Genomic DNA, 56357 nt, shown 5'->3' with positions numbered 1-56357 from the left:
CCAGGCAGCGGCCGCAGAGCTTTCCAACACGCCCGCCATCTGCCGCAAAAGCTATGTGCACCCGGCCGTCCTCGGTATAGCCACGGAAGAGAAAGCGCAGAAAAAACTTGGCCGCATTTTGAAGGTCGGGGCAAAGCCCGTCTCCGGCCTCAGGGCGGATGAAAGACGGCTGCTTGCCTTCCTGCCCTGAGGATCAGCGGCTGCCCGCCCATTCCGCCAGTTCCCGCTCGGCCCTTTCCAGCGCGCTGTAATTCAGCAATTTGCGCAGGAAAGCGACGGTAACAGCGCGGGTTCTGAGATTATACCGGCCTTCCGCCTCGTCATCGCCGGCTGCCTGATGCACGTTCAGCTTCTCATAGAGGCTTTGCAGCCGGTTCTGCACGCTGCGCAGCGACAGGTTACGGCGGCGGGCAATCGCCTTGTCGGTAAGCCCTAGCGCGACATCGACAAGGATTTCATATTCGGAATCGGTAAAGCCATGGGCCTTGCCGAGGCTCTTTTCCTGCAGGCCGCGCACTTCCCGGTCGATCACGCATTGCGCCTCGATGAAGATGCTGCGCAGCGCCAACCGCAGGCGGTCATCGGAGGCGGATTTCAGAACGTAGCCATAGGCGGCCCCTTCCGGCACGATGCGGGAAACACCGCGCACATAGGCCTCGTCGGAATAGTTGGACCAGAACAGGATGCGGGTATCGGGCCTTTCCTTCCAGATGGTGCGCGCCGCCTCGATGCCGTTGCGCTCGTTCATCTGCAAATCCATGACGATATGGGCGGCGCGATTTTCGCGCGCGAGCTTCTCGCCGGTTCTGCCGTTTGCCGCCTCCAGAACCTTGTCGCATTCCGGCAGCGCGGCACGCACCGCCTCGTTCAGATAGGCGCGGTGCAGCGCATCGTCCTCGACGATCAGCACATCCATGTCACAACTCCTCCCGCCGGTCGAAAGCGCCTGCCGGCAAGGTTACGGTGATGCGGGTTCCCGCTCCCGTGCCATTGCCGCCAATATCGAATCTCGCCGAAATCAGCCGCGCCCGCGTCTTCATATTGCCGATGCCGAGGCCACCGGAGGCCCCGCCTTCGCCGCCACCGCTGCCGTCGTCGCTGACCGTCACCTGCAAGCCGCCGTCGATCGCGGTCAGTTTCACGGCAATCGCTTCGGGCTGGGCATGGCGAATGGCATTGTTCACCGCCTCCTGCACAATGCGGAACAGCGAGATGGCCACCGTCTTGTCCAGCCTTTCCACCAGCCCGTCCGTCTCATCCGTCACCGACCAGTCGATTGCCGATCCGCTATCGCGCACGGAACGGTCCACATAGGTCTCGATGGCCTCAACGACGCCGAACAATTGCAGGATCGAGGGTTTCGCCTCCTCAATGATCTCGCGCAAATCCTGCATGCAATGCTGCAGGCTGCGCACCACCGGCTCCAGCATCTCGCCTGACAGGTCAGGGGTATGGCTCATGCGCTCGATGCGCCGCGCCAGCCGGGTCAAATCCGCGAGCGTCTGGTCGTGCAGATCCATGCCGATGCGCTGCCGTTCGGCCTCCAGCGCCTCGGTCAATTGCAGCGCGCCCAGCCGCAGGCCCTCCTCGCGGGCATTGGCGCGCGCTTCCTCGATGGCGGAGCGTTTGGCCTGCTCGGCGGCGCGGATCGCGTAGAAATAGGGCGCCAGCAAATCTGCGACGGCGCGGGCATTCGCCACATCCTCCATCGTATAGGCGTCCGACTGGTGGGAGGAGCAACTCAGCGCGCCGATGATATCGCCATGCACCTTCATCGGCACATGCAGCCGGCTATGCAGGTTAAGTTCGATGATCGGGCTTGAAAACGACCCTTCGAAATGAAAGCGCGGATCGGAACAGGCGTCGCCGCTCAAAAGGTATTCCACCTCGCCAGACAACAGCGAACGGATCGGGCTGCCGGTCAGAAGGGCGGGCGGCTGCCGGCTCCAGGCGCTGACGAGACCACTCTCATAGGCGATGTGATATTTGTCATCCAGCTGCTTGATGCAGACATCCATATGGTCATGCGGGATGATATGGCTGATCTCGGTGGCGACCGCCTGGATGATGGCATTAAATTCGAGCTGCCCGGCAAGCAGCCGCGAAATGCCCATATAATGATGAAAAAGAGCACTTTTCGGCGTATCCAGCATGTGCGGACGCCCTCCCAAGCGCCTGCTTTCGACCATCGCGGCGAAGCTTCAACCCCTTGGGCGCCGCATCATCCATTCTGCGCCCAGCAGTGGCGTTTCGTCCTGCGGGTTCCCGCATGCTTTCTGCGGAAACCCGCAGGAAGATTGCCGCGATCCGCCTATACAAGCCAAATCTTCTTGGTCATTCTCGCTTCTACTGGGGAAAGGAGCTCCAGTGCAAAGGAATTCCACCTGCCGCCGAGGAGATTTGCGGCGTGCGAGAATTCCGGGCTCGAAAAGGGCAAGCCACGAGGGAGGAAATCAAATGGCTTTCAGGAAGATGCTTCTGGCATCGGCCGCTGTCGCATGCGCAGCTTTGCCGATCACCGCTCATGCCGATACGTCGGCCAAAAAAATCGCGCTTTCAAACAATTATGCCGGTAATTCCTGGCGTCAGGCGATGCTGACGAGCTGGGACAAGATCACCAAGCAGGCGGTTGCCGACAAGCAGGTCGCCGCCGCTGACGCCTTCACCACAGCCGAAAACCAGGCGACGGAACAGGCCGCGCAGATCCAGAACCTCATTCTTCAGGGTTACGACGCCATCGTCATCAATGCCGCTTCGCCCACCGCGCTTAACGGCGCGGTGAAGGAAGCCTGCGATGCCGGCATCACCGTCGTATCCTTCGACGGCATCGTCACCGAGCCCTGCGCATGGCGCATCGCGGTCGATTTCAAGGCGATGGGCGAAAGCCAGATCGACTATCTCGCCAAGGCCATGCCGAAGGGTGGAAACCTGCTCGAAATCCGTGGCCTCGCGGGCGTTTCGGTGGATGATGAAATCCACGCCGGCATCGCCGCCGGCGTCGCCAAGAACCCGCAGTTCAAGATCGTCGGTTCCGTCAACGGCGATTGGGCGCAGGACGTCGCGCAGCGCGCCGTCGCCGGCATTCTGCCGAGCCTTCCCGAAGTCGCGGCTGTCGTGACGCAGGGCGGCGACGGTTACGGCGCGGCACAGGCTTTCGCCGCCGCCAAGCGCCCGACACCCACCATCGTCATGGGCAACCGTGAAGACGAGCTGCAATGGTGGAAGCAGCAGAAGGATGCAAGCGGTTACGAGACCATGTCCGTCTCCATCGCGCCCGGCGTCTCGACGCTGGCTTTCTGGGTGGCGCAGCAAATCCTCGACGGCAAGGATGTGAAGAAGGACCTGACCGTACCCTTCCTGCGCATCGACCAGGCCAATCTCGAGGAAAACCTGAAGACGACCCAGAAGGGCGGCGTGGCGAATGTGGAATATTCACAGGAAGATGCTGAGAAGGCCATCGCATCGGCCAAATAGGCCGGATCGGCTTTAAGCCTCACTATTGCGGCGCTCCCGGAACGGGCGCCGCAATAGCCACCATATTATCCGATTTTCACATCACTGGCGTAATTGCTCATGAATGACATCATCGAGGCGGAAGAGGTCGTCGCTGCGCGCGGCGTGAAGGTCGTGTTCGGCGCGGTAAGGGCGCTGGATGGGGCCGATCTCGTCATCCGCACGGGGGAATGCCTCGGGCTCGTCGGCCATAACGGCGCGGGAAAGTCCACCATCGTCAACGTCATCAATGGCGGGCTGACGCCGCATGAGGGTTCCGTTTCCTATGGCGGCAACGAAAACCGCCATGGCATTGCCGCCGCGCGCGCGAACGGCGTTCGCTGCGTGTTTCAGGAACTGTCGCTCTGCCCGAACCTGACGATCAGCGAAAATGTCCGCATCATGCATGCCGCCACGGGTGGGCGAAACTGGCGAGGCCGTGCGCTGACGACGATCCGGCAGACACTTGACGAGATTTTTCCCGGCCACGGCATCGATTGCGAGCTGACCATCGCCGAACTTTCCATCGCTGAACGGCAGATGGTGGAAATCGCCATCAATTTCTGCCGCATACCGCACGCGCCGAGACTGGTGATTCTCGATGAGCCCACCTCTTCGCTGGATGCCGGTCTTGCCGAGCAGCTGATGGATTATGTCCGCCGTTTCGTGCGTGAGGGCGGCTCGGTTCTGCTGATCTCGCATATTCTCGGCGAAATTCTTTCGACGGCCACCCGTATCGTGGTGATGAAGGATGGCCGGGTGGTGGCCGACCGGAAGGCCGCCGACTTCACCACCCGCTCGCTGGTCGAAGCGATGGGCAGCGTCGTCAAGGAACAGAACAGGCGGCGGGGTGAAAGCCGCAAGGCAGGCGAGAAGGTGCTTTCCATGCCGGCACGCCGGGGTGAAGGCCTTGCCTTCGAGGCCTTTCGCGGCGAGATCGTCGGCCTTGCCGGTCTCGGCGGCCATGGCCAGACCGAAGCGCTTCTCGATCTTTATCTCGCGCAGAACAGCAGTTGGATACCCGCGCGCAAGACCGATATCGCCTTTGTCGCTGGCGACCGCAGCCTGAACGGCACTTTTCCGCTGTGGAGCATCCTCAAAAACCTGTCCATCGCCTCGCTCAGGGATATTTCAGCCGCAGGTATGGTGGACAGAGCCAAGGAAACCGAGCTTGGGGCGCAATGGAAAAAGCGCATCGAAATCCGCACGCCCGACATGGGCAACAAGATTCTCTCCCTCTCCGGTGGCAACCAGCAGAAGGTGCTTTTCGCCCGCGCGCTCGCCACCACCGCCAGCACGGTTTTGATGGACGACCCGATGCGCGGCGTCGATATCGGCACCAAACAGGAGGTCTATGACATCTTGAGAACCGAAGCCTCCCACGGCCGCACCTTCATCTGGTACTCCACCGAAATGGACGAAATCCGTCTCTGCGACCGGGTCTACGTGTTCCGCGACGGCGCCATCCAGGCGGAACTCGTCGGCGACGATATTACCGAGCAGAATGTGCTGGCGGCCTCCTTTGCGGGAGAAGACCACGCATGAAACTCTCGGCAAACGCCCTCCGCCTCATCATTCCCGCCGCCTCGCTCGCCTTCCTGCTTGCCGCCGTCTTCTACATGCAGCCGCGCGCCATGAGCTATACCGGCATGAACCTGCTGTTCAATCTGGCCGTGCCGATTGCGCTCGCCACCATTGCGCAGATGCTGATCATGTCGGTCAACGATCTCGATCTGTCGATGGGCACCTTCGTCAGTTTCTGCGCCTGTGTGACCGCCACTTTCCTGCAAACCACGCCCATCCTCGGAATTGCGATTTTTGCCGGTGCGATTGCGGTTTATGCACTGCTTGGCGCCATCATCCATATCCGCGCCCTGCCCTCCATCGTCGTCACGCTCGGCATGAGCTTCGTCTGGGGCGGCCTCGCCGTTCTCATTCTTCCCTCGCCCGGCGGCCAGGCCCCCGCCTTCATCCGGGCGCTGATGACGGCAAAACCGCCCTTCGTGCCAATCGCCATCGTCGCCAGCATCCTGATCGCGGTCGTCGCCCATTACATCGTCATGCGCTCTTCTTTCGGTGTGCTGATGCGCGGTGTCGGCGGCAATTTCCGCTCGGTCGAGCGCTCCGGCTGGTCGGTCGTCGGCATTCGCGCCGCCACCTTTGCGCTGGCCGGTTTCTTCGCGGTACTCTCGGGTATCGCCCTTGTCGGGCTGACGACATCGGCCGACGCCAACATCGCGCTGCGTTACACGCTACTCTCGATTGCCGGCGTCATTCTCGGCGGCGGTGAATTCGTCGGCGGAAGGGTATCGCCCATAGGCGCCGTCATCGGCGCGCTGACGCTGACGCTCGCCGGTTCGTTCCTCTCCTTCATGCGCATTTCGCCGGACTGGCAGATCGGCGCGCAGGGGGCGATCCTCATCATCGTGCTCGCGCTGCGCATTCTGCTCAACCGTCTTGAAAAGCGGGAGAAAAACCAATGAACGGGCTGTCTTCACTCACCAGAAAACCATGGATATGGTCCTTTGCCGCAACAGCGGTCGTCTGGATTGTCACCGTGCTCTTCACCGGCGGCGCAAGCTCCTTCGGCCTGTCGCATGCCGCACTCACCTTCGCGGCCTTTTCGGTCATCGTCGGCATCGGCCAGATGTTCGTCATCACGCTCGGACCGGGCAATATCGACCTCTGCGTTCCCGCCACGATGACGCTGTCGGGGACGCTGGCGCTCAAATTCATGGATGTGTCCGACGGACTTATCCTGCCCGGACTGCTGATCGCCATCCTGATCGGCATCGCCATCGGCATCGGCAATTATGCGCTGATCAAGCTCCTGCGCATCCCGCCGATCATCGCGACGCTCTCCATGAGCTTCATCGTGCAATCCATCGCCATCTGGTCGAACCGCGGCCTGCGCATCAAACCGCCGGAAACATTGGCCACATTCGCCACGTCAAGTTTCTTCGGCATCCCGAATGTCGCCCTCGTGGCCCTGCTGCTCTCGGTCATCGCCTGGCTGCTGCTAGACCGCTCGTTTTACGGACGCTGGATTTCCGCCATCGGCCAGAGCACCTTCGCCGCCCGCATGACCGGCATTCCGGTGGACGGCGCACGTTTCGTCACCTATGTGCTCTGCGCGGTACTTGCTGCCATCGCGGGTTATCTGCTCGCCAGCTTCTCCGGAGGGGCGGCGCTCAATATGGGCTCGGAATATCTGCTGATGTCCATCGCCGTCGTCGTTATCGGCGGAACGGCGGTGGCGGGCGGCGATTCCAATGTGCCCGGCATCTGGGGCGCTTCGCTCTTCATGTTCCTGGTGGTCTCGATGCTGAATACCTATGGTTTCGGCGCCGGCATCCGCCTCATCCTCACCGGCCTCATCATCATCTCCGTCATTCTTCTGGCAAGCGGCCCCAAGGCCACGCGCTGAACCCATAACGACAAGCCCCCAAGCGGACCACGCTCATGACCATAGACACGACCTCCCCTTACGAAATCCACGATGACCGCTTTCGCCATCTGATCGTCGGCAATGCCGAGTTGGAAGAGCTTTATTCCGGCTGCCGCTGGGCCGAAGGCCCGGTATGGTTTGCCGATCTGAACTGCCTGCTGTTCAGCGATATTCCCAATCAGCGCATGCTGCGCTGGGTGCCGGATGGCGGGATCTCGGTATTCCGCCAACCCTCCAACTTCACCAACGGCAATACCCGCGACCGGCAGGGGCGGCTCGTTTCCTGCGAGCATGGCGGCCGCCGCGTCACCCGTACCGAAGTGGACGGCTCGATCACGGTTCTCGCCGACAGCTACGGCGGCAAGCGGCTGAACTCACCCAATGACGTGGTGGTCAAATCCGATGGCAGCGTCTGGTTCACTGACCCAACCTACGGCATTCTTTCCGATTACGAGGGGTACAAGGCCGAGCCGGAACAGAAGACGCGCAATGTCTACCGGCTCGATCCCGCAACCGGAAAGATCGACATCGCCGTAGATGACTTCGTGCAGCCGAACGGGCTTGCGTTTTCGCCTGACGAGACGAAGCTTTATATTGCCGACAGTTCCTACAGCCACGATGTCTCCCGCCCGCGCCATATCCGCGTCTTCGACGTGGTGGATGGCGTAAAGCTCACCAACGGCCGGGAATTCTGCAACCTCGACAATGGCCTGCCGGACGGTTTCCGCCTGGATACGGCCGGCAACCTGTGGACCAGCGCCGGCGATGGCGTTCACTGCTTTTCCCCCGAAGGTACGCTCCTCGGCAAGATCAGGGTGCCGCAGACGGTCGCAAACCTCACTTTCGGCGGCCCGAAAAAGAACCGCCTGTTCATCACCGCGACGAAATCGCTTTATTCGGTCTATGTCGCCGCAACCGGCGCGCAAACGCCTTGAGTTACTGAAAAACCGGAGAAAACGGGCCGGGAAGGAACTGGCAAGACGGGTTCACCGCGCTATAAAAGCGGAATGAACGACGATTCCAGCCCCTTCCTGACCGACGACATGGCCGTGGACGGCGACGCGCCGGCAGTCGAGCCCACCAGCCGCATGCTTTCCTGGGCGCGCAATTCCGCTCTTTACCGGCTGGAACAGCGCATGATGACGGAAAAGCAGCTGCGCGACGCCATCATGCGCAAGGCGCGGGAAAAATTCGAGGATATCAGCCCGGCGCAGGTCAGGGCGCTCGGGGAATTTGCCGTGACCTTCGCTTATGGCATCAAGGCGCTCGACGACACGGCTTTCGCGGAAATTACCGTGCGGAGCGGCCAGCGCAGCGGCAAGTCGAAACGCGGGCTCGCGCAGAAACTTCAGATCAAGGGTATCGCCCGGGAAACGGCTGCGGTCGCGCTTCTGGAAACCGATGATCTGGTCGCGGCCGTCATCTTCGCACGCAAGCGCGCCTTCGGGCCGTTTCGGCGTGTAGAACTGGACGAGAAGCGCAAGGCCAAGGAATTCTCCGCCTTCGCCCGCAATGGCTTCGGCTTCGAGATCGGCGCGAAGGTCATGGCGATGACTTTCGAAGAAGCGGAAGAGATTATCGCTGAAGCGCCGCTCTGACCGCTATTGCGACATCGGACGCGTTTTCAGATAGGCGATCAGATCCGCAATATCGGTTTCGCTCCACAGCCCGAAAAAGCGCATCGCATTTCCGGGTATCGCCTTCTTCGGGCTGGCGATGAATTTTTGCAGTTCCTCCTCCGACCACACTCGGCCAGCCGCGCCGGCATCCTTCAGCGCCTGCGAATAGTGGCCGTAATCGGTCACGGAAGCCATCGGCCTGCCGACGACACCCATCAGATGCGGCCCCATGCGGGTGCGTGGCGTGTCGACGCTGTGACAGGTGGAACAGCGGCTGAAGACCTTCTCCCCATGGGCCGCATCGCCCTCGGCAAAAGCGGCTGTCGCCAAAAGGAAAGAACAGGCGGTCACTGCCGCCACACGTCTGAATGTGGAAATCATGGCCCGGATAATACAACGCCCTCTCCGTCTGACAACGAAGAGGGCGTTTTTTGACATGCGACAGAATGCCCGGCCGGGGCCAGGCACTTTGCCGATCAGTTCATGGCCGTGAGCGTCACGGAGGTGCCGGTGGCGGCGAGGTTGAGACCAACCTGACCCGTCACGCTGACCGTCTGCAGCTGGATGGAGCCGGACGTGCCGCCAACGAGAACGTTTGTGCCGACGCCGAGACCGACGGTGACTTCAGCCGTTGCGCCCTGATAAAGGCCGCCGAGCGAACCGCGGTGGTAACCGGCGGTCGGGGCGAAAACGGCCCAGACCAGACGGCCCTGCGTGGTGAAGCCGAGGTCGACACCCATCTTGCGGATGGCGCCGGTGTAATGGTCGGTGCGACGGGCGCCCATGGTGGACTGGAAGGTGCAATCCAGTTCCTTGGCCGAGCCGAGAACGTAACCGACGCCGCCGCCGATATCGCAGGTGAGGTAACCGATCTTGACGCCGTTGCGATCGTCCTGCTCCTGCGGAGCCGGCTCATATCTTGCAAGGTCGGCAGCGAGAGCGGATGCGGTTCCGCCGAGGCCCATCGTCAATGCGGCAAAAGTTACGGCAACAGCCTTTTTCATCTGATTTTCTCCTGTTTTATTCCTACCCGCAGCAGCCCTTCTTGCCCTCTCCGGATATTGAATTCCGCACTGTTAACGTTTGTTCCCTGAAATCGATCCAAAACAACTTAATTGGAGGCGATGAAAGCGGAACGGTTAACAATGTCTGATGGCGGTAGGATGCCATTAAGACATTGTTAGGGCGGAAAATGCGTGCGGAATCGCCATCAACAGCCAGCATTGCCGGCCGTTGTTTTGCTGCAACAACCTCAAAGCGGCAGGGCGACGGGAAAGCCGGTGGCGGCATGGGTCATGACATCCATGCGGACGCCATAAATGCGCTGCAGCGTCTCCGGCGTCATGATCTCCTGCGGCGTTCCCCGTGCGATAAGCTGGCCGGAATGAAGCGCGACGATCTCATCGCAGAAGCGCGCCGCCATGTTGACGTCGTGCAGCACGACGATGACGCCGAGCCCCTTTTCGCGCGACAATCTCTGCACCAGCGAAAGCACTTCGATCTGGTGCGCCATGTCGAGTGCGGAGATGGGTTCGTCGAGAAGCAGGCTTTCGGCATTCTGGGCCACCAGCATGGCAAGCCACACGCGCTGGCGCTCACCGCCCGAAAGCGTATCCACCAGCCGGTCGCGGAAGGCGACGGTGTCGGTGAGTTCGATCGCTTCGTCCACTTTCTCCTGATCCGCTTTGGTGAACTGCCCAAGCGCGCCGTGCCAGGGATAACGGCCGAGCGCCACCAGTTCCTTGGCCAGCATGCCGGAAGCGGCCGGCGTATATTGCGGCAGATAGGCGAGCTTTCGCGCAAATTCACGATTGCCCCATGCGCCGAGAGCCTTACCCTCGAATGAGACCCTCCCCGCCGTCGGCTCCTGAATCCGCGCGAGAATCTTGAGCAGCGTGGATTTTCCCGAACCGTTATGACCGATCAGACCGATGGTCTTGCCGGTCGCAAAACTGGCCGTCAGCGGCTGCAGCAATGTCCTGCCCGGCACTTCCATCGTCACGCCGTCGAGAGAAAAAAGCGGAATATCGTCATAATCGACGGCAAGTGCTGCCTGACCCATGGTTCTCATCTCCGTACATCGTTCAAAAAATTCATCATCGTCTGCCTGAAAGCCAGATCAGATAGGGCGCGCCGGCAAGCGCCGCAAAAAGCCCGAGCGGCAGCTCATAAGGAAAGGTGACTGTCCGTGCGCCGAGATCGGAAAGCGCCATCAACACCGCGCCGAACAGGAAGGAGGCGAAGAGATGGTCGCGCGGCGTGGTGAAACCGGCGCGAAGCGCAATATGCGGCGCCATCAATCCGACGAAACTCAAGGGACCGACGAGCAGCGAGGCAGCCCCGGTGGCAATGCCCGCCACCGCGATGACGGCGATGCGCGCCGCGCCGAGCGGCAGTCCGAGGGAGAGCGGCACATCCCGCCCGAGCGGCAGGATCGTCAGCCAGCGCGTGACCGATAGCGCGCCCGCCAGCAGCACGATGGAAAGAATGGCAAGAAAGATCGCCGAAGCCGGCGTCGCCGTCGAACCCGAGCCGCTGAGCCAGGCGAGGATCTGCCATGCCCGCTGGTCGCCAATGGCAAGCAGCGCCGAGAGAACCGCCGAGCAGAGGGAACTGATGGCAATGCCCGCGAGCAGGATTTTTTCCGGCGCGAGGTGCCGGCGCATGGAAAACAGCAGGACGAGGATCATGACGGCCGCAGAGCCGATGCCGGCGCCGCAAAAGAGTTCGAAAAGACCGGCGGCCGGAAAAATCGTGATGGCGGCGGCAAAACCGAGGCCTGCACCGCCGCTGACGCCGATCACTTCCGGGCTTGCCATGGGATTGCCGGTAAGCCGCTGGAGAAGCGCCCCCGCCATGGCCAGAAGACCGCCTGCGGCCACGGCCGCCACCAGCCGCGGCCAGCGGAACGGCAGCAGGCTTTGCAGATCGTCAGCCTTCAGCACCGTCCAGCCATCGGGCCCCTTGCCGATGGCGAGCGCTGCAAAAACCAGCCCCGCCATGACGGCCAGTACCGGCAGCAGGGCCGTAAGCCGGCGTCTTGTCGCCAGCTCGACGCCTTCACCGCGATGCACATCGGTCGGCCGGATTTTCGGCAGCAGCCACAGAAGCAGCGGGCCACCGATCAGGGCCGTTACCGCGCCGGTCGGAAAAACTTCGGCCGTCGTGCTTGCCAGAAGCTGCACGAGACCGTCGCAGAACCACAGCAGCAGGCCGCCCAGAAGCGGGGAAACCAGGAGCACCGAAGACGAACGCCGCACACCGAGCGCCCGGGTGAGCGCAGGCGCTGCAAGGCCGATGAAGCTGACGAGACCGACCGCCGAGGCAACCAAGGCGGCCAACATGACCGCGACGGCGGCGACCGCCAGCCTGATCGAAAACAGCGAGACGCCGAGCGATCGCGCACCGGCGTCGCCGAGACCGAGGACCGTCAGCGGCTTTATCAGCAGGCCGGTCAGCACGAGCCCGGCAACAAGCTGAAACGCGAGGGACAAGGCGTTCGACCAGTCCTGCTGGCTGAGCGAGCCACCGTTCCAGACGACCAGCGACATCAGATATTCGCCCTGCGCCAAGGTCAGCGCGGCGGAAACGGACGCGGCGGTGATGCCGACCAGCAGCCCTGACACCACCATGGTCACCGGCTCGAAGGAGCGTCGCCAGCCGAGAAGAAACACGATGCCGGCCGCACCGGCCGCGCCAGCGAGCGCCACCAAGGCGCGGTTGCCATCCAGCACCGAGGGAAAGAACAGGGTTGCGATAACGATGGCCAGTTGCGCGCCGGCCGAGATGCCGAGCGTCGAAGGATCGGCAATCGGATTGCGCAGCAATTGCTGGAACAATGCGCCCGACAGGCCGAGCATCGCGCCCGCCAGAATGGCGACCGCCACGCGCGGCATCAGGCTGAAGGCAAAAATCACCTGATCCATCGACATGGTGGCGGCATCGAACGGCAGGCCGGGCCATGCACCGAAAGGCAGCCGCAGCAGCCCGGCATGCAGGGAAAGCCCGCAGGCCAGCACGAACAGCAGCCCGAAGAAAAACTGAAGAGGCCGCGCCGTCACAGGGCTTCTCCCTGCGCCGAGAGCGCTTCGGTCAGAAGCCGCGCAAAGCGCATGCCGGCGGTGATGCCGCCATAGGGGCCGACATTGCCGAGCGTGACCACCCGGTTTCCCCGCACGGCGGGCAGCGCGCGCCATATGGCGCTGCTGCGCAGGGTTTCCCGCGCCTCGACCGGAATATCGGAGACGATGACGATGCGCGCATCGGGCGAAGCGGCGAGGTTTTCAAGCGGCACCGGGGCCGCGAAGGTGAATTGCGAACGATCCACCCAGGCATTGGCGAGCCCCAGCCGGCCAAGAACATCCCCGAACATGCTGTCCGCACCGAAAGCGCGAAAATGCCGGGCGTCGCCGATGTTTATCACATAGGTCGGCCGCGCCGCAAAACCGGCAAGGCGGGTCCGCATGGCTTGCAGCGCCGCTTCCGTTTCGCCCAGAACCCTGCGCGCCTCGTCCGCCCTGCCAAGCTTTTCGCCAAGGGCTGAGACCGCCGCCAGCGCCTTTGCGAAAGGCGGCTCGCCCTTCACGTAAAAGGGCAACGAGAAGACCGGCGCAATCGCTTCCAGCCTGCCGGTATAACGGGTGTAGAAGGGCGAAATCAGAATGAGATCGGGCCGGGTCAGTTGCAGAAGCTCGAAATTCGGCGCGCCGCGCAGGCCGAGATCGGCGACGGTTGCAGGGATTTCCGGCTCGACCGCATCCACCCGAAACTGGATGAGCTCGGTCGCCGCCACCGGCATGACGCCGAGCGCAACGGCGGTTTCCAGCATGGCCCAGTCGATGGCGGCAAGGCGTGGCGTGACCGCCGCGCGCGCCTTGCCAGCAAGAGCCGAAGCAGCGAGCAGGCCTAAAAATTCCCGCCGCCCCCAAAGGGGGGACATCCATCGATCCTTGCGCGTCATGCCCCTGCTGCTTCACTTTGATATGGCGTCACCAACGATAGGTCAGCTTGCCCATAACCGTTCTTCCGTCACCGTAATAGCATCCGAAAGTGGAGCAACTAGAAATATATTCTTTATCAGTCAAGTTTTGCACCAGAAGCGAGGCGCGGTAGCCGTTTTTCTCGTAATGCACGCCGAGATCGAGCAGGGCGAGGCCCTTCATCTCGAAGGTATTGGCGGCATCGCCATAACGTTTTCCGACATAACGCACACCGCCGCCGATGCCGAAACCCTCAAGGGCGGTATCTTCCGGGAAAGTGTAATCCAGCCAGAGGCTTGCGGCGTGCCGGGGCGTGCTGTCCAGCTCCTTGCCGTTATTCACGCGGCCTGAGACCTCGCTGTCCATGTAGGTATAGGCCGCGCGCAGGTCGAGCCCGTCGGCAAGGCTTGCGACGCCTTCAAGCTCCAGGCCTTTCACATGCGCCTCGTCCATCTGCTGCGTCACGCCGCCCACCGTCGTCGTAACGTTTTTCTGTGTCAGATCGTAGACCGCGGCGGAGAAGAAACCGTCGAAACCCTCGGGCTGGTATTTGACGCCCGCTTCCCATTGTTCGCCGGTGGTCGGTTTCGGCGCATCGCCGACAGCCGGCTGCGGCACCGGTTCGAAGGAGGTCGCGTAGCTGACATAGGGCGCGATGCCGCCATCGAACAGATAGCTGACGCCGACGCGGCCGGTCAGCTTGTGATCGTCCTTGTCGAGCGAGCGGTAGGTGGTGCCGTTGAAGGTCGTGCCGCTGGTGCTTGCCCAGTCCTGCCGCAGGCCGGCGGTGACGCGCCAGTTCTCGAAGGCCATCTCGTCCTGCGCATAAAGGCCGATCTGGGAAATATCCGTCTTCACATCGGCATAAAGCGTGCGCGAGGTGAGGCTGATCGGCCCGCCATAGACCGGATTGACGGGATTGAGCGGCGTCGCGGCCCAGAATTCGGTTTTGACGTTATTGTCGAAATAACGGTAGTCCAGCCCGACAAGCAGGGTGTGGTCGATCGGCCCCGTGGAGAACTCCGCCTGCAGGTTGTTGTCGATGTTGAAAGTGTTCAGCAGCTCGTCCTGGAACGTCGCATTGCGGCGGATGAGATTGCCGATCATGCCGCCGCTGGTCGAAGACATGCCGAGCGCGCGGTAGGACCAGTCGAAATTGGAATAACGCGCATTCTGCCGGAAGGTGAAGGTCTCGTCGAAACGGTGCTCGAATTCATAGCCGATATTGGTGAATTTGCGGCTCGACGTATCGAAGGACGGATCGCCGACATAAAAGCTGCGATCCAGCATATTGCCGGGTCTGAGATAGGTCAGCGCCGGCGGCAGGCCGGAGGGCGAACTCGGATTGTCGTGCTGATAGGAGGCAAGAACCGTCAGCTTCGTATCCTCGTCCGGCTGCCAGGTCAGCGCCGGTGCGATGAAATAACGGTCGTTCTGCAAATTGTCGGTCTGGGCATGGGCGTTGCGCGCAAGGCCGGTCAGGCGATAGGCGAAACTGTCGCTATCCGCCACCGGGCCACCAATATCGAACATCGACTGGTAATAGTCGAAGCTGCCGATCTGCACACCGACTTCGCCGAACCGTTCGAAGGTCGGCCGCTTGCTGATGAGATTGATGAGGCCGCCGGGATTGCCCTGACCGAAAAGAACGGAAGCAGGCCCGCGAATGACTTCCACGCGCTCCAGACCGTAAACCTCATAGGAGGGCGCACCGGCGGTGCGCATCAGCCGCAGACCGTTCAGGAACTGCAACTGGTTTCCCTGAAACCCGCGAATGCGCGGCGCATCGAAACGCGGATCCGCCCCAAACGGCTGCGCGACGACACCCGGAACATAATTCAGTGCCTCGCTGAGATTGCGAACGTTCTGAGCATCCATCTGGTCCTTGGTGATGACGGATACGGATTGCGGTGTCTCGATCAGGGATCGCCCCGTCTTGGTGGCGCTGGCGCTGGTTTTCGCCACATAGCCTTTCACGGGCGCCTTGGGGTCCTGATTTTTGGCGCCCTCCACGGTGATGGTCTGCAGCACCGTCGTACCGGCCTCCTGCGCAAGGGCGGAAGCCGGGGCCAAAAAGCCCACATAAGCGATGACGGCGCAACCGCCAGCCAGAATGGAAATGTGTTTGGTTTTTCCCTGCACCCCAAGCCCCTTCATCACCCGCGCCACCACAAGGCGGTATTTTTCTGGAGAATTTAAGTCATCTTATTACGCAAGGGACGGATTGCGATCCAATAAGCGCAGCCGGTTTTTTTCAGAACTATTGATTATGAAAACTCACAACGATAATAGCTTGGAATTATTCAAATCTGCCGGAAAGGCCGTGACGATGGGCAAGAAACCGGCAAGCCGGGCAGAAACGTTCGAATTGCGCCACCTGCGCTATTTCACCACGCTGGTGGATGAACGCAATTTCGAGCGCGCCGCCGCCCGCCTCGGCATTGCCCAGCCGGGTTTGAGCCAGCAGATCATGGCGCTCGAACAGATTGTCGGCATGCCGCTTCTCGACCGGACGCGCCGCTCGGTGAAGCTGACCACGCCCGGCCAGCTTCTCTACGAGGATGCCCGGAAAATCCTCGCCAATGCCGAGGCGACGCTTGCGGCGCTCAAACGCGTCGACCGCGGCGAAACCGGGCGCATTTCCATCGGTTATGTCGCCTCGGCCGCCTATTCCGGCCTGATGATCCGGTCCATCGCCAGTTTCCGCGCTTCCCATCCCGATGTGGAGCTGCAATTGATCGAAATGGAGATGCGGCTGCAACTGGCCAAGATTGCCGACGGCAATCTGGACTTCGCCTTCATCCGCCCGCCCGCGCCTGTTCCGGAAGGTGTGACAACCCATGTGGTGCTGCGCGAACCGCTGATGGCCGCACTTCCTGAAAACCATCCCCTGGCCTTTGCGCTGCAGGTCGATCTGAAAAAGCTTGCCGGCGAGACCTTCATTACCCCGCGACAGCCGCCGGATGTCGGCTTTCACTACAATACGATAGAGGCCTGCAATGAAGCCGGGTTCCAGCCGGCGATCACCCCGGAAGGCAGGGACTACACCACGATTGCCAGCATGGTGGCCATCGGCCTCGGCGTCGCGCTGGTGCCGCGCTCGCTTAATTGCCTGAGGCTGCCCGGCGTACGCTATGTGCCGCTTGCCGCCAGTTCCACGACCTCGGACCTCGCCATCGCCCACCGGAAAACGGAAGCCTCTCCCGCCGTCAGGGCCTTCATTCTCCATATGCGCAATTGAAGCGGCAGCACCCGCCCGCCTGTCGATCCCGTGGACGAAAAATCCGCCATCACCCGTTTGCGCCGCGTCGGCGGCAACAGGCGGGGGCGGCGTAACCGCATGGGATTGCGAAAAGAATGGTGTTCTTACGGGCAGGCCGAAAACAGGAACGAAATCCTGTCCGGATATTTCCTGTCCCCGCTTTTCCCCGTGGCCGCAGCGCACCCCATAATCGCGGCAGATTTTAATTTACGGGAGACAGCAATGGCTGAGACTTACGAACACCACGCCGCCGGCCTCGAATCCCCGGCATCTCACGCTTTCGATGTGGTTCCGGACGATACGAGCCCGCTTCCTTCTCCCACCCGCGCCATCTATGTGGGCAATGGCGGCCATCTCTGCCTGACCCTGCTTTCCGGGGCGACGGTGAGCTTCCAGAACCTGCCCGCAGGCAGCCTGCTGCCGGTCAGGGCCACGCGCATATTTGCAACGCGCACCACCGCCACAGGCATCGTGGGCCTCAATTAAGGGCCCTATCGTCTCGACGATCTGAAACACCCCCACCGAACGGCCACCACGGAGTGTGACACTTTCATGACAAGCTTTCAGGTTGATGTCAGCAAAATGACGCATCCGCCATTGATCGGCCCATGCGGCAGCCTGGACGGCGGCGTTTTCGCCCCGTCTCCGTTGCCGCCGGCCTATTGGAAATCTGGTGGATCTGACAGTGGCTCTTTTTACCGCGAAAGCGACGGGAACAGTAACATATCGTCCGGAAATCGGCAGCGTGCCGCTCAGCCTGCTGACGGCAGCCTATCTGCTGTTTTTCACGAACCGGACATTCTGGTCGAAGGTTCACACCTATCTTTCCGCCTATCCGGTTGCCATCGTCGCGCTTTATGCCGCCATGGCCGCCTTTCTCGGCGCCCTCATCATCATTTTTTCCGCCAAATATCTCATCAAGCCGTTTTTGATCTTCCTGGTCTTCGCGGCGGCGGCCGCTTCCTGGTTCATGGATCGCTACGGCATCGTCATCGACAGCGACATGATCCGCAACGCCATGGAGACGACGCAGGCGGAAGCCGGCAATCTGATCACGCCCGGCTTTCTCTGGCACATGGCGATTTACGGGCTGGTGCCGTCCCTCCTCATCGTCACCGTGCGTGTGCGCCACCGCCCGATCCTCGACAAGCTTTTGTGGAACACGATCAGCATCCTGATCTGTCTTTCCATCGCCGGCATCATCAGCTTCGCCAATTCCAAGACCTTCACAACCGCCGTGCGCCAGCACAAGGATATCGTCAAAAGCGTCAATCCATTGTCGCCGATCATGTCGGCCATTCATTATTTCACGCTGGCGGGCAAGGAAGTCGATATTCAGGTCAGCCCGGTCGGCGGGGATGCGAAGGTCCTGCCTTCATTGGGCGGCGTCCGCAAACCCCGCATCACCGTCATCGTTGCGGGCGAGACCGCGCGGGCCGCGAACTTTTCCCTGAATGGCTATGGGCGCGATACCAATCCCGAACTTACAAAACGTGGCGTGATCTATTTTCCGAACACGACCAGCTGCGGCACCGCAACGGCGATTTCCATTCCCTGCATGTTCTCGAAGTTCCCGCGTTCGCAATATAGCCACAAAAAGGCGCTCGCCAATGAAAACGTCATGGATGTTCTCGTCCATGCCGGGGTCAGTGCGACATGGCTGGACAACAATACCGGCAGCAAGAACGTGGCCGACCGCATCCCCTATTTCGACCTGCCCTCCACCAATGACAGCCGCTTCTGCACCGGCGGGGAATGCCGCGACGATATCTTCTTCGACAAGCTCGACTCCTGGCTCAATAACGTCACCAGGGACAGCGTCATCGTGCTGCACCAGATGGGCAGCCACGGGCCGACCTATTATCTGCGCTATACCGACGAATTCCGTAAGTTCACCCCGGATTGCCGCACGGCCGAGCTTGGCAACTGCTCCGACGCGGAGATCGTCAACTCCTACGACAACACGCTTCTTTACACCGATCATTTCCTCTCGACCGTGATCGACAAGCTGAAGGCCCGTTCCGACAGGCTGGCGACGGGCATGATCTATGCGTCGGACCATGGCGAGTCGCTCGGCGAGAACGGCGTCTACCTGCATGGCGCGCCCTATCTTTTGGCGCCCGACCAGCAGACCCATGTGCCGTTTCTCGTCTGGTTCGACGACGACTTTGCGAAATCCATGGGGCTCAACAAAGCCTGCCTCGCAAAAACCGCGGCGGAGGGCGGGCGCTCGCACGACAATTATTTCCACAGTATCCTTGGCATGATGAATGTCTCCACTTCGGTCTACGATCCCTCGCTCGATGTCTTCGGCGGCTGCACCCAGCGCCAGAACAGCTGAAACACCGTGCTTGACGCTTATCCGGAGAAAGAGATACGCAGGACGAAGCGATAGAGGGAGCTGTCTTGCGGGTTCTGCTTGTTGAAGACGATCATGTGCTGGGCGAAGCGCTGCGGGACCATGTCGCGGCGGCGGGTCATGCTGTCGACTGGTTCAAGACGCTGGGCGACGCCATGGCGGCGACGCTGACGATGGGTTACGGCCTCATCCTGCTCGACATGCGCCTGCCGGATGGCGAGGGCATCACCCTTCTGCGAAGCCTGCGCCAGCGCGATGACGCAACGCCGGTGATCATTCTGACGGCCCATGACCAGGTCTCCGACCGGATTGCCGGGCTGAACGCCGGCGCGGACGATTATCTGGTCAAACCTTTCGATCTTAACGAGCTTTCGGCCCGCATGCTGGCGGTTTCGCGCCGTTACGAAGGGCGTTCCGCTCCTGTCATCCGCCTGCCCGGCATCGAGATCAACCAGGTGGCGCGCAATATCACGGTCGATGGAACGGCGCAGACGCTGAGCGCCCGGGAATGGGCCGTGCTGGAAAAACTCGTCGAACATCCCGGCGCGGTCGTCTCGAAAGCGCAATTGCACGACACGCTTTACGAATTCGGCGCGGAAATAGAAAGCAACACGGTCGAGGTCTATATCAGCCGGCTGCGCAAGAAAATCGGCCATGACCGCGTCGAAACCGTGCGCGGCGTCGGCTACACCATCCGATAGGCAGAATTACAAGCAGGCAGACATGGCCAGACCGACCAGCATGACCCGCAAGCTCGTGACGGCGCTGACCAGCGTTGTCGCCATATCCTGGCTTCTCGCCTGCGGGCTGGGCGTCATGGTGATGCAGGATGAGTTCGCCGAGATTTTCGACGCCGGCGTTGAGGAAACCGCCGAAAGACTGCTGCCGCTATTGGTGGACGATCTCAGGGAAAACAATACCGCGCCTGCCGCGCAAAAGCTCAACCAGACGTCGGAACGGGCGGAATATCTGACCTATCAGGTCCGCGACCGGGAAGGACAGGTGGTGCTGCATTCGCATGACAGTTCGACGGAGCCTTTCGAGGTCTCGCTCGAACCCGGTTTTTCCGAAACCGCGACCCAGCGCATCTTTACGGTTGCGACACCGGACGGAAACTATTTCCTGCAGGTTGCCGATGCCTTCGCCAATCGCCGCGAGGCAATCGAAGAGGCGGGCACCGCGCTGCTGCTTCCCGTTCTCATCCTCATTCCCGCCAGCATTTTCGCCGTCATTGTCGTGGTGCGCAGAACGCTGCGACCGATACAGACCCTGCGCGACGACATCGGCAAAAAGGACGGCGGCAATCTCGCGCCGCTGCCGACGCAGCCCTTTCCGGGCGAACTCCATCCCATTGCCCGTTCGGTCAATCTGCTGCTCGGACGATTGAGATCGGCAATCGAGGCGGAACGGGAATTCACCGCCAACAGCGCCCATGAATTGCGCACGCCGATTGCCGGCGCGCTGGCGCAGGCGCAGCGGCTGCATGCCGACATTCCGCCGGAACTTGCGCCGCGTGTGGAAAACATCGAAAAATCCCTGCAGCATCTCGCCCACCTGGCCGAAAAACTGCTTCAGATGTCGCGCGCGGAAGCGAGGATCGGGGTCACCGACACGGCAAACGATCTCATTCCCGTTCTCGAACTGGTTATAGACGACATGATGAGAACGGCCATCGGTTCATCCCGCATCCGCTTCACCAATCGCTGTGAAAGCGGCCTCTCCTGCAGGATCGGCACGGATGCCTTCGGCATCATCATCCGTAACCTCCTCGAAAACGCGCTGATCCACAGCCCGGCGGAAAGCCCGGTTCAGGTCGTCGCCGAAGCGGACGGCACGATCCGCATCGTCAATTCCGGGGCGGCAATCGACGCGGCGCTCCTACCCAAGCTGACGACGCGTTTTACCAGGGGCCAGACCACGGCGGACGGAACCGGGCTTGGCCTTGCCATCGTCAAGAGCCTGGTGGAGCAGGCCGGCGGAGAGCTGGTGCTTTCCTCGCCGGCGCCGGGCCGGCAGGACGGTTTTGAGGCCCGCATCGTCCTTCCCGCCGAAACCGCCTGAATGCCGAAAAGAAAAAGCCCCGCCGGAAGGACGGGGCTTTTTCCGGTCTGGATGGCGGTCGCTCAATCCTCGTGGATATGGCTGTGATCGCGCGTGTCGCGCATCTTCACATAAACCACCAGCGACAGGGCGATCATGATCGTCACATACCAGAAGAACCAGTTTTCGTGGCCGATCTGCTTGAACTTCAGGGCCACGAATTCCGCCGTTCCGCCGAATATGGTGTTCGCCAGCGCATAGGGCAGAGCCACGCCAAGTGCGCGGATATGGGCAGGGAACATTTCCGCCTTCACCACCGCATTGATGGAGGTATAGCCGGTAACGATCAACAGGCCGACCAGAACGAGGGCGAAAGCCATGATGGGATCGGTCGTCGTCGCAAGCGTGCTGAAGATCGCATAGGTGAACAGCGTTCCGAGAATGCCGAAGCCGACCATCAGCGGCTTGCGGCCGATCTTGTCGGACAGCGCACCCGCAATCGGCTGGCACAGCATGAAGACGAAGAGCGCCGCCGTGGTGATTTCCGTGGCGCTTTCCTTGCTGAAGCCGGAGGTGTTGACGAGGAATTTCTGCAGATAGGTCGTATAGGCATAAAAGGCGAGCGTGCCGCCGGAGGTGAGCGCCATAACCATCAGCGCTTCCCTTGGATAGTGCTTGAACAGCGCCCATCCGCTGGACTTCGGCTTATCGGCAGCGCCGGTCTTGGCGTTTTCGAAGGACTGCGTCTCGACAAGGCCGCGGCGGATATAAAACACCGCAATCGCCAGAAGGCCGCCAATGAAGAAGGGAATGCGCCAGCCCCAGGAGCCGAGCTGTTCCGGCGTCAGAACCCGCTGCAGCACCAGAAGCACCGCCAGCGCCAGAAGCTGACCGGAAATAAGCGTCACATACTGGAAGCTGGAGAAGAAACCGCGGCGGTTCTTGCCGGCCATTTCGCTGAGATAGGTTGCGCTCGCGCCATATTCACCGCCAACGCTGATGCCCTGCAGAAGCCTTGCGAAAACCAGAATGGCCGGCGCGGCGATGCCGATCGCCTCATGGCCGGGCGTAATCGCGATCAGCAGCGAACCGAGACACATCAGCGTGACGGACAAGGTGAGACCGGCCTTGCGGCCCTTGCGGTCGGCATAGGTGCCCATGAACCAGGCCCCGATGGGCCGCATCAGAAATCCGACGGCGAAAACGGCGGCTGCACTCAAAAGTTCGGCGGTCTGATTTCCGGAAGGGAAAAACACCGGCGCGAAATAAAGGGTGAAGGCCGAATACACATACCAGTCGTACCATTCGACGAGGTTGCCCGCCGATCCGCCGATAATGGATTTCAAACGGGTTTTCTGGTCCGGCGCGGTGGCGGGACCATTTGCCATAATATTCACGGGTAAACTCCAATTCATCTTCGTCTGGAGATGGAAGGGCGAACGGAAGGTGTGATAATTTGTCGCTCTCGGTGGGGGTATATACCCGTCATGTTGCAGTGCGCAAGTTTATACCGCATCGCGATATTGCCGAAAAACCAGCCATGGCGGCTGAAGCCCTGCGGATTCCCGGCCTTCCGCCACCCTTTTTTCAGCGGATTTTCGGGTGGAAACCTCAAAAGTAAAACCGCCCGACTGTGATCCGCCTTGTAAGCCGCCCGCGCTCAAACTAAAAAATATCAATGATTTACGATATATCGGACGTCCAGATCGAAAAGCTCCTCATTGCCGCCGCCCGTGCCGGCGAGGCGCTGGCGCGGCTGGACGAGCGGATCGACCGGTCACCGATGAAACACGGCTTCATCGAAAGACAGGATTTCACCGATGCGATTTCCTCCATGTGGGTGGATGGCGAACTCGTTCACATGGAAGACCTGGTGCTGCATGACGCGCATATGGATGTGCGCGCGCCAACCCATGAAATGACGGCGGCGCACCGGATTCTCCGCTCGAGACGGCTGATCTTTTCCAATGCCCCCGGCTGGGCCTTTACCGCGCCGGGCCTTTCACGGCTACGCGGCAGGGCGGCACTTGCCGAAGAGCCTACGCCTCCCAGACAAACGCTCGACCACTCCCGCGATGAAGACACCGACGCGGAGGAGGAGGAAACATCGCTGGACGGCGCTTTTTCCGAGCTGGACGCGCTTCTGGCGCGAAGCGCCGCAACGCTCGATGCGATCACCACCGGCAGCGCGCTTCCGCCAATGCACAGGGAGGAAAGCCATGCGATCATCAACGAACCCGACTGGGACGAGGATGAGCGGCTGAAAGAATGGTGGGACGTCCATGCGCGGACGGAGGAACTGCCGGCGATTCTTCGCACAGCCATCCTGCTCGATGCCTGGAACATGATCGAGGTGCTGCAACGCAGCCCCTGGCTCGGCCGGCTTCTGGCCTCCGCCTTTCTGCGCGACGGCGCCGTCACGCCCGATCACCTGCCGGCCCTCAGCGCCGGTCTTCGCGCGGTCCCACGGGAGCGCCGGCACGCTCGAAACCAGACACAGCGCGTTCTCGCACTTCTCGACAGCTTTTACGAAGCGGGGCAGGCCGGCATGAAGGAACATGACCGGCTGACCCATGCGCGAGAACGCATGATGCGCAAGCTGGCCGGCCGACGTTCCTCCTCGCGCCTGCCCGAACTCGTGGAGCTTGTCGTCTCCCGACCGGTGGTTTCGGCGGCGATGATCGTCAAGGAACTCGGCACCACGCCGCAGGGTGCGATCGGGCTCGCCAACCAGCTGGAATTGCGGGAAGTGACGGGTCGCGGCCGGTTTCGCGCCTGGGGCATGCTGTAGCGAAAGCTGCCCCTGCCCCTCGCAAGAGCCCCGAAAAAACGGCGTTATCTCGGCCTTTTTCCGGCAAAGACGTGCCGCAGAAATGCAGCGATCACGAATCTTAACAAAATTTAACTATTGCGTAGGTCGATGAAGCCGCTATGTTCCTCGCTGCGTTGCAGCACCGATTTTCTTCTCCGGCAACGCGGTCGCATTCGGCCCCGGCAACTTTTTTTTGCCGCCCGCATTTAAGTGTCCATTCTGAGGGAGATGCAATAATGACAATTTCAATCTCACAACCCGATTCCGATCACGAAACCGATGCTCCTTTTGCCAAAAAGGTTCTCACCGCGCGCAATCTCGCCGGATATACGGTCGAACAGCTTGCCGTGACCTGCGGCCTGACGACCAGCGAAATACGCGCGCTCGAAGACGGCACGGACAGCGATCCGCTGCGCATCAGACGCGTTGCCGCAGCACTTCATATTCCTGTCGAAACCGTTATCTGATCCACCTTAGCGATCATCAAAAATCTCAGCGCCGCCGGGGACGATGTTCCAGGGAACATCCGGGCGGCGCGCGTGCCCCGATGCCGCCAGTCCCTTTCGGAACATTTTCCGCGCCCCTCTCTTAACATTTTCGTTATCCGGCACCACATGGGGTTCACGAGCGACCATGTTCGGCCGAGTGCGACATGTGCCCCGCTTGTGCGAGAGCAGCAACAACCTCCGGAATCCTGCCATGACACTAAGTCTCGACACCGAAGAACGGGTTTCTTCAGCATTGGATGAATTGTGGCCAGCGGAAAAGACGGAAATTCTCGACTGGCTGATCACCGGCACCAAGGACGAACGCTTTATCGACGAGATATTCGTCGAGCTCTGCAACAGGCTGCGGGCGAGCGGAATTTCCGTCGCCCGGGGCGTGCTCGCTTTCCGCATTCGCCATCCGCAATGGCTTGGCGCGCGCATTCTGTGGAAAGCCGGCCTGTCCACCGCCGAGATCGCCACCTATGGCTATGGGTCTGAAAATACGCCCGAATATCTGAACAGCCCCATCAACGACATTCATCAGGGCGCCACCGAAGTCCGCCACCGGCTGAACGGAGAGGACATCGATGAGCCCGGCTATACGATCTACGAAGACCTGCGGGCCGAGGGGCTGACGGATTATTGCGCCTGGCCGATCGAGCACACCTTCGGCAAGCGTCATGTCGCCAGCTTCTCCAGCGACCGGCCCGGCGGTTTTTCCGACAGCGAAATCCTCGCCTTGAAAAACCTGCTTCCGGCGCTGGCGCTCGTCAGCGAAATACGCCTGAAGAACCGCATGACGCGCACCCTTCTGGAGACCTATGTGGGGCCGCATGCCGGCGAAAAGATCCTCAACGGCGCCACCACGCGCGGCAGCGGCATGACGGTGGGTGCGGCGATCCTGATCTGCGACCTGCGCAATTTCACCCATATTTCCGACCTTTGGCCGCGTGACGATGTCATCGAGCTTCTCAACGGTTATTTCGACGCCATGTGCGATCCCATCGAGGAATTCGGCGGCGAAATCCTGAAATTCATGGGCGACGGGCTGCTGGCGATTTTCCCACTGAGTGACCCGCAGGCCTGCGAAAACCTGCTGAAAGCCATCGCCAGCGCGCAGAAGAGCCTCGTTGCGCTGAATGAAATCAATTGCCGCAAGGGCCACGATCCCCTGGGTTACGGCATCGGCGTGCATGTCGGCGATGTCATGTATGGCAATATCGGCTCGAAAACCCGCCTTGATTTCACCGTCATCGGCCCCGCCGTCAATATCGCCTCGCGGCTGGAAACGCTGACCAAGGAGACCGGGCGCAATGTGCTTTTCTCCGAAGAATTCGTGCGCATGGCCGGATATCAGGGAAAGCTGGAAAATCTCGGCCCATGGCTGCTGCGCGGCCTCGAAACCCCGGTCGAAGTATATGCCCTGCCCCACAATGCGGCCCTGACAGCTTCGGCCGATTGATTATCGCGCGGGGCTTTTCACGACACCGGCCATCCGCGCCGCATGACCTTTCCGAAGAGCGATTTCGGCCGTCTGGATCATCGTCAAAACGCTTGACACGTCTGCGATGTCGATCTAGCAAAATGGAACATATATTCCATATCGAAACATTGCTTGCATTCATATTCTGTCTTTCCGGGAGTGAGAGACGGGTGTGAGAAACCGGAGGAAAGATGGTTACGAAATTGGCATTGCTCGGCGCTGGACGGATCGGCAAGGTCCACGCCAAGGCGATCACCACCGACAGCCGTGCGCAGCTGGTGGCCGTTGTGGACGCCATGGCCGGTGCTGCGGAAGCAATCGCCCGCGAGGCGCAGTGCAAGGTCAGCACGATCGATGAGGTTCTGGCCGACAAGACGATCGATGCCGTCATCATCTGCACCCCGACCAACACCCATGCCGACCTGATCGAGCGTTTCGCCCGCGCCGGCAAGGCGATCTTCTGCGAAAAGCCCGTCGATCTCGATGTCGCCCGCGCGGAAGCCTGCGCCAAGGTGGTCGAGGAAACCGGCGCGAAGGTGATGCTCGGTTTCAACCGCCGTTTCGACCCGCATTTCCAGGCCGTTCACAAGGCCATCGACGATGGCCGCATCGGCAAGGTGGAAATGGTGACCATCACCAGCCGCGACCCCGGCCCGCCGCCGGCCGAATATATCAAGGTCTCCGGCGGCATTTTCCGCGACATGACCATTCATGATTTCGATATGGCCCGTTTCCTGCTCGGCGAGGAAGTGGAGAGCGTGTTCGCCACCGGCTCCGTCCTCGTCAATCCGGAGATCGGCGCGCTGGGTGACTTCGACAGCGCCAGCATCATCCTGACGACGAAAAGCGGCAGGCAGGCGATCATTTCGAATTCCCGCCGCGCGACCTATGGTTACGACCAGCGCATCGAAGTGCACGGTTCGCTCGGTTCGGCAGCGGCCGAAAACCAGCGTCCGGTTTCCATCGAAATCGCCAATGCGGATGGCTACACCCGCCCGCCGCTGCATGATTTCTTCATGACGCGTTACACGGCGGCCTATGCTGCGGAAATCACCGCTTTCATCGACAGCATCGAAAACAATGTCGCGCCGTCGCCCTCCATCAAGGACGGTCTGATCGCGCTGAAACTGGCCGACGCCGCGTTGAAATCCGCGACCTCGAAGACGGCCGTGAAGATCGGCTGAAGTTAAGCGCGACGCTGAGCGTCTTGCTGAACCTTCTGTCCGCCGCGCAATCGTTGACGGCGGACAGCCCTGCCTGTCCCAAAGCCCTCGGCAACGGGCCAATATCATCAAGGCTTTACGTCGACTCGAAGCGCGTCGCACCTTTCAGATTCCACAAGTCGCGCCTCTAAGATTCCATAATAGGTCGGCACACCCCACCGCCCTCATTCCTGTGCTTGTCACAGGAATCCAGCCGACGCGTGTCTGCGCGGCGAGAAAAACTCCTTTCAGCCCAAGGACTTGGGCTGGCTGGATCCCTGTGACAGGCACAGGGATGAGGAGAGAATGCAGCAAAAGCATGTTCCAGCAATCGCCCCTTTAAAACGCAGCTTCCACACTTGCATGGCAGCTATTCGGAAAATAAGGTTGTCTGACAAGGTACGGCCGTAACATATGGCTGTTACCCACCTCATTCACCCCGAATACTCTTTCGCCGGCGGCAGTCGGATAGCGGTTTTTTCATGCCATCACCCAGGACCGGCTTTCTTTATGCGCTTGTCGCTTTCACGATCTTTGCGGCGCAGGATGGCATATCGAAACATCTGGGCAGCGCCTATCCGCCGGTTTTTATCGCCATGCTGCGATACTGGGCCTTTGCCGTCTTCGTTCTTTTGATGGCCGCAAGGTCGGCGGGCGGCATTCGGGGCGCCGTCATGGCCAACCGTCCCTGGCTGCAGATCGGCCGCGGCGTGCTTCTCGCCGTGCAGATCGTCATTTCGATCTTCTCCTTCGCCGTCGTCGGGCTGGCGCACAGCCATTCCATCCTCGCCTCCGCACCGCTGATCGTTGCGGCGCTGTCCATGCCTTTGCTGGGAGAACATGTGGGCTGGCGGCGCTGGAGCGCCATTTTTGTCGGCTTCATCGGCGTTCTCGTCATCCTCAAGCCGGAGGGCGACGGTTTCGACAACCGGCTGATGATCACCTTCGTGGCCACCTTCATGCTGGCTCTCTATAGCGTCCTGACCCGCCTCGGCAGCAAAAGCGATTCGGCGATGACAAGTTTCTTCTACACCGGCGTGGCCGGTGCGGCGGCCCTGACGCTGGTCGGTCCGTTTTATTGGGTCAGCATCGAGCCGCAGGATTGGGGCTGGATGCTGGCGCTGTGCATTACCGGCATGAGCGGCCATTATTGTCTGATAAAGGCGTTCGAACTGGCGGATGCAGCCTCCGTGCAGCCCTTTTCCTATTATCAGCTGGTGCTCGTCTCCATCATCGGCGTCACCGTCTATGGCGAAGTGGTGACGTCCAATATGGTCATCGGTGCGGCGATCGTCATTGCCGCCGGCCTCTTCACGATCTGGCGCGAGCATGTGGTTGCCCGCAAGAGCCGCCGGGAGACGAAATAGGCAGCCGGCGCTGGAAAACCCCTAGACGAGAGCCGCCTCACACCGCAGCAGCATCCCGAACAAGTCACGCGGCTCATCCGGATCGGCCAGCAGATCAAGCTCCGTATAAAGCCCGGTGGATGGCAGCTTCGAGCGCACATAACGCAGCGCCGAAAAATCTTCCGTCGCGAAGCCGACGCTGTCGAACAGCGTGATCTGTCGCTCACTTGCCCGCCCCTGCTTTTCACCGGTTATGACCTGCCAAAGCTCGATGACTGGATAATCCGCCGGCAATTGCTGGATTTCACCTTCAATACGCGTCTGCGGCGGATATTCGACGAAAATATCGGATCGAAGCAGAATATCCCGGTGCAACTCCGTCTTGCCGGGGCAATCGCCGCCAACGGCGTTGATGTGAATGCCAGGCCCGACCATGTTGTCGGTCAGGATCGTCGCATATTGCTTGTCGGCGGTGACGGTGGTGATGATATCCGCCCCTTCGACCGCTTCCTGTGCGCTCTCACAGATCTTCATGGCAAAACCCTGCCCGGCGAGATTGCGGGCGCATTTTTCGCTGGCGGACGGGTCGATATCGAATAGCCGCAGCGTGTCTATGCCAAGAATCGCCTTGAAGGCGCGCGCCTGGAATTCGCTCTGGGCGCCATTGCCGATGATGGCCATGGAGCGGGAATTCTTGCGGGCGAGATATTTCGCGGCGACAGCGGAGGTGGCCGCGGTGCGCAGCGCCGTCAGGATCGTCATCTCGGTCAGAAGCAGCGGATAACCATTGCCGACATCGGAAAGCACACCGAAAGCCGTCACCGTCTGGCGACCTTCCTTCATGTTCTTCGGATGACCGTTGACATATTTGAAGCCGTAAAGCGTGCCATCGCTGGTCGGCATCAGTTCAATGACGCCTTCCTTAGAATGCGAGGCGATGCGCGGCGTCTTGTCGAAGCTTTCCCAGCGGCGGAAATCCTCTTCCACCGCATCGGCAAGTTCGCGCAGGAACGTATCGATGCCCACGCGCAGCACGAGTTTCATCATGTGATCGACGCTGACGAAGGGCACGATATTGAGGTTCGGTATCACGGTCATCGCATCACCCCTTTCAGCCGGCCCGTGTCGGGCGGTCCATAACCCGCTTGCCCATCAGGCTGGCGGCGAGATCCACCATCAGCGTCGCGGTTCTGCCGCGCTCGTCGAGAAACGGGTTGAGCTCCACCAGATCGAGGCTGCAGACCAGCCCGCTATCATGCAGCATTTCCATGACCAGATGCGCCTCGCGGAACGTCGCGCCGCCCGGAACCGTGGTGCCGACGGCGGGTGCGATGGACGGTTCGAGAAAATCGACATCGAGGCTGACATGCAAAAGCCCGTTTGCCGCCTGAACCCGCGCCAGAAACGCCCGCAGCAGAACGGCGACGCCATGCTCGTCGATCGAGCGCATGTCGTGCACGGTGATGCCGCTCTTTTCCAGTGCGGCCCTCTCCGCCGGATCCACACTGCGGATGCCGATCATGCCGATATTGTCTTCCGGAACCGCATGGGAAAGCGGCGGGAAATAACCGGCAAATCCCTCACGACCACTGAAATAGGCGACCGGCGTGCCGTGCAGATTGCCGCTGCGCGTCGTCTCAAGCGTATGATAATCGGTATGGGCATCGAGCCAGAGCACGAAAAACGGCCGGCCGGTCTCGGCCACCCGGCGCGCCATGCCGGCGACCGTCCCAGCGGAAATCGCATGGTCGCCGCCGAGAAAGATCGGCACGGCATCCGCGCTTTCACGATAGGCAGCCTCCGTCAGCGCCTCGGTCCAGGCCACGGTTTCAGACAGATGGTGCACGGCGGGATTGGGATGGTTAAATTCGCGGAAGGTCGCCGGCGTCACATTGCCGGTATCGACAACGCGATGCCCCAGTTCTTCAAGGGCATGAGCAAGCCCCGCGACGCGATAGGCGCTCGGCCCCATCTCGCATCCCAATTGCCCGGCCCCGATCTGCAGCGGCGCACCGATCAACCTGATTTCCATTCCCGTCCTCGCTTTCCTGCCAACAATCCCAGTTCACCACAGTGATATGGCGAAATGAACATCAAATATTGGCAATATTATTGAAATAAGCTATCGATATGGTAAAATTGATTTATCGAATTGGTCATATGGATAATCTCGACGAACGGCTCATCACCCTTTTGCGACACAATGGCAGGCGCAGCATTTCCGATCTCGCAATCGAGACGGAAACCTCTCGCGCCACGGTGCGCTCACGCATCGAAAGAATGGAGAATGACGGCACCATCATCGGTTACACCGTCATTTTGCGCGCCGATGCGGTGGAGGCCGCGATCCGCGGCATCATGATGATCGAGATCGAAGGCCATGTGACGGACCGCGTCATCCGTACCCTTGGCGGTTTTCCGGAAATCTCCGAAATCCACAGCACCAATGGCCGATGGGATCTCATTGTGGAACTCAACGCCGCCACGCTCAGCGATTTCGACGCGGTACTGCGCCGCATCCGCCTGGTGCCCGGCATCACCGGCAGCGAGACCAGCCTTTTGCTCTCCACCCCGCGCTCCACCCGGGCACGCCTCTGAACCGGGGAGCAAAACGCAAAACAGGGATAAAACGCATTTTTCGATTTTTTCGACTTGCGCCCCTGAATAAATCATCTATATGACGACCCACCAAAGCGAACGCGCCACGCGCTTTAAAGCTTTTGGGGAATAGTTCAATGGTAGAACAGCGGACTCTGACTCCGTCGATCTTGGTTCGAATCCAGGTTCCCCAGCCAAATTTCTCCAAATGAAATCAGCTTCTTGAGTTTTGAATATTGCACGGCATCGGGACGTCCCGTGCCCGGCATCGTTCACCCACGATAAACGATCGCTCCACCCGTCATACCGGCGCCGGCAGCCGTCAAAAGCAGGGTTTCGCCTTCCGCGAGAGGCCTTTCGGCATTGGTGACGGAGAGCGAAAGCGGAATGGTGGCGGCGGAGGAATTGCCGAAGCTTTCTATGGTGCGAACCGTCTTTTGCCTGTCAATGCCGAGATTGCCGCAGACGGCGTCGAACATGCGGGCATTGGCCTGGTGGGGTACGAAACGGTCGATATCGGCTGCCGTCGTTCCGGCTTCATGCAACACCCTTTGCGAGGTCTCGGTCATCAGCGTCACGGCACGGGAAAAGACTTCGCGGCCGTCACGCATCGTCATCAGCGCCTCCTCAGTGGATGTATCGGCAGAGAAGGGCTGGCTGCTGCCTCCCGCCGCTATCTGGATCAGATCGTAACCGCCGCCATCCGCAACGAGATCGGCCGACAAAAGCCCGCGTTGCGCCTCGCGGCAGGGCTTGAGTACGACGGCGCCGGCGGCATCGGCGAACAGGACCGCGCTTGCCCTTTCCGCCGGATTGATACGACGGCTCAATATATTGGCGGCAACGATGAGGACGGCGCGGCCATGGGTGCGGACAAAGCCATCCGCAAGGGTGAGCGCATAAAGAAAGCCGGAACAGGCCCCGGCGAGATCGATCGCGCCGGATCTGGCAAGGCCCAGCCTGTGGGCGAGCAGCGGCGCCGAGGGCGGCAGAAGGTGATCCGGCGTGGAAGTCGCAAGCAGCGTCAGCGCGATCTCGTCGGAGCCGATTTCGGCATCTTCCAGCGCCATGCGGCCGGCTCTCGCCGCAAGGCCGCTCAGAGTGTCGCCCTCTTGCGCCCAATAACGCGTGCGGATGCCGGTGCGCCGCTCGATCCAGCCGGCTTCCAGCCCGAGGCTGGTCTCTATCTCGGCATTGTCGACGCATCGTGACGGAACGGCATGACCAAAACCGGCCATGCGGGAAGAATGGGTCTGCATTGTCAGGACTTTCGGAGACGGTTCTGGAACAGGCTGAACATGGCCGCGCCCCGTTTTCACACGATGCCAAGCGCGCGCGATTTTAGCGAAGCGGTTTCGGTGACGATCCCGGCCACCTCATCGATGGCGTCAAAGGCGCTGGCCAGATCTTCCGCCGTCGAACAATAGGGCGGCATCAGGTAAAGCACATTGCCAAGCGGGCGAATGACGAACCCGCGCTCGCGGAACAATTGCCGCATTCGCGGCCCCGCCTCGGCGAGATAACCGCCGGCGGGCACCACGAGATCGAGGGCCGCGATGGTCCCCATCTGCCGGATGCCGATGAAACGCCGATCATTCGTAAATCGCCGGAGATTGTCGCGCAGAACCTGTTGCAATTGCCCGATGCGTTGAAGCACGGGCTCATCCCGCCAGACCTGAAGATTGGAGACGGCCGTAGCGCAGGCAATCGGATTGGCCGTATAGGAACTGGAATGGAAAAAGGTCTTGCGGCGATCCGTCGAAAAATGCGCGCCGAAAATCTCCGCGCTGCATAGCGTTGCCGCAAGCGGGAGAGAGCCGCCCGTAAGCCCTTTGGATGTGCACAGAATATCCGGTGACATGCCGGCCTGTTCGCAGGCGAACATGGTTCCGGTTCTGCCCCAGCCCGTCATCACCTCGTCAGCAATGACGAGGCAGCCATGGCGTTGGGCGATCTGTTTCATCCCGGCCAGAACATCCGCGCCGTAAATCCTCATGCCGCCGGCCCCAAGCACCAGCGGCTCGACCAGCAGGGCGGCGATGCGGCCTGAACGGCAGAAGTCTTCGAACATGTCCAGCGTGTACTGTTCACCGCCCGCTTCCGGAAAAGCCAGCCGGTCGACGCCGAAGAGCAGCGGTTCGTAGGCGGCATTGAAGACACCGCGCTCACCGGTCGACATGGTGCCGATAGTGTCGCCGTGATAGCCATGCTCCATCACCACGATACGGTCGCGCTTTTCTCCGCGATTGTGGAAATATCCCAGCGCCATTTTCAGCGCCACCTCAACCGCCGTTGAGCCGCTATCGGAATAAAACACATGGCTTAGCCCGGCGGGCGCAAGCTCGATCAGCCCGCGCGCCAGCGTTTCGGCGGGTTCATGGGAGAACTCGGCGAAAATGACTTGATCGAAGGCCTCTGTCGCGGCGCGGATGGCCGCCATGATCGCCGGATGCCGGTGCCCGTGGGTGATGACCCACCAGGAGGAAATGGCGTCGAACAGGCGATTGCCGTCCTCATCGACGAGAAATGCGCCTTCCGCTGATACGACGCGTTTCATCGGCGGTTCCAGCCCATGCTGGGTGAAGGGATGCCAGACAGGGGAACGGCTCATGCCGGCGCCTCCAGAAAATCAGCGAGATTGAAGTGTCGGGCAAATGCCCAATGCAGCGCCTCTGATGTCATCTCCGGCAGGCACGGCAGACGGCCGAGCCGGCGAACGGCGCCGATATTGGCGATGACGCGCTCATTTTCCCGGTTCTCATCGCCGATGAAGACCACGCCCTGCACGGGAATGGCGCGGTGCCGCAACGCCTCAAGCGAGAGCAGCGTGTGGTTGATGGTGCCGAGAGACGTTCTTGCGCACAGCACAAGCGGAATTTGCCAGCGGGCGAAGATATCGGCGAAGAGCACCGTGTCCGTCAGCGGCACCAGAAGCCCGCCCGCCCCCTCGATCACCAGCGATCCATCCGTTTGCGGCGGCAGCAGCTGCGTGGGGTCGATCGTTACATTCTCGAGGCGAGCCGATAGATGCGGCGAGGCCGGCATTTTCAGGCGATAGGCCTCCGGCAGGATGCGCGCGCGCGGCACGCCACCCAGCCGTTCCACCGTCTCGCTGTCTGTTTCTTCCTCCAGCCCGGATTGCACGGGTTTCCAGTAACAAGCCTGCAGGGCGTGGGTCAGCGCTGCGGAAAAAACCGTCTTGCCGATGCCCGTATCGGTGCCGGAGATAACGAAACGAGGGCTCATCTCCGCTCCTGCGCCAGCGAAAGGGCAAGCAAACCGATCATATCGGCGATCTGGCCCTCATCCACATTGAGCGTGATGGCGATGCGCAGGCGCGCCGTGCTCTCCGGCACCGTCGGCGGGCGGATCGCGCGTACATCGAAACCGCCGTCCCGCAGATGTGCGGCGATACGAAGCGAACGGGCATTATCGCCAATCATCACCGGCAGGATCTGCGAGCCGCTGGGCGCAACGCCGAGCCGGGAGCGAAGCTCCTCGCCGGCAAAGTTTACCAGTTCCGCCAGCCGCAGGCGTCGCCATGGTTCATCGGCAACGATGCGCAGGGCCTCCCGCACCGCGGCCGCCATCAGCGGCGAAGGCGCGGTCGAATAGATGAAACCGCGGGCGCGGTTGACGAGGTAGTCGGCGAGCACCGCCGGCAGGCTCAAAAGCGCGCCGGAAAGACCGAGCGCCTTGCCGCAGGTGTGCAATGCCACCACATTGCCATGGCCTTCCAGCTCCGCGGCAAGACCACGCCCGCCTGGGCCGAAAACACCGGTGGCATGGGCTTCATCGACGACAAGGAAGCCTCCGTGTTGCCCGGCAAGATCAGCCAGGGCCGAAAGGGGCGCACGGTCGCCATCCATGGAATAAAGGCTTTCGACGGCGATCCACGGTCGGCCCCGGCCACCCTCCTGCCGCCAGCGGATTATTTCCCGTTCGAATGCCTCGACCTGATTATGCGGCACGGCGATCGCCTTCGCCTTGCCGGCTGCAATACCGTCATGGACGCTGGCATGGATCAGCGCGTCGTGAAGAACGAGGTCTTCCCGCAGCGGCAATGTGGAGAACAGCGCGACATTGGCGGCAAAACCGCTGCCGAAATAGATCGCTTTTTCCGCACCGAAAAGCGCCGCCGCTTCCGCTTCCAGCGCCTCATGTTCGCGGTGGTTGCCGCGCAGCAGCCGCGAGCCGCCGGCCCCCACCGGCACACCCCTTCCGATGGCGTCGGCAAATGCCGCCTTCAGCCGGGGCGAATCGGCAAGGCCAAGATAGTCATTGGAGGTGAAATCGATCCCCTGTTGAGGAGCGAGCGCGCGCAGCCGCGATTTGCGCTCCAGGCCGGCAAGCTTCGCCTCATAGGGAGAGAACGCCGTGAGGTTCACGGGCACCCTCCCGCCTCCCCAGACTGCAATTCCGTGGACTGCAGTTCCATCGGCTTCAGCCCCAGACGGCGGAAAAGCGCCGTATCGTGGTCCTCACCCGGATTATCCGCCGTCAGCAGCGTCTCGCCGATGAAGATGGAGTTGGCGCCGGCCAGGAAACAGAGCGCCTGCGTCTCATCGCTCATCTCCGTGCGCCCGGCCGAAAGCCGCACATGCGAACGCGGCATGAGGATGCGTGCCAGCGCGATGGTGCGGACGAAATCGATCGGATCGACGGGATCGGCCTTGGCAAGCTTCGAGCCGGGGATCGGGATCAGCATGTTGATCGGCACGCTTTCCGGCGGCACCGGCAGGTTGGCGAGCGTCACCAGCATCGAGATCCGGTCTTCCACCGTTTCCCCCATGCCGAGAATGCCGCCGGCGCAGACCTTGATGCCGGCATCGCGGACATTGGCAAGCGTTTCCAGCCGGTCTTCGAAGGTGCGGGTGGTGATGATCTGCGAATAGAACCGCTCGGAAGTGTCGACGTTGTGGTTGTAGTAGTCGAGACCGGCATCGGCCAGCCGCTCGGATTGCTCCGGCGTCAACATGCCGAGCGTCATGCAGGTTTCCATGCCGAGCGCCTTCACGCCCTCGACCATGGCCACAACGGCCTCCATGTCGCGCTCCTTGGGATTGCGCCAGGCAGCGCCCATGCAATAACGCGTCGCGCCGCCCTCCTTCGCCTTGCGCGCCTCAGCCAGCACCCGCTCCACTTCCATCAGTTTGGAGGCCTTGAGGCCGGTGGGGTTGCGGGCGGACTGGCTGCAATAGCCGCAATCCTCCGGGCAGCCGCCGGTCTTGATGGATAAAAGCCGGCTCATCTGGATGGCATTGGGATCGAAATGACAGCGATGCACTTGCTGGGCGCGAAACAGGAGATCGTTAAAAGGTAAATTATAGATAATTTTGGCTTCTTCGAGCGACAAGCCATTGCTGAAACCCACAATCGGAGCTGGATTTCTGTCGATTTGCGTGACGATCTGGTCCATCTGTCGATCTTTCCCTCAAAATAAATAGATAGAAGTTCTTTTTATCTATTTTTTTCGAACTGCTTTTTGCAAGCACTTTTTTCGGGAAAATTTTGTCGGCAGGAGAGATGGCGGCATATGCGAGGATCGGAACCGCCGGCCTTTGCCGCTGAAATTCATTGAATACGCACGTGCTCACGGAAAAGATCGGGCCGGCCCATGGCGTGCAAAGTCCGCACTTGCTAAGGGTGAGGCATGATCACACTTCGTCCCTCCGAGAGCCGCGACGCTTCCCGCATCCTCGACATATGGAGCAGAGCAGTCGACGCCACCCACGGGTTCCTTCTGCCGGCGGATCGCGCCGCGATCGGGGAGGAAGTCGAAGCTTTTCTGCCGCAGGCGCCGCTCACGCTGGCGGTCGATGTTTCTGACCGCCCCCTCGGTTTCATGTTTCTGCATGAAGGGCATATGGAGGCGCTTTTCATCGATCCGGACCATCATGGCCAGGGCATCGGCAAGGTTCTGGTCCAGCGGGCGCTTGCGCTCCACCCCGCATTGACCACGGACGTCAACGAACAGAACGCCGGGGCCATGGGTTTTTATCGCCGGCTGGGATTCGAACCGACGGGACGCTCCGACCTCGACGGACAGGGGCGACCCTATCCGCTCGTTCATCTTCGATTTCGCGCAACGGAAAAATAGGCCGCCAGGATCGTCGGGGAGGATCAAGCCACGAACACCATAGTCCGCTTCGCAACCGACGATTTTCTGCCCGAACACCGCTTCGACCAATGGCGCGAAGTGCGCGGCAAAAGCCTGTTTGGCGTGACGATCGAGCTTGCGCGGGACCTTCGCCACAGCTTCAGGGGTTCGTTTCAGGCGCGCGCCGTCGCCGGCGCCGTGGTGACCGAGATGCACGCTTCCTCTTACCGGGTGAACCGCACCGAAGCCGATATTGCCCGCATTGCCGGCGACAGCCTCTGCATCGGCCTGCAGGTCAGGGGCTCCGGCTTTCTGCATGCCGGCAAAAATCAGGTTCACGCGGTCGGCGGCGGCGATATCACCATCAACTATTCCGACTTGCCCTATGATGCGATACCGGGAAACGAGGCGGATTTTCACTACAGGATGCTGAAGATCCCCGTGGACTACGAGGTCATGCTCGGTCAGGCCACCGATGATCTGTTTGCGACGCGTTATGCGGAAAACAACAGTTTCTCCCTGCCCTTCCGGGCCCTTTTCAACGCGCTGAACGCCGACCCCGGCAGGCTCATCGATCCCGCCCGCGATGTCACGCATATCGCCCGGCTTGCCATGACGGCGCGCGGGCGGCTTTCGCCCGCCATGCCGGAGGTGCGCGCCGCGCTCAGGACCGGGCTCTGTTACGCGGCGCAGGACATCATGATACGGAAAAAATCCCGGCAGAACCTCACCCCTGCCGCCGTCGCAAGGGAACTGGGCATTTCGCTTCGGCAATTGCACGTGGTTTTCGAGGGTGCCGAACTGTCGTTTTCCCGCACGCTCTCCTCCATCCGGATCGAGGAGGCGAGACGGTTGCTGCTGGCATTCCCTGCCTTGCCGGTCACGCAGATCGCCTATGGCTGCGGCTTCGACAGCCTCGCTACTTTCTACAGGGTATTCGCCGGCACCTATGGCATGACGCCCGGCGACGCCCGCGCTGCGGATATGTCGCCGGCTTAAAATTTCACCTCTGCGCGCAATGAGAAGACGCGCCATTTCAGCTCCTGTAAGGCCGATTGGATCATCCCATCCCGGAGCGCGGCCCATGACCAATTTTTTCGACTTTGCGATCTCCCGGTTGCCGACCGCGACAGCCGATTGCCGCAGGCCAGCGCCCGGCGAAATAGAGGCGATGCTGCAAAAAGGGTCCTTCGCGGCGGCGCTGCGTCTGCTGGCGGGAAGTTTCATCGCCCTCTACGAAGGCTCGCCCGAGATGACCGCGCTTTTTGCGACGCGCCAGAGCCGGCTTCTGTGTCACGCGCTTCTGGCGCTCTATTTTCAGAAATGCAGCGCCTGTGAAACCGCGGAGGGAGAAGCCGTCCTGACGCGGGAAGATTTCGGCCATCTGGCGCTTCGGCATGGGCTCGCCAGCCATAGTGTCGCTTATGCCTTCTTCAGAGAGGCGCTGAAACGCGGAATGACACGCCCGGCAGACCGGTCCAGCAATGGGGTCGTGCCTTCAGCCCCGGCGCTGGCGATGCTCGCCCAATGGTACGACGTGCATTTTCAGGCACTGGATCTGCTCGATGAGGGCTTCAGGGCATCACGTTTCATCAAACGGTCAGAGACCATGCTTCCCCATATCCACCCGCGCGTATCGCAGGCGTTTCTGTCGCATCCGGAGGTGCGCTGCCCCGGCCCGCTTTCCATCATCTTCAACTGGTTCGATGCGGGGGGGCTGCTGATGGACCGCCTTATCGCCGGCATCGACTGGGAAAGGCCGGCCGAACAGGGCAGGCGCCTGACCGATGTGGAAACCGTGACGCAACTGGCGACATCCCTCTCCCTGTCGCGTATCCACATCGGCCGCAAGCTAGCGGCGGCCGAACTGATCGGCGGCATCGGCTGGAGCGGACGACGCGGCCGTTCCGCGCTCTGGATTTCGCAGAGTTTTTACGAGGAATATGCCCGAATGCAGGCCCGCAAGCTCCTTATTCTCGATGAAGCCTTCATCGACTTCGTGTGAGGTGCGGGCAGGCTGCAGGCCCTGCCTTTGCGCGTGCCGGCCTCGCTCCGCATGAATGCGACATAACGGCTTTCGTCGATGGTTATGAGGGATATCCATTGACAAATCACAGGACTACAGCTTTTCTACGCAACATGCGTGAGATGTTGCGAACATCGAAATTGCTGGCCCTGTTGTTTAGACTGGTGATGATACTGTCACTGGCTGGCTATAGTGTTTCCACCGTCAATGCCGCAATGCATCCTGCCGAAGCCGGTGGAATGCAGCACGATCAGTCCGCCATGATGGATCACGGCGCGACGATGGACCATGGCGCCTCAGCCATGATGTCCGACAGTCATGATCACAACGATATGGCCGAACAGGACGGCGGCGTCAAAAAGCCCGTCAAGCCGCAATGCTGCGGCGATTTCTGTCTCGGCATGGCGGTTCTGATCAGCCACGACACCATTGGCAGACCCGTCGTCAACAGCATCCGTTCCTTCCTCGACGACAGCAAGGCGCTGGGCCAGACTCCGCTCCTTCACCGCCCGCCGAATATCTGAACAGGCAAAGCCCGCCTTTGGGCAATGACCGTGCGTGAGCGGCTTTAGCGCCGTCGCGCCGTTGCATCTCCTGTTCGGAAAATACCCATGAACCCAATTTACATTGTGGTTGCGGCGCCCCTGCTTCTGGGCGGCTGCACAGCCACATCCCTGATGAACGACGCCGCCTCCTATGACGACGCGGCAAACCCTTCGCTCGGCGCGGCCCCCATCCGCTATCAGACCCCGGTCGCAGGTTACACGCACCGCGCGCCGGTGGACCCGAAGCCCTGGCGTAACCAGAACGATGCGCAGGCTCCGAAAGGAGACGCATCATGACGATACTTACCTTCAAACTCGGAGCGAAACTCGCGGCCGCCCTTTGCCTGCCGTTTCTTCTCGGCGGCTGTGTCACGGCCGCCCAATATGCGTCGCGTGACGCAGGTTTCACCAATGTTTCGGCCAGGACATCCGAGGCGACAGGCAAGCAGGCGGTCTGGGTGCAGAACCGGGCCGAGGCGCAGGCGACGCAGGCCCGCGTCAAATCGTTGATGGCCGCCGGCAAAAGCCTCGATGTCGAGACGGCGGTGCAGGTTGCGCTCCTGAACAACAAGGGCCTTCAGGCAGCCTATGCCGATCTCGGCGAATCCGCCGCCACCGCATGGCAATCGACCATGCTGGTCAATCCGCGGGTCGGCATCGGGCTGACGGGGATCGGCACGCCGGGGCTCAGGGCCTATCAGGCGATCGAGGGTGTCGTCGTCACCAATATTCTGGCGCTGGCCACCCTCAAGAAAAATGTCGAGATCGCCGATACCGGCTTCCGCAAGGCGCAGCTTGGCGCCGCGCTGAAGACGCTGCAACTGGCGGCCGATACCCGCCGCGCCTGGATTACCGCGGTGGCGGCATGGGAAAATGTCGGCCAGCTGGCGCAGGCACAGACCGCGGCGGATGCCGCCTCGGAACTTGCCGTGAAACTTGGCGAGGCGGGTTCGCTCAACAAGGAGGGCCAGGCCCGCGAGCAGGTCTTTTACGCCGAGTTGACCGGCCAGATCGCCAGGGCGCGGCTTGAGGCCCGTCTTGCCAAGGAGGAACTGACCCGGCTGATGGGGCTGTGGGGAGCGGATATCGAATATACCATTCCCAACCGCCTGCCCCCGCTTCCGAAGGCGCTTACCAAACGGGACATGATCGAGGCCGAGGCGCTGCAGCGCCGCGTGGACTTGCAGATGGCAAAGCTCGATCTGGAGGCGACCGCCCGGTCGTTCAAGCTCACCGAAGCCACCCGATACGTGACCGATCTCGAAATCCGTTCCGGCTTCGAGACCGAGCGCGAGCTGGAAGACGGCGAAATCCACAAGCAGACCACCGGCAATGCCGAGCTGGAATTCGTCATTCCGATCTTCGATTCCGGTCAGGCGCGCATGCGAGAATCCGAACTCGCCTATATGCGCGCGGCAAACCTGCTGGCGGAAAAGGCGGTCAATGTCCGCTCGGAAGCCCGCTCCGCCTATCAGGCCTATCGCTCGAACTATGACATCGCCCGGCATTACCGCAACAGCGTGGTGCCGCTGCGCACCAAAATCGAGGAGCAGTCGTTGCTAACCTATAACGGCATGATCACCAACACCTTCGAGCTTCTGGCCGACAGCCGGGAAAAGGTCAATTCAAGCCTGCTCGCCATCAACGCGAAACGTGACTTCTGGCTCGCCGAGGCCAGCCTCGCTCCCGCCATTTACGGCGGCGGCACGGGTGCTGCGGCAGGCGCGGAGACCGAGGTTGCCGCCGCTGGCGGCGGCGGTGGCGGACACTGAGAAAGGAAACGACCATGTTTAACAGAAGAAACTTTCTGGGTGTCGGCGCCGCAATGGTCTCCTCGGCGGCCTGGGCGAAAACATCCAACACCAGCCTGCCGGAAGCGGCCGTGATGGAAACGGCTGCGACCCAGGCCCCGGTCAAGCCCACCACCGGCCCGGACTACAACCCCGTCGTCACCCTCAACGGCTGGACCCTGCCCTTCCGGATGAACAACGGCGTCAAGGAATTCCACCTTGTCGCCGAGCCGGTGGAGCGCGAAATGGCGGAGGGCATGACCGCCCGCCTCTGGGGTTACAACGGCCAGTCGCCCGGCCCGACCATCGAGGCCGTCGAAGGCGACCGGGTGCGTATTTTCGTCACCAACAAGCTGCCGGAACATACGACGATCCACTGGCACGGCATGATCCTGCCGTCCGGCATGGACGGCGTCGGCGGGTTGTCGCAACCGCATATCCCGGTTGGCAAAACCTTCGTCTACGAGTTCGACCTCGTGAAGTCCGGCACCTTCATGTACCACCCGCATTCGGACGAGATGGTGCAGATGGCGATGGGCATGATGGGCTTCTTCGTGATCCATCCGAAGGATCCGGCCTTCATGCCGGTGGACCGCGACTTCGTGTTCCTCATCAATGCCTTCGACATCGATCCCGGCTCCTATGTGCCGAAGATCATGACCATGACCGACTTCAATCTATGGTCATGGAACAGCCGGGTGTTTCCGGGCATCGATCCGCTGGTGGTTTCCAAGGACGACCGGGTGCGCGTGCGCGTCGGCAACCTGACCATGACCAACCATCCGATCCACATGCACGGTTACGATTTCGAGGTGACCTGCACGGACGGCGGCTGGGTGCGGCCCGAGGCGCGCTGGCCGGAGGTGAGTATCGATATCCCCGTGGGTGCGATGCGGGCCTATGAATTCGACGCCAAATATGTCGGCGACTGGGCGATCCATTGCCACAAGTCGCACCATACGATGAATGCGATGGGACATGACGTTCCGACCTTCATCGGCGTCGACAAGAAGACCGTCGCGGAGAAAATCCGCAAGGTACGGCCGGAATATATGCCGATGGGCACCGCCGGCATGGCCGATATGGGCGCGATGGAAATGGAAATCCCTGAGAACACCGTACCCATGATGACGGGTTGGGGTCCGCACGGCCCCATCGAGATGGGCGGCATGTTCTCCGTGGTGAAGGTCCGCGAAGGCATCTCCGCGGGCGATTACTCGGATCCCGGCTGGTACGAAAACCCGCCCGGAACCCAGGCCTGGGAATGGACCGGCGAGTTGCCGGATACGACCAAGACCAATGACCCCAAAACGCAGATCACGCCGAAACCGATGAAACACGGCTGATCGCGCAGACCCAACCCCCACAAGAACCCCACCAAAATCAAGGAAATATGGAATGACCAAACTGAAAATTGCACTGCTTCTTGCCGCTCTCGCCACGCCCGCCCTTGCATCGGGCACCCACGGCGGCGGCCATGAAGCGATGGCGATCGGCGAACCGGGCGACAAGGCCAAGGTGACCCAGACCATTCAGGTGACGATGAAGGAAACGCCTGACGGCAAGATGCTGTTCACCCCCGCCAAGTTCGACTTCAAGAAAGGCAAGACGGTTCGCTTTGTCGTGAAGAATGTCGGTGAACTGGACCATGAATTCATTCTCGACGAACAGAAGGCCAATCTGGAGCACAAGGCCGCCATGGAGAAGGCTCCGGAGATGGAGCACGACAATCCGAACGCGATCAGCCTCGCGCCCGGCGAAAGCGGCGAAATCATCTGGAAATTCACCAATGACGGCATGTTCGAGTTCGCCTGCCTGAAACCCGGACATTACGAGGCCGGCATGCGCGGCGATCTCAAAGTTTCTGCAAAGTAACCCGGCAACAAAGGAATCTGACCATGAAGACCATCGTTAAAATCACCGTCGCAGCAGCACTCCTGCTCACCGCTCCCCTCAGTGCATTCGCAGAGGAATTCACCAAGGGAACGGTAAAGAAGGTCGATGCCGCAGCCAAGAAGGTCACCATCATCCATGAAGAACTGAAGAACCTCGACATGCCGGCCATGACGATGGTGTTCCGCGTCAAGGACGATGCGATCCTCGCCAAGCTCAAGGAAGGCGCCAATATCGAGTTCGTCGCCGAACGCGCCGACGGTAAGCTGGTCGTCGCCCAGGTGAAATAAGGCCATCTGGCCGCTCGGCAAGAAGCAGCAAGGGCAGCGGTTTTCCGCTGCCCTTTTTGATATTGGGCGGAGGGGATTCCCCTCCGCCTTATAGTTCCGCAAATGGCCTTGTTTCCGCGGCGGGCCGCGTCCCGTCGACCCTGCGCGAGAAGGCGGCGTCTATCGCCTGCCGGTTGTTCATGAACGGCCGCTGGAGCAGAAGGAACACCGCGAGCATCAAGGGCCATGCAATCAGGACATCGGAGAGAAAGTGAGCGCCCATTGCCACCCTGTTCAGGGAGACAATCACGATAAATGGCGCCAGTATCGCGATACCGATCAGGCGAAATTTCTCTGGCAGGAGAATGGTGAAGGCCAGAAGAGCGGCTGCGGAAGCGCTTTCACCGGAAGGAAAAGAGCAATTTCGGGCACAGCCACCGTCAAGGGAAAGAACCGGTGTAAACAACAGGTCTCCCCCGAACTGGCCAAGATGGCGCGGTCTTGCCCTGCCAAACGCGTTTTTCAGCATATGAACCGAGGCGCCCGGTCCCAGAGCAAAAAAGACGCCAATAAGCAGCAGCTTGTGCGGTGGAAAAACCCGGTGCAGGCCGCCCGAAAATGGCATGAGGACAAGCATGCACACCAACCCCGACAATAAAACCGGCGGAAGCATGCGGTTCAGATCTCGGACGGAAACGAGGAACTCGTCCTCGCCAAGGTGGAAACGGTCCGTCCAGAATTGCCGGCTCACCTCAAGATCGATATCCGACCTGATCGTGAAGACGATCATCATCGCAAGAGCGGCCAGAAGGGCCAGCAGGGAGGAACTGCCGGAGGCACGCAAAAAAGCCTGATGGGCGACATGGATGGCGCCTGCGCGAAATTTCGACCTCTGGGTCCAATTCCGCTTTTTCCGGTCGGTTTTACTGGCGAGACGCTGGTGCATGGCCAGTTCTCTTCCGCAGAAATGTCAAGGCTTTGCGGAGAAAGAGACAAGACTGCAAGGAAAGCGGCACCGATAGTGTTTATTCGGGGATAGAGGCTCTTGCCCGATGTTTCGCATCCGCTTAGCGTCCCGGCGTTACTAAGGCTTACAGAAGCAGATTTGCGGATCGAGTATGGACAAAGGGCTTATTCTGATCGTCGAAGACGACCCCGATATTATTCAAATTCTGGACGCCTATCTCATTCGCGAAGGATACAGAACCGTCAGGGCGAGCGACGGAGAAATAGCGCTGACGCATTTCTCCATGTTGAGACCGGATCTGGTTCTCCTCGACATTCGCCTGCCGAAGTTCGATGGCATCGAGGTATTGAACCGCATCCGGCGGGAACGGGATACGCCTGTCATCATGGTCACCTCTCTTGCGGAGGATATGGACAAGCTGACCGGCCTTCGCCTCGGCGCTGACGATTACATCGTCAAACCTTTCAATCCCCATGAATTGATCGCGCGGGTGAATGCCGTGCTGAAACGCACGCGACAGCCGGCCGCCGGCGGGGTCTTGCGCTTCGGGGCCATCGAAGTGGACACCGAAGCCTATGTCGCGGCCGTTTGCGGCGATGGGGGACGGACCGTTCTGCCCCTGACGCTGAGCGAGTTCAGGATACTCGCCCATATGACGCGCCGCCCCACCCACGCCTTTCAGCGCGCCGATATTCTGGATGCCTGCCTGCCGGAAAGCGATGCGCTGGCGCGCACCATCGACACGCACATCGCCAATCTGCGCAAGAAACTGGCGGATCATGGCGCCTGCGGTTATCTGGTCTCGGTGCGCAGCGTCGGTTATCGGCTGGCCGGGGAGCAGAAACCATGAAGCTCTGGCGACTGCGACTGCGCACGATGACGGCGATCACGATCACCACGATGCTCATCTTTGCCGTCGCGTTGGTCTATTTCGGCGTTTCCTGGTATGCGGACAATATTGAAGAGCGCATCATCGCCCAGCTATCGCCCGATGCCTCCAAGGCCTTCTCGGATATCGACCGGGGCGTGATGCCGGATCAGCGCCAGCTTGAGGCCCTTATCGAGGTTTTGCCGGGCCTGGAGGACGAGGCGGATAACGAGCTTATCAAATCGGTATTCCTCTTCGGATTGCTCGGTGTCCTTCTGTGCAGCTTGCTCGGTTACTTCATCTCGCGGCGCATTGCAGCACCTCTCGGCGAACTTGCCGATGCCGCGCGGCGCATGGCGACCGGCGATTTCAGCGGAGGCGCAAAGATCAAGGCGAGCCCCATCGCCGAAGTCGCATTTCTGGTCGACAGTTTCGAGAGCCTGACGCGGGAGCTTCAGATGATGGAGCGCCGGCTGAAGTTCAACACGATGGCGGTGGCCCACGAATTGCGCACCCCGCTTACGATCCTGCAGGGCCGTTTGCACGGCATCGCGGATGATGTCTTTCCCCTCGACAAGCAAGCCATTCGCCACCTCATCGTCCATGTGGAAGGGCTGGCGCGTCTTGTCGATGATTTGCGCACACTTTCCCTGGCGGAAACCAACAGCCTTGTCAAAGACACGCAGCCGCTTGATCTTGCCGCCGAATGCGCGGCCGTGGCTGAAGCGGCGCGGCCGCTGATGGATGAGGCCGGCATCGATATCGATATGTCGCTGGAGCCCGCTCCCATCTGCGGCGACCGCCAACGCCTTCGGCAGCTATTGCTGATCCTGATGGACAATGTGCGCCGCTATGCGGCGAGCGGCAAGTTTCTGCGCTGTTCGACCGGGCTTCAGGATGGGCGTCCCTTCGTCACGATCGAGGATAAGGGGCCGGGCTTTCCCCCTGGCGTCGAGGCGCACGGCATCGAACTCTTCTGGCGAACGGAACCGTCACGCGCGCGCAAAACCGGCGGCACCGGGCTCGGCCTGTCGATTGCCCGCGCAATCGCACGGGCGCATGACAGCGATCTGCAGATAAAGACGCGACCGGACGGCGGAACCATCGTGACGGTTCTCTTCGCCCAAACGCCCTGAAAGATTTCCGCGGGCAATCCGTTGCAACAACGAACCGGTCTTCATGGAAGACAGGCTGTTTCTCGACAGAATCTCGACAATTCCGGCGCATGCCCCGGCTGAACGCTCATGTTCTGCCGGAAGCCCATGTATGTCGCGCATTCAAGATGCTGCCGTTCTGGCAGAGAAACGCCCGGTCACCGATGAGGTGGTCCAGACGGTTTCGGAAACACCTCATTTTTTGCTGTTCCGGAGAATTATGACCTTTGCCGGACGTGCCCACTGGAAGCGGGCCGTCCTTTTCTGGCTGCGTTTTGCAGCCAATCCATTGGTCACCTTTCGATGGTGGTGGTTTCTGGCCGGGTTTTCAGCGGAGCGAGAATTCCCACTCCCGCATGACGACCTTCTCCAAAAACCGCTGTCGAAATTCCTGATCAATAAAGTTTCCCGGAAGAGACGGCTGGCTTTTCTCATGGACAATTTCGCAATTGCGGACCGGCATTTTCCCAGGAGCACCACGGCCGGGCTGTGGACGGGAAAAACCATGGACATGGGCACGGTTCGCGGCCGGAACGATGAATATCGATGCATTCTGGCGTTGGCGGATCGTTGCGGCGGCCGGCACGAGGGCGCTTTGGCTGTCAGGCTCGTGCGCGACCATGACAACGCCGTTCTGTGGACGGCGACTTTTACTTTTCTGGAAGGATGCGAAACGCAGCACCACACGATTGTCGTCGGAGGCATGCAGGGTCCACGCGCCGCGAAAGAGCAAATGGTGTCGGTGACGCGCGATCTCTCGGGACTTCGCCCCAAGGAAGCAGCGCTGATGGTTCTGCAAGGTCTCGCCTGCGAGGGTGAGCTCAGCTATTTCGCTGTCGCCCATTCCAGACACCCCATCCGCTACCGTCGCGCCCGACGGCAAAAAATGATGGTTTCAGACATCGATGCCTTCTGGCGGGAACGCTCCGGCGAACCGGACAAGACATTCGGTTTCGAAGTGCCATTCTCCAGCCTCGAGGGGAGAGACAAGCGCAGCCACATGAAATTGTCTTTTTTCAACCTCGGCAAACGCTTCCGCGAGGATAAGGCAACAGAAAACGTCTAGGGGCATCGCGGAGAAAGTCTTGCGGGGAAGGGTCGGGAGGCTCCGCCCGTGCCCATATTTTCGCACCGCATCGTGGTGCGAAAGTTACAGCTAATAAATATGATAAAAAAAATCATCTTTATCGGCTCGGCCGTCTTGCTGCACGCGGATGGCCGGTGTTATCCAGAGACCATGCAGCAAATTGACAGCCCGGATCTTCTGGACGCGTTTTTGAATGTGAAGAGCAAGCTTGCCGCGGCGATCTATCACCGCGTGCGTTGCCACGCGACCACCTTCGATCTCGTGCAGGACACGTTCCTGCGATTGTGGGAGCGGCGGAAACTGCTGGGCCTCACGGGCGATCTTTGCGGTTATGTCATCATCACCGGCAGAAACCTTGCCATAGACCATGAGCGGCGCAAGCGCATCGCCCCGGTCTTTACCGGCATCGAACATCTTGCTTTCATCGCCGATCCCTCGCCCACGCAGGAAACCTGCATGATCGGGCGGCAGGAGCTGGAACGCCTGCAAATGCTTGTCGATGCCCTGCCGCCGCGATGCCGGGACGTGTTCCTGCTTTCGCGCATCGAAGGCCTGACCTTCGTGGAAATCGGCCAGCGGCTGCATATTTCGCCGAAAACCGCTTTCGGCCATATGGTCACCGCTCTTGAAAAGCTGAAGACCGGCATGACGCCTGCGGGCGAGAGATGAAGATGGCCGCGGGCAAGGATGCGACCGCGGAGACGCCGGCTGGCCGCGAAACCGCAGCCCAAGGTGACGAAGCCGCAATAGCGCATGCGGCGGCAAGCTGGTTTGCGCATTTTCTGGAACCCGGCGCAACCGCAGCCGACGAAAGCGAATTCCGTCGCTGGATCGAGGCCAACGAGCGGCATGCACGCGCCTATGCCGATATCGAGCGCATATGGCTTGGCGCCGGCATGGCGCCGCAGCTTGCACAGGCGCAGCCGCTTGGCCGCCGTCGGTTGCTGAAAAACGGCGCAGCGGGACTTCTGCTGATCGGCGGCGTCGGAGCCGCAGCGTGGCAGGCGACACGCCCGGCCGGAGACTATGAAACCGCGATTGGCGAGACCCGCAGCATCGCACTTTCCGACGGTTCGACCGTCGAGCTTTCCACATCGAGCGCCATTTCCGTGAATTTCACCCCACAGCGGCGGCAAATCACGCTGCTGTCGGGTGAGGCGTTCTTCCGGGTTGCCCCGGATCGGAACCGGCCATTTTCCGTGATTACGGAAGACCTGGTGACCACGGCGCTCGGCACCGCCTTTTCCGTCTGTCGCGCAGGTTCCTCCGTCTCGGTTTCGGTGGCCGAACATGCCGTCGAGGTCGCCGCCAGACAGTCGCGGCAGGCGGTGGAGGCCGGTTACAGCATCTCCTACCGCGACGGTGTTCTCTCGCTACCCGAAGCAACCGATATCGAAACGCGGCTTGCGTGGCGGCAGGGCAAGCTGGTCTTCATCTCGACGCCCCTGAAAGAGGTCGTCGCGCGACTGGAGCAATGGCGTCGCGGCCGCATGATCGTTCTGGGCGATGCGCTCGGCAGACAGCCGGTGACGATGATCGTCGATGTCAGACGCCGGGAAAAAATCGGGCAAATCCTCGAAGAGGGCCTGCCCGTCACGGTCACCGATTATTCCCCCTGGCTGTCGGTCATCCGCCAGCGCTAGAGCATTTACAGGAAAAAGTGGAGCGCGGGCCTCCGTCCGAAAATGCGAAAGCACTCCAGAGGCATTGCCTGCACAGGCGCTTAAAAAAATTCGTCCGGGGACCGAGGTTTTGCGCAAACGGAATCGTACTCGTGTTTTGAGGCCGTCATTGCGGCAACAGGAGCAGGGGAAGGTATATTACCGTGTCTAAGCGTAAAAATCATTTCAGCCACCGTCATTCAGCAACCGGATCATTTCGTATCCTGCTTCTCGCCACCGTCGCCGGCCTTGCCCTGACCGGCCCTCTGCCGGCGGCCGCACAGACGGCGACGCAGGCAAGCGCGCTGCAATTTTCAATCGCGCCGCAACCGCTCTCGAGCGCGCTGGTGCGTTATTCCTCCATCACCGGCGTCGATGTCGTGTTTAACGGCGAAATTCCGGCGACGGTAAGGACGGCGGGTGTCACAGGCGCGTTCAGCCGCAAGGATGCTCTCACGCGCCTGCTTGCCGGAACCGGCCTTTCCTATACCTTCACCAGCGCCAACACCGTGCGGCTCAGCAACCCTGGCGCCGCCGCAGCGCCGGTTGCGGGCTCCACCCTGCTCCAGCCCATCGAACTGACGGGCAACAGGGGCGGCGGTGACAACGCCACCGTGGCGGCCAAGAACAGCTCCGGCGCCACCAAGCTCGATACGCCGCTCATCGAGACGCCCCGCTCGGTCGCGGTCGTCACCAAAAAGGAAATGCAGCAGCGCGGCGTGCAGGACATCATCGAGGCCGTGCGCTACTCCGCCGGCGTCACCACCGGCACCGCCGCCGGCTTCGATCCGCGCTTCGACCAGATCTATATTCGCGGTTACGACGCCACCACCATGGGCGACTACAAGGACGGGCTGCGTCAGCCCTATTTGAACTACGGCATGTTCCGCACCGATCCCTATTCGCTGGAGCGTGTGGAAATCGTCCGTGGCCCGATCTCCGTGCTTTATGGCGCAGGCACGCCCGCCGGTATCGTCAACAAGACATCGAAGCTCGCAAACGGCACGCGCATTCGCGAGGTTGAGGCGCTTTACGGCACGGAAACCCGCAAACAGGCCGCCTTCGATATCGGCGACACGATAGACGCTGACGGCACATTGTCATACCGCGTGGTCGGACTGGCGCGCGCCGGCGACACCAATTTCGATATTGCCGACGACCGTTATTTCCTTCAGCCGTCCTTTACCTGGAAGCCGTCCGACCAGACCAGCCTCACCGTTTACGGGCTCATCCAGTCCACCGAAACCGACGCTTCGGTCGCAGCACTGACCGATCCCGCCGGCAATGTCCTGCGGCTGCGTGGAAGCGATCCCGATTACGACTATCAGAAAATCCGCCAGCAGCAGGTGGGCTATAATTTCGAGCACGAATTCAACGATACCCTGACCTTCAGGCAGAATCTGCGTTATTCCCATATGGATCTGCGCAGCCGTTATCTCGGCGTATCGAGCTGGACCGGTACGGTTGCCCATCGCGATCCCTGGGCGATCCGCGACGACATGAAGGCCTTCCAGGCCGACAATCAGCTTGAATGGAGCTTCGACACCGGCCCCGTTTCCCATACGCTGCTGACCGGCCTCGACTACAGCAATGTGAAGTCTTCATTCGCCTATGGTTATGCATCCGGCGGCTCCGCCTTCGATTTCGATATCGCCAATCCGCGCTACGGTTTCTCCGGACCCACGCCCGCCTACAGCGCCTATCAGTCGGAAGCCGATCTGCGGCAGATCGGGCTTTACGCCCTCGACCAGATGGAACTGGACAAATGGCGTTTCACCCTCGGCGGCCGGCAGACCTGGGTGGACCAGACCCGGCAGGGGCCTGTGACCGAAGACGTGCAGAAGGACGCCTTCACCGTTCAGGCAGGCGCACTCTATGCCTTTGACAACGGCGTTTCGCCCTTCTTCAGCTATGCCACCTCCTTCGATCCGGTTACCAAGCTTTCCGCCACCGGCGAAACGCTCAAGCCCACCGAAGGCGAACAGTTCGAGCTGGGCGTGAAATATCAGCCGCCCGGAACAGACATCATGCTTTCGGCGGTCGCCTATCATCTGGCGGAGAAGAACAAGCCCGTGGCCATCGATCCCGCCGGCCTGATATTCCGCTCGCTCGGCGAGGTGACCAACAAGGGCTTCGAACTGGAGGCGAAGGCCAATATCGCCGCCGGCTGGGATGTGATCGCCGCCTATAGCTACACCCACTCCAGGATCACGGCGGGCGACGACGCCGGCAATACGCCTTCCTCGGTGCCGACCCATGTGGCCTCTCTCTGGGCGAACTATACCTTCCAGGAAGATACGCCTCTCCATGGCCTCTCGGCCGGAGCGGGCCTGCGCTATGTCGGTGAAAGCTATACCAGCACCAAAAACATCGCGAAGAACGATGCCGCCATCTATCTCGACGCCGCTCTTTCCTACGATTTCGGCGCGCTCGACAAGGATTATGACGGCCTCGTCGCGTCCTTCAACGTCCGCAACATCGCCGACGACCGCAATGTCGCCTGCACGGACGGTTATTGCTATCTCGGACAGGGCAGGAACATCACGGCGTCCCTGAAATATCGCTGGTAACCGTGGCGACCGCAGGCGGCAACCCGGTGGCGGGGCGCATGGCGAAGACCATGGCGCCCTGCCCGCAATCGGCGCATGAAGAGCTGCCGGACTTCGCGTCCGTCGGCTCTTTCGGCTATTGTACGGACAAGTTCCTGCTTGCACCGCCCTGCGGTGCGGAGGTTCTGCCCTGCCGGCAGCTTGCCTGCGAAGATGTTTTTTGCGGCTTGATGTCCCGCCACAACGCTGCCCATCCGGACGCCGACCCGAGAGCCGCGGCGTCGCTCTGGACACTTTATTATTTCAGCCTGCTGACCATCACGCCCACCGTCTGCCGCCTCGTGCACGGCCGCCGCCTGCCTCTGGCTCTCGGCGATCTGAGCGTGATCATCGATCCGGAAAACGCCCTGCCGGTCGCATTCCTGCTCCCCCATGCCGGCGATCAGGCCGGCAAGGCATCCGCGCCCGAAGATCTGCACGGGCTTTTGCGCGATCATCTCGCGGCACTCATCCCCTCCATCGCCAGGGCTGCGAAACTTGCCCCCAAATTGCTGTGGAACAATGCCGCCGTCTATCTGTCGTGGATCATCGGGGAAATCGAGGCGCAGGCCGATCCGGCGCTCGCACGCGCCTGCCGGGCGGTTATCGACGATGCCCTGTGGCCAGATGGCAGCCGCAATCCCATGTCCGGCATGGTGGTTAAGGGCAACAGGCGCGTTTGCTGCCTGCGATACATGATCCCCGCCATTGGCGGATGCGGCGCAAGCTGTCCTCTGCCCTGTGGACAAACCCGGGACACGCACGATGCCTGACCATTCGCCCACTCGCCGCCTGCTGATGGCCGCGGCGCTGACCCTGCCATGGCAGAGCGTGGCGAAAGCGGCGATGCCGAAGGGCGGCATCGCCTCGCTCGATTACGGGCTTGCATCCACCCTGCTCGCGCTCGGCACCGCGCCGGCGGCCATCGCCGCACGCGCGGACTGGGACACATGGATGGTGGAGCCTGCCATGCCGGAAGGCGTGGCCGACCTCGGCTTGACCGCCGAAATCAATTTCGAAGTGCTGGCGAGGCTGAAGCCCGACGTCATCCTGTCAACGCCTTTCCTTGCCTCGCTTACCCCGAAATTACAGTCGATCGCTCCGGTGATGGAATTTCCAATCTATACACCGGAGAGCGACGCCCTGACGGCGTCCTACGCCGCGACCCGCAAGCTTGCCGCGGCCCTCAACAGGGAACAGCGGGGAGAGGATTTCCTCTCACGGGCCGAAGCCTGCTTTGCCGATTGCCGCCGCCGGCTTGAAAAATTGCGGCCGCCGCCGGTCGCCGTCATCAATTTCATGGATGAACGCCATGCGCGGGTCTATGGCGGCCCCGGTCTTTATCAGGGCGCCATGGAAAAGATCGGTCTTGCCAATGCCTGGCCGGGAAAGACCAATTATTGGGGGTTCGAAACCATTGCGCTGGAGGCGCTGGCCGCCCTTTCGGCGGATGCCCGGCTCATCGCCTTCGAACCGCTGACGCCGCCCGACATTCTCTCGCGGCTCGATCAAAGCCCGCTCTGGAGCAATCTACCCTTCGTCCGGGCAGGCCGGGTCTCCACCCTTCCCGGCGTGCTGATGTTCGGCATGGTGCAGGAAGCCATGCGGTTTGCCCGTCTGGTGACCGAGCATCTGGAAAGCCACGCCTGATGCCGCCGGTCCTCCTGCGCCTCCTCACCCCCGCCGGTGTTGCCGCCAGCCTCTTCCTCCTCGGCGCCATCTTTGCCGTCAGCGATATCTGGCCGGATCTGCATCGATTGAGCGGCGACGGTGCACAATATGATGTTGAGCGGCTCATGCTGCTCTATTCCACCCTGCCGCGCATGGCGACGGCGCTTCTGGCGGGTGCTGCACTGGCGCTGGCTGGCGCATTGTTGCAGCAGGCCTTGCGCAACCCCCTCGCCTCGCCCTCGACGCTCGGCATTTCAGCGGGCGCCAATCTTGCCGTTGCCGCAACCATGTTCGCCTTTCCCACCCTGGAGGGCATCAGTCGCGATGTGGTGGCGATGGCAGGCAGCGCATTGGCCGCCCTTGCGGTGTTTTCCATTGGCGCAAGACGCGGATTTTCACCGCTGTCGCTCATCCTCGCCGGCCTGATGATCGGCATCTGGTGCGCCGCCGCCTCGGCCATTCTCGTCCTTCTCAACGAACGGTATCTGAGTGGCCTGTTCATCTGGGGCGCGGGGTCGCTGTCTCTGCAAAGCTGGACCGTTCCCGTCACCCTCTTTCCGAAAATTCTGGTCCTGACTGCGCTTGCCGGGCTGATCATGCGGCCTTTATCGCTGATGGAACTGGGGGATGTCAGCGCCGGAGCGCTCGGCCTTTCCGTCGTGCGGCTGCGGGTTCTTGCGGTATCGATCGCGGTTGCATTGGCCGCGCTTGTCACCAGCGCCGTCGGCGTCATCGGTTTCGTCGGCCTTGTCGCACCCGCCATAGCGCGGCTTGCGGGTGCCCGCCGCATCGCCCAGCAAATCCTCTGGTCTCCGCTCATCGGCGCAGGGCTGCTGCTTCTGACGGACGAAATCGTCAAACGCCTTTCGGATATCACCGGCGGGCTGATACCGACCGGCGCCATGACGGCCCTGTTCGGCGCGCCGCTGGTGCTGTTTCTGCTGCCTCGCCTGAAAGCCATGCAGAGGGAATTGCCCGCTCCGCCGCCGGGCATCGTTAAACAGCGTCGCGTCTCCCCCATCATGGTCCTGTCTTTCGTTGGCCTGCTGGTTGCGGGCGTAACGGCCGCCATTCTTTTCGGCCGCGCGCCGAATGGAAGCTGGGGTTTGCTGCCTGTCGGTGAATGGAGCGAAATTCTGCCCTATCGCTGGCCGCGGGTCGTCGCGGCCTTCGCAGCCGGGAGCCTGCTTGGTGCAGCCGGCGCCATTCTCCAGCGCCTGACCGGCAACGAGATAGCAAGCCCGGAAGTGCTTGGCGTTTCAGCCGGTGCGACGCTGGGCATGGCCGTCGCGCTTTTCGCCTTCACCGCTTCCGGGCCGATGCTGCAACTGGGTTTTGCGAGCGCCGGCGCCGCCGCGGTTCTTTTCGCCATCCTGTCGCTCGGCCTCAGGTCAGGCTTCACGCCCGAGCGGGTTCTTCTGACCGGCGTGGTGCTGACGGCCATGCTCGACGCCGTGATCGGCGTGCTGGCGGCTGGCGGCGACCCGCGCGCCATGATGATCATTCGCTGGATGGGAGGCTCGACCTATCTCATCGATGGTTTCACCGCCCGGGTCGCGGCCGTCTGCGCGGTGGTTTTCGCAACCATGGCCATTCTGGCGCATCGCTGGCTTACCTTGCTGCCGCTCGGCGCGGGCGCAGCGCGGGAACTCGGCGTCCATGTTGCTTCGGCACGGGCCGCACTGTTCATTCTCGCAGCCGCCATGACGGCGGCGGCGACGCTCATCATCGGCCCCTTGAGTTTTGCCGGGCTGATGGGGCCGCACCTTGCCCGCGAAATCGGATTTCGGCGCGCCGGCCCGCATCTCATCGCCGCGGCACTCGCCGCCGGCTGCCTGATGGTGCTTGCCGACTGGGTGGGGCGAATGGCAGCCTTTCCCTACCAATTGCCCGCCGGTCTGGTTTCCGCTCTCGTCGGCGCGCCACTGCTCATGGTCCTGCTGGGGCGAAGGAAATAGCCTTCCCTTTGCGGCCGTCGCCCTAACCTTGGGCAGGCTTTCGCGCCGGGCCGAAGATCATGAAACTGATGGCGGCGAGCAGCCAGACACTGATGCCGGCATAGAGCATGACGAGGCCGAACCCATCCGCAAGCGCCCGATGGACGAGTTCTTCCGAAACGCCCTGCGCCGAGGCGCCGGCAGTTCCCGCCGCGATCTTTTCCGCCAGCGACTGCAATTCATGCACATCCGCACCGGACGGCAGGTTCGCCCGAAGCGAAGCCCGGACGCCCTCAACCAGAATAAAGCCCATGATCGGGATGTTGATGGCGAGCGAAATCATCCGTGCGCTCATGTCGATGCCCGAAGCCATGCCGGAACGGGCGGCGGAAACCGCACCCGTGGTGGTGTTGGTAACAGGCGTATTGGTCAGCCCGAGCCCGATACCGGCCAGGATGCAGCCGGGCAGCATGGTAAGCCAGCTCGCATTTTCGATGCCGCTTCCCAATTTCATCAGCATGAAACCGAGGCCGATGGTGAACAGCCCGGCCGGAATGACAAGGCGCGGCTGATAGCGCAGCGACAGGCGCTCCGCCAGCGGCGGCATCACCAGCGCCGGCAGCGTATAGGCAAGCAGGCCGAGGCCGGCGGTGACGCTGTCATAACCGAGGCC

At 61.2% G+C, this 56357-nt stretch carries 55 protein-coding genes and 1 tRNA gene (2 of these 56 only partly in view); 38 read left to right on the top strand and 18 right to left on the bottom strand.

Annotation, left to right across the window (positions count from 1 at the left end; all coding sequences use genetic code 11):
• Positions 1-190, top strand: the 3' portion of a protein-coding gene (locus tag ACQZ5N_RS15995) for a DNA topoisomerase IB (protein WP_448733431.1). It extends 827 nt beyond the left edge of the window; only the last 190 of its 1017 coding nucleotides appear in the window; its start codon lies off the left edge, out of view; its stop codon occupies positions 188-190.
• A gap of 3 nt (positions 191-193) precedes the next feature.
• Here the strand turns inward: ACQZ5N_RS15995 and ACQZ5N_RS15990 are convergent, their stop codons facing one another.
• On the bottom strand, positions 194-916 hold the full coding sequence (locus tag ACQZ5N_RS15990) for a response regulator transcription factor (RefSeq protein WP_003522116.1): 723 nt from the start codon (positions 914-916) through the stop codon (positions 194-196).
• Between the two features lies 1 nt (position 917).
• Entirely contained in the window at positions 918-2153 is a 1236-nt protein-coding gene (locus ACQZ5N_RS15985) for a GAF domain-containing sensor histidine kinase (RefSeq protein WP_448733430.1), read from the bottom strand.
• A gap of 304 nt (positions 2154-2457) precedes the next feature.
• Between ACQZ5N_RS15985 and ACQZ5N_RS15980 the strand changes: the two genes are divergently transcribed.
• From ACQZ5N_RS15980 to recX, 6 genes are all read left to right on the top strand, one after another.
• Positions 2458-3474, top strand: a complete 1017-nt coding sequence (locus tag ACQZ5N_RS15980; protein WP_078053674.1) for an ABC transporter substrate-binding protein — start codon at positions 2458-2460, stop codon at positions 3472-3474.
• A 99-nt stretch (positions 3475-3573) separates the two neighbouring features.
• Positions 3574-5037 (top strand): ATP-binding cassette domain-containing protein, encoded by a 1464-nt coding sequence (locus ACQZ5N_RS15975; protein ID WP_448733429.1) that lies wholly within the window; start codon positions 3574-3576, stop codon positions 5035-5037.
• Positions 5034-5975, top strand: a complete 942-nt coding sequence (locus tag ACQZ5N_RS15970; protein ID WP_080838912.1) for an ABC transporter permease — start codon at positions 5034-5036, stop codon at positions 5973-5975. The genes ACQZ5N_RS15975 and ACQZ5N_RS15970 overlap by 4 nt, the downstream gene beginning before the upstream one ends.
• Positions 5972-6919, top strand: coding sequence for an ABC transporter permease (locus tag ACQZ5N_RS15965; protein ID WP_003522111.1), 948 nt, complete (start codon positions 5972-5974; stop codon positions 6917-6919). The genes ACQZ5N_RS15970 and ACQZ5N_RS15965 overlap by 4 nt, the downstream gene beginning before the upstream one ends.
• Positions 6920-6954: 35 nt before the next feature.
• Positions 6955-7875 carry an SMP-30/gluconolactonase/LRE family protein gene (locus ACQZ5N_RS15960; protein WP_448733428.1) on the top strand — a complete coding sequence of 307 codons (921 nt, stop codon included), beginning with the start codon at positions 6955-6957 and terminating at the stop codon, positions 7873-7875.
• A gap of 72 nt (positions 7876-7947) precedes the next feature.
• The gene (gene recX, locus ACQZ5N_RS15955) at positions 7948-8538 is read left to right on the top strand and encodes a recombination regulator RecX (protein ID WP_448733427.1); all 591 of its coding nucleotides are present in this window, start codon (positions 7948-7950) and stop codon (positions 8536-8538) included.
• A 3-nt stretch (positions 8539-8541) separates the two neighbouring features.
• Here recX and ACQZ5N_RS15950 read toward each other — a convergent pair whose 3' ends face one another.
• The 6 genes from ACQZ5N_RS15950 to ACQZ5N_RS15925 all read right to left on the bottom strand — a co-directional run bounded on the left by ACQZ5N_RS15950 (position 8542) and on the right by ACQZ5N_RS15925 (position 15710).
• Positions 8542-8940 (bottom strand): c-type cytochrome, encoded by a 399-nt coding sequence (locus ACQZ5N_RS15950; RefSeq protein ID WP_448733426.1) that lies wholly within the window; start codon positions 8938-8940, stop codon positions 8542-8544.
• Positions 8941-9035: 95 nt separating this feature from the next.
• Entirely contained in the window at positions 9036-9563 is a 528-nt protein-coding gene (locus ACQZ5N_RS15945) for a DUF992 domain-containing protein (protein ID WP_003522107.1), read from the bottom strand.
• Between the two features lie 248 nt (positions 9564-9811).
• Positions 9812-10621 carry an ATP-binding cassette domain-containing protein gene (locus tag ACQZ5N_RS15940; RefSeq protein WP_035263594.1) on the bottom strand — a complete coding sequence of 270 codons (810 nt, stop codon included), beginning with the start codon at positions 10619-10621 and terminating at the stop codon, positions 9812-9814.
• Positions 10622-10655: 34 nt separating this feature from the next.
• Positions 10656-12620, bottom strand: a complete 1965-nt coding sequence (gene fhuB, locus ACQZ5N_RS15935) for a Fe(3+)-hydroxamate ABC transporter permease FhuB (RefSeq protein WP_448733425.1) — start codon at positions 12618-12620, stop codon at positions 10656-10658.
• On the bottom strand, positions 12617-13519 hold the full coding sequence (locus tag ACQZ5N_RS15930; RefSeq protein ID WP_448733424.1) for an iron-siderophore ABC transporter substrate-binding protein: 903 nt from the start codon (positions 13517-13519) through the stop codon (positions 12617-12619). The genes fhuB (ACQZ5N_RS15935) and ACQZ5N_RS15930 overlap by 4 nt, the downstream gene beginning before the upstream one ends.
• Before the next feature lie 28 nt (positions 13520-13547).
• Complete coding sequence (locus ACQZ5N_RS15925) at positions 13548-15710, bottom strand: TonB-dependent siderophore receptor (protein WP_448733423.1); 2163 nt, start codon at positions 15708-15710, stop codon at positions 13548-13550.
• Between the two features lie 157 nt (positions 15711-15867).
• Here ACQZ5N_RS15925 and ACQZ5N_RS15920 point away from each other — a divergent pair, with 157 nt between their 5' ends.
• The 5 genes from ACQZ5N_RS15920 (at position 15868) to ACQZ5N_RS15900 (ending at position 21220) form a co-directional block, all read left to right on the top strand.
• Complete coding sequence (locus ACQZ5N_RS15920) at positions 15868-16779, top strand: LysR family transcriptional regulator (RefSeq protein ID WP_448733448.1); 912 nt, start codon at positions 15868-15870, stop codon at positions 16777-16779.
• Positions 16780-17022: 243 nt separating this feature from the next.
• Complete coding sequence (locus ACQZ5N_RS15915) at positions 17023-17286, top strand: spike base protein, RCAP_Rcc01079 family (RefSeq protein WP_448733422.1); 264 nt, start codon at positions 17023-17025, stop codon at positions 17284-17286.
• 187 nt (positions 17287-17473) lie between these two features.
• A complete protein-coding gene (locus ACQZ5N_RS15910) occupies positions 17474-19141 on the top strand; it encodes a phosphoethanolamine transferase (protein WP_059755954.1) in 1668 nt (555 codons plus the stop codon).
• Positions 19142-19206: 65 nt separating this feature from the next.
• A complete protein-coding gene (locus ACQZ5N_RS15905; protein ID WP_448733421.1) occupies positions 19207-19860 on the top strand; it encodes a response regulator transcription factor in 654 nt (217 codons plus the stop codon).
• 22 nt (positions 19861-19882) lie between these two features.
• Entirely contained in the window at positions 19883-21220 is a 1338-nt protein-coding gene (locus ACQZ5N_RS15900) for a sensor histidine kinase (RefSeq protein ID WP_448733420.1), read from the top strand.
• Positions 21221-21282: 62 nt separating this feature from the next.
• Here the strand turns inward: ACQZ5N_RS15900 and ACQZ5N_RS15895 are convergent, their stop codons facing one another.
• On the bottom strand, positions 21283-22587 hold the full coding sequence (locus ACQZ5N_RS15895) for an MFS transporter (protein WP_059755960.1): 1305 nt from the start codon (positions 22585-22587) through the stop codon (positions 21283-21285).
• 290 nt (positions 22588-22877) lie between these two features.
• Between ACQZ5N_RS15895 and ACQZ5N_RS15890 the strand changes: the two genes are divergently transcribed.
• The 5 genes from ACQZ5N_RS15890 to ACQZ5N_RS15870 all read left to right on the top strand — a co-directional run bounded on the left by ACQZ5N_RS15890 (position 22878) and on the right by ACQZ5N_RS15870 (position 28551).
• Positions 22878-23990, top strand: coding sequence for an RHE_PE00001 family protein (locus tag ACQZ5N_RS15890; protein ID WP_448733419.1), 1113 nt, complete (start codon positions 22878-22880; stop codon positions 23988-23990).
• Positions 23991-24247: 257 nt separating this feature from the next.
• Positions 24248-24478 (top strand): helix-turn-helix domain-containing protein, encoded by a 231-nt coding sequence (locus ACQZ5N_RS15885; protein WP_003522093.1) that lies wholly within the window; start codon positions 24248-24250, stop codon positions 24476-24478.
• 232 nt (positions 24479-24710) lie between these two features.
• Entirely contained in the window at positions 24711-25961 is a 1251-nt protein-coding gene (locus tag ACQZ5N_RS15880) for an adenylate/guanylate cyclase domain-containing protein (RefSeq protein ID WP_448733418.1), read from the top strand.
• Positions 25962-26173: 212 nt separating this feature from the next.
• On the top strand, positions 26174-27166 hold the full coding sequence (iolG, locus tag ACQZ5N_RS15875) for an inositol 2-dehydrogenase (protein WP_003522091.1): 993 nt from the start codon (positions 26174-26176) through the stop codon (positions 27164-27166).
• 500 nt (positions 27167-27666) lie between these two features.
• Complete coding sequence (locus tag ACQZ5N_RS15870; protein WP_059755971.1) at positions 27667-28551, top strand: DMT family transporter; 885 nt, start codon at positions 27667-27669, stop codon at positions 28549-28551.
• Between the two features lie 21 nt (positions 28552-28572).
• Here the strand turns inward: ACQZ5N_RS15870 and ACQZ5N_RS15865 are convergent, their stop codons facing one another.
• Positions 28573-29628, bottom strand: coding sequence for an ornithine cyclodeaminase (locus ACQZ5N_RS15865; RefSeq protein WP_448733417.1), 1056 nt, complete (start codon positions 29626-29628; stop codon positions 28573-28575).
• 13 nt (positions 29629-29641) lie between these two features.
• A complete protein-coding gene (gene rocF, locus ACQZ5N_RS15860; RefSeq protein WP_035264543.1) occupies positions 29642-30562 on the bottom strand; it encodes an arginase in 921 nt (306 codons plus the stop codon).
• Positions 30563-30690: 128 nt separating this feature from the next.
• Between rocF and ACQZ5N_RS15855 the strand changes: the two genes are divergently transcribed.
• Entirely contained in the window at positions 30691-31128 is a 438-nt protein-coding gene (locus tag ACQZ5N_RS15855) for an Lrp/AsnC family transcriptional regulator (RefSeq protein ID WP_003508428.1), read from the top strand.
• Positions 31129-31251: 123 nt separating this feature from the next.
• Positions 31252-31325, top strand: a tRNA-Gln gene (locus ACQZ5N_RS15850).
• Positions 31326-31400: 75 nt separating this feature from the next.
• Here ACQZ5N_RS15850 and ACQZ5N_RS15845 read toward each other — a convergent pair.
• From ACQZ5N_RS15845 to bioB, 5 genes are read right to left on the bottom strand one after another with little or no spacing between them, the layout of a single operon-like run.
• A complete protein-coding gene (locus tag ACQZ5N_RS15845; RefSeq protein WP_448733416.1) occupies positions 31401-32387 on the bottom strand; it encodes a beta-ketoacyl-ACP synthase III in 987 nt (328 codons plus the stop codon).
• Between the two features lie 56 nt (positions 32388-32443).
• Complete coding sequence (locus ACQZ5N_RS15840; RefSeq protein ID WP_448733415.1) at positions 32444-33739, bottom strand: adenosylmethionine--8-amino-7-oxononanoate transaminase; 1296 nt, start codon at positions 33737-33739, stop codon at positions 32444-32446.
• Positions 33736-34374 (bottom strand): dethiobiotin synthase, encoded by a 639-nt coding sequence (gene bioD, locus ACQZ5N_RS15835; RefSeq protein WP_448733414.1) that lies wholly within the window; start codon positions 34372-34374, stop codon positions 33736-33738. The genes ACQZ5N_RS15840 and bioD overlap by 4 nt, the downstream gene beginning before the upstream one ends.
• Positions 34371-35516 (bottom strand): 8-amino-7-oxononanoate synthase, encoded by a 1146-nt coding sequence (locus ACQZ5N_RS15830; protein WP_448733413.1) that lies wholly within the window; start codon positions 35514-35516, stop codon positions 34371-34373. The genes bioD and ACQZ5N_RS15830 overlap by 4 nt, the downstream gene beginning before the upstream one ends.
• Entirely contained in the window at positions 35513-36547 is a 1035-nt protein-coding gene (gene bioB, locus ACQZ5N_RS15825) for a biotin synthase BioB (RefSeq protein ID WP_448733412.1), read from the bottom strand. Before bioB ends, ACQZ5N_RS15830 begins: the two co-directional genes overlap by 4 nt.
• A 234-nt stretch (positions 36548-36781) precedes the next feature.
• Here bioB and ACQZ5N_RS15820 point away from each other — a divergent pair, with 234 nt between their 5' ends.
• From ACQZ5N_RS15820 to ACQZ5N_RS15780, 9 genes are all read left to right on the top strand, one after another.
• The gene (locus ACQZ5N_RS15820) at positions 36782-37228 is read left to right on the top strand and encodes an acetyltransferase (protein WP_448733411.1); all 447 of its coding nucleotides are present in this window, start codon (positions 36782-36784) and stop codon (positions 37226-37228) included.
• 99 nt (positions 37229-37327) lie between these two features.
• Positions 37328-38227 (top strand): AraC family transcriptional regulator, encoded by a 900-nt coding sequence (locus tag ACQZ5N_RS15815; protein ID WP_448733410.1) that lies wholly within the window; start codon positions 37328-37330, stop codon positions 38225-38227.
• A gap of 85 nt (positions 38228-38312) precedes the next feature.
• On the top strand, positions 38313-39233 hold the full coding sequence (locus ACQZ5N_RS15810) for a hypothetical protein (protein ID WP_448733409.1): 921 nt from the start codon (positions 38313-38315) through the stop codon (positions 39231-39233).
• A 134-nt stretch (positions 39234-39367) separates the two neighbouring features.
• Positions 39368-39778: a hypothetical protein gene (locus ACQZ5N_RS15805; RefSeq protein WP_035239141.1), complete on the top strand. Its 411-nt coding sequence runs from the start codon at positions 39368-39370 to the stop codon at positions 39776-39778.
• 87 nt (positions 39779-39865) lie between these two features.
• A complete protein-coding gene (locus ACQZ5N_RS15800) occupies positions 39866-40096 on the top strand; it encodes a hypothetical protein (RefSeq protein WP_080853909.1) in 231 nt (76 codons plus the stop codon).
• A complete protein-coding gene (locus tag ACQZ5N_RS15795) occupies positions 40093-41571 on the top strand; it encodes a TolC family protein (RefSeq protein ID WP_448733408.1) in 1479 nt (492 codons plus the stop codon). Before ACQZ5N_RS15800 ends, ACQZ5N_RS15795 begins: the two co-directional genes overlap by 4 nt.
• A 14-nt stretch (positions 41572-41585) precedes the next feature.
• Positions 41586-42935 carry a multicopper oxidase family protein gene (locus tag ACQZ5N_RS15790; RefSeq protein WP_035264521.1) on the top strand — a complete coding sequence of 450 codons (1350 nt, stop codon included), beginning with the start codon at positions 41586-41588 and terminating at the stop codon, positions 42933-42935.
• 52 nt (positions 42936-42987) lie between these two features.
• On the top strand, positions 42988-43464 hold the full coding sequence (locus ACQZ5N_RS15785; RefSeq protein ID WP_080819833.1) for a cupredoxin domain-containing protein: 477 nt from the start codon (positions 42988-42990) through the stop codon (positions 43462-43464).
• A gap of 23 nt (positions 43465-43487) precedes the next feature.
• Positions 43488-43772: a copper-binding protein gene (locus ACQZ5N_RS15780; RefSeq protein WP_003522073.1), complete on the top strand. Its 285-nt coding sequence runs from the start codon at positions 43488-43490 to the stop codon at positions 43770-43772.
• Between the two features lie 88 nt (positions 43773-43860).
• Here ACQZ5N_RS15780 and ACQZ5N_RS15775 read toward each other — a convergent pair whose 3' ends face one another.
• The gene (locus tag ACQZ5N_RS15775; protein ID WP_448733407.1) at positions 43861-44424 is read right to left on the bottom strand and encodes a phosphatase PAP2 family protein; all 564 of its coding nucleotides are present in this window, start codon (positions 44422-44424) and stop codon (positions 43861-43863) included.
• 45 nt (positions 44425-44469) lie between these two features.
• Here ACQZ5N_RS15775 and ACQZ5N_RS15770 point away from each other — a divergent pair, with 45 nt between their 5' ends.
• From ACQZ5N_RS15770 to fhuB (ACQZ5N_RS15725), 10 genes are all read left to right on the top strand, one after another.
• Entirely contained in the window at positions 44470-44790 is a 321-nt protein-coding gene (locus ACQZ5N_RS15770; RefSeq protein ID WP_448733406.1) for a hypothetical protein, read from the top strand.
• Positions 44791-44869: 79 nt separating this feature from the next.
• Positions 44870-45568 (top strand): response regulator, encoded by a 699-nt coding sequence (locus ACQZ5N_RS15765; RefSeq protein ID WP_003522071.1) that lies wholly within the window; start codon positions 44870-44872, stop codon positions 45566-45568.
• Positions 45565-46722: an ATP-binding protein gene (locus ACQZ5N_RS15760; protein WP_269831946.1), complete on the top strand. Its 1158-nt coding sequence runs from the start codon at positions 45565-45567 to the stop codon at positions 46720-46722. Before ACQZ5N_RS15765 ends, ACQZ5N_RS15760 begins: the two co-directional genes overlap by 4 nt.
• A gap of 130 nt (positions 46723-46852) precedes the next feature.
• The gene (locus ACQZ5N_RS15755; RefSeq protein ID WP_448733405.1) at positions 46853-47806 is read left to right on the top strand and encodes a DUF535 family protein; all 954 of its coding nucleotides are present in this window, start codon (positions 46853-46855) and stop codon (positions 47804-47806) included.
• 171 nt (positions 47807-47977) lie between these two features.
• Positions 47978-48496, top strand: coding sequence for an RNA polymerase sigma factor (locus ACQZ5N_RS15750; RefSeq protein ID WP_448733404.1), 519 nt, complete (start codon positions 47978-47980; stop codon positions 48494-48496).
• A gap of 2 nt (positions 48497-48498) precedes the next feature.
• A complete protein-coding gene (locus ACQZ5N_RS15745; RefSeq protein ID WP_448733403.1) occupies positions 48499-49470 on the top strand; it encodes a FecR family protein in 972 nt (323 codons plus the stop codon).
• A gap of 182 nt (positions 49471-49652) precedes the next feature.
• Entirely contained in the window at positions 49653-52058 is a 2406-nt protein-coding gene (locus ACQZ5N_RS15740; protein WP_448733402.1) for a TonB-dependent siderophore receptor, read from the top strand.
• Positions 52004-52849 carry a siderophore-iron reductase FhuF gene (gene fhuF / locus ACQZ5N_RS15735; protein ID WP_448733401.1) on the top strand — a complete coding sequence of 282 codons (846 nt, stop codon included), beginning with the start codon at positions 52004-52006 and terminating at the stop codon, positions 52847-52849. Before ACQZ5N_RS15740 ends, fhuF begins: the two co-directional genes overlap by 55 nt.
• Positions 52842-53726 (top strand): iron-siderophore ABC transporter substrate-binding protein, encoded by an 885-nt coding sequence (locus ACQZ5N_RS15730; protein WP_448733400.1) that lies wholly within the window; start codon positions 52842-52844, stop codon positions 53724-53726. The genes fhuF and ACQZ5N_RS15730 overlap by 8 nt, the downstream gene beginning before the upstream one ends.
• The gene (fhuB, locus tag ACQZ5N_RS15725) at positions 53726-55705 is read left to right on the top strand and encodes a Fe(3+)-hydroxamate ABC transporter permease FhuB (protein ID WP_448733399.1); all 1980 of its coding nucleotides are present in this window, start codon (positions 53726-53728) and stop codon (positions 55703-55705) included. Before ACQZ5N_RS15730 ends, fhuB (ACQZ5N_RS15725) begins: the two co-directional genes overlap by 1 nt.
• A gap of 22 nt (positions 55706-55727) precedes the next feature.
• Here the strand turns inward: fhuB (ACQZ5N_RS15725) and ACQZ5N_RS15720 are convergent, their stop codons facing one another.
• Positions 55728-56357 carry the end of an MFS transporter gene (locus ACQZ5N_RS15720; protein WP_448733398.1) on the bottom strand. 891 nt of this gene lie beyond the right edge of the window, so only the last 630 of its 1521 coding nucleotides appear in the window; its start codon lies beyond the right edge, outside the window; the stop codon is at positions 55728-55730.

It is taken from the genome of Agrobacterium sp. 22-221-1 (genome assembly GCF_053522445.1).
This window is presented reverse-complemented; position numbering and strand designations above follow the sequence as displayed.

What these genes read in the sequence shown, in the direction of transcription:
- ACQZ5N_RS15990 (WP_003522116.1), bottom strand. Translation starts at nt 916, where the DNA reads ATGGATGTGCTGATCGTCGAGGACGATGCGCTGCACCGCGCCTATCTG.
- ACQZ5N_RS15985 (WP_448733430.1), bottom strand. Translation starts at nt 2,153, where the DNA reads ATGCTGGATACGCCGAAAAGTGCTCTTTTTCATCATTATATGGGCATT.
- ACQZ5N_RS15980 (WP_078053674.1), top strand. Translation starts at nt 2,458, where the DNA reads ATGGCTTTCAGGAAGATGCTTCTGGCATCGGCCGCTGTCGCATGCGCA.
- ACQZ5N_RS15975 (WP_448733429.1), top strand. Translation starts at nt 3,574, where the DNA reads ATGAATGACATCATCGAGGCGGAAGAGGTCGTCGCTGCGCGCGGCGTG.
- ACQZ5N_RS15970 (WP_080838912.1), top strand. Translation starts at nt 5,034, where the DNA reads ATGAAACTCTCGGCAAACGCCCTCCGCCTCATCATTCCCGCCGCCTCG.
- ACQZ5N_RS15965 (WP_003522111.1), top strand. Translation starts at nt 5,972, where the DNA reads ATGAACGGGCTGTCTTCACTCACCAGAAAACCATGGATATGGTCCTTT.
- ACQZ5N_RS15960 (WP_448733428.1), top strand. Translation starts at nt 6,955, where the DNA reads ATGACCATAGACACGACCTCCCCTTACGAAATCCACGATGACCGCTTT.
- recX (WP_448733427.1), top strand. Translation starts at nt 7,948, where the DNA reads ATGAACGACGATTCCAGCCCCTTCCTGACCGACGACATGGCCGTGGAC.
- ACQZ5N_RS15950 (WP_448733426.1), bottom strand. Translation starts at nt 8,940, where the DNA reads ATGATTTCCACATTCAGACGTGTGGCGGCAGTGACCGCCTGTTCTTTC.
- ACQZ5N_RS15945 (WP_003522107.1), bottom strand. Translation starts at nt 9,563, where the DNA reads ATGAAAAAGGCTGTTGCCGTAACTTTTGCCGCATTGACGATGGGCCTC.
- ACQZ5N_RS15940 (WP_035263594.1), bottom strand. Translation starts at nt 10,621, where the DNA reads ATGGGTCAGGCAGCACTTGCCGTCGATTATGACGATATTCCGCTTTTT.
- ACQZ5N_RS15930 (WP_448733424.1), bottom strand. Translation starts at nt 13,519, where the DNA reads ATGACGCGCAAGGATCGATGGATGTCCCCCCTTTGGGGGCGGCGGGAA.
- ACQZ5N_RS15920 (WP_448733448.1), top strand. Translation starts at nt 15,868, where the DNA reads ATGGGCAAGAAACCGGCAAGCCGGGCAGAAACGTTCGAATTGCGCCAC.
- ACQZ5N_RS15915 (WP_448733422.1), top strand. Translation starts at nt 17,023, where the DNA reads ATGGCTGAGACTTACGAACACCACGCCGCCGGCCTCGAATCCCCGGCA.
- ACQZ5N_RS15900 (WP_448733420.1), top strand. Translation starts at nt 19,883, where the DNA reads ATGGCCAGACCGACCAGCATGACCCGCAAGCTCGTGACGGCGCTGACC.
- ACQZ5N_RS15895 (WP_059755960.1), bottom strand. Translation starts at nt 22,587, where the DNA reads ATGGCAAATGGTCCCGCCACCGCGCCGGACCAGAAAACCCGTTTGAAA.
- ACQZ5N_RS15890 (WP_448733419.1), top strand. Translation starts at nt 22,878, where the DNA reads ATGATTTACGATATATCGGACGTCCAGATCGAAAAGCTCCTCATTGCC.
- ACQZ5N_RS15885 (WP_003522093.1), top strand. Translation starts at nt 24,248, where the DNA reads ATGACAATTTCAATCTCACAACCCGATTCCGATCACGAAACCGATGCT.
- ACQZ5N_RS15880 (WP_448733418.1), top strand. Translation starts at nt 24,711, where the DNA reads ATGACACTAAGTCTCGACACCGAAGAACGGGTTTCTTCAGCATTGGAT.
- iolG (WP_003522091.1), top strand. Translation starts at nt 26,174, where the DNA reads ATGGTTACGAAATTGGCATTGCTCGGCGCTGGACGGATCGGCAAGGTC.
- ACQZ5N_RS15870 (WP_059755971.1), top strand. Translation starts at nt 27,667, where the DNA reads ATGCCATCACCCAGGACCGGCTTTCTTTATGCGCTTGTCGCTTTCACG.
- ACQZ5N_RS15865 (WP_448733417.1), bottom strand. Translation starts at nt 29,628, where the DNA reads ATGACCGTGATACCGAACCTCAATATCGTGCCCTTCGTCAGCGTCGAT.
- rocF (WP_035264543.1), bottom strand. Translation starts at nt 30,562, where the DNA reads ATGGAAATCAGGTTGATCGGTGCGCCGCTGCAGATCGGGGCCGGGCAA.
- ACQZ5N_RS15855 (WP_003508428.1), top strand. Translation starts at nt 30,691, where the DNA reads ATGGATAATCTCGACGAACGGCTCATCACCCTTTTGCGACACAATGGC.
- ACQZ5N_RS15845 (WP_448733416.1), bottom strand. Translation starts at nt 32,387, where the DNA reads ATGCAGACCCATTCTTCCCGCATGGCCGGTTTTGGTCATGCCGTTCCG.
- ACQZ5N_RS15840 (WP_448733415.1), bottom strand. Translation starts at nt 33,739, where the DNA reads ATGAGCCGTTCCCCTGTCTGGCATCCCTTCACCCAGCATGGGCTGGAA.
- bioD (WP_448733414.1), bottom strand. Translation starts at nt 34,374, where the DNA reads ATGAGCCCTCGTTTCGTTATCTCCGGCACCGATACGGGCATCGGCAAG.
- bioB (WP_448733412.1), bottom strand. Translation starts at nt 36,547, where the DNA reads ATGGACCAGATCGTCACGCAAATCGACAGAAATCCAGCTCCGATTGTG.
- ACQZ5N_RS15820 (WP_448733411.1), top strand. Translation starts at nt 36,782, where the DNA reads ATGATCACACTTCGTCCCTCCGAGAGCCGCGACGCTTCCCGCATCCTC.
- ACQZ5N_RS15810 (WP_448733409.1), top strand. Translation starts at nt 38,313, where the DNA reads ATGACCAATTTTTTCGACTTTGCGATCTCCCGGTTGCCGACCGCGACA.
- ACQZ5N_RS15805 (WP_035239141.1), top strand. Translation starts at nt 39,368, where the DNA reads ATGCGTGAGATGTTGCGAACATCGAAATTGCTGGCCCTGTTGTTTAGA.
- ACQZ5N_RS15800 (WP_080853909.1), top strand. Translation starts at nt 39,866, where the DNA reads ATGAACCCAATTTACATTGTGGTTGCGGCGCCCCTGCTTCTGGGCGGC.
- ACQZ5N_RS15795 (WP_448733408.1), top strand. Translation starts at nt 40,093, where the DNA reads ATGACGATACTTACCTTCAAACTCGGAGCGAAACTCGCGGCCGCCCTT.
- ACQZ5N_RS15790 (WP_035264521.1), top strand. Translation starts at nt 41,586, where the DNA reads ATGTTTAACAGAAGAAACTTTCTGGGTGTCGGCGCCGCAATGGTCTCC.
- ACQZ5N_RS15785 (WP_080819833.1), top strand. Translation starts at nt 42,988, where the DNA reads ATGACCAAACTGAAAATTGCACTGCTTCTTGCCGCTCTCGCCACGCCC.
- ACQZ5N_RS15780 (WP_003522073.1), top strand. Translation starts at nt 43,488, where the DNA reads ATGAAGACCATCGTTAAAATCACCGTCGCAGCAGCACTCCTGCTCACC.
- ACQZ5N_RS15775 (WP_448733407.1), bottom strand. Translation starts at nt 44,424, where the DNA reads ATGCTTCCGCCGGTTTTATTGTCGGGGTTGGTGTGCATGCTTGTCCTC.
- ACQZ5N_RS15765 (WP_003522071.1), top strand. Translation starts at nt 44,870, where the DNA reads ATGGACAAAGGGCTTATTCTGATCGTCGAAGACGACCCCGATATTATT.
- ACQZ5N_RS15760 (WP_269831946.1), top strand. Translation starts at nt 45,565, where the DNA reads ATGAAGCTCTGGCGACTGCGACTGCGCACGATGACGGCGATCACGATC.
- ACQZ5N_RS15755 (WP_448733405.1), top strand. Translation starts at nt 46,853, where the DNA reads ATGTCGCGCATTCAAGATGCTGCCGTTCTGGCAGAGAAACGCCCGGTC.
- ACQZ5N_RS15750 (WP_448733404.1), top strand. Translation starts at nt 47,978, where the DNA reads ATGCAGCAAATTGACAGCCCGGATCTTCTGGACGCGTTTTTGAATGTG.
- ACQZ5N_RS15745 (WP_448733403.1), top strand. Translation starts at nt 48,499, where the DNA reads ATGGCCGCGGGCAAGGATGCGACCGCGGAGACGCCGGCTGGCCGCGAA.
- ACQZ5N_RS15730 (WP_448733400.1), top strand. Translation starts at nt 52,842, where the DNA reads ATGCCTGACCATTCGCCCACTCGCCGCCTGCTGATGGCCGCGGCGCTG.
- fhuB (WP_448733399.1), top strand. Translation starts at nt 53,726, where the DNA reads ATGCCGCCGGTCCTCCTGCGCCTCCTCACCCCCGCCGGTGTTGCCGCC.